48 protein-coding genes are annotated in these 44,874 nt (G+C 68.8%); 18 read left to right on the top strand and 30 right to left on the bottom strand.

All coding sequences use genetic code 11. The features are described from left to right. The 3 genes from CS1GBM4_RS08895 to CS1GBM4_RS08885 all read right to left on the bottom strand — a co-directional run. A partial coding sequence (locus tag CS1GBM4_RS08895; RefSeq protein WP_186418346.1) for an autotransporter-associated beta strand repeat-containing protein occupies positions 1 to 1,168 on the bottom strand: 1,168 nt, incomplete at its 3' end. A gap of 145 nt (positions 1,169 to 1,313) precedes the next feature. Beyond that, positions 1,314 to 2,201, bottom strand: a complete 888-nt coding sequence (locus tag CS1GBM4_RS08890; RefSeq protein ID WP_186418345.1) for a LysR family transcriptional regulator — start codon at positions 2,199 to 2,201, stop codon at positions 1,314 to 1,316. Next, positions 2,198 to 3,073 carry a LysR family transcriptional regulator gene (locus CS1GBM4_RS08885; RefSeq protein WP_186418344.1) on the bottom strand — a complete coding sequence of 292 codons (876 nt, stop codon included), beginning with the start codon at positions 3,071 to 3,073 and terminating at the stop codon, positions 2,198 to 2,200. The genes CS1GBM4_RS08890 and CS1GBM4_RS08885 overlap by 4 nt, the downstream gene beginning before the upstream one ends. 120 nt (positions 3,074 to 3,193) lie before the next feature. Between CS1GBM4_RS08885 and CS1GBM4_RS08880 the strand changes: the two genes are divergently transcribed. From CS1GBM4_RS08880 to minE, 7 genes are all read left to right on the top strand, one after another. Further along, a complete protein-coding gene (locus CS1GBM4_RS08880) occupies positions 3,194 to 4,720 on the top strand; it encodes an ABC transporter substrate-binding protein (RefSeq protein ID WP_186418343.1) in 1,527 nt (508 codons plus the stop codon). 30 nt (positions 4,721 to 4,750) lie between these two features. Beyond that, complete coding sequence (locus CS1GBM4_RS08875; RefSeq protein ID WP_186418342.1) at positions 4,751 to 5,686, top strand: ABC transporter permease; 936 nt, start codon at positions 4,751 to 4,753, stop codon at positions 5,684 to 5,686. 4 nt (positions 5,687 to 5,690) lie between these two features. Next, positions 5,691 to 6,503: an ABC transporter permease gene (locus tag CS1GBM4_RS08870; protein WP_210201557.1), complete on the top strand. Its 813-nt coding sequence runs from the start codon at positions 5,691 to 5,693 to the stop codon at positions 6,501 to 6,503. A 35-nt stretch (positions 6,504 to 6,538) separates the two neighbouring features. Beyond that, positions 6,539 to 7,459 carry a serine hydrolase gene (locus CS1GBM4_RS08865; protein ID WP_186418340.1) on the top strand — a complete coding sequence of 307 codons (921 nt, stop codon included), beginning with the start codon at positions 6,539 to 6,541 and terminating at the stop codon, positions 7,457 to 7,459. 304 nt (positions 7,460 to 7,763) lie between these two features. Next, entirely contained in the window at positions 7,764 to 8,504 is a 741-nt protein-coding gene (minC, locus tag CS1GBM4_RS08860; RefSeq protein WP_186418339.1) for a septum site-determining protein MinC, read from the top strand. A 94-nt stretch (positions 8,505 to 8,598) separates the two neighbouring features. Continuing rightward, positions 8,599 to 9,414 (top strand): septum site-determining protein MinD, encoded by an 816-nt coding sequence (minD, locus tag CS1GBM4_RS08855; protein ID WP_186418338.1) that lies wholly within the window; start codon positions 8,599 to 8,601, stop codon positions 9,412 to 9,414. After that, positions 9,411 to 9,674 (top strand): cell division topological specificity factor MinE, encoded by a 264-nt coding sequence (gene minE / locus CS1GBM4_RS08850; protein ID WP_186418337.1) that lies wholly within the window; start codon positions 9,411 to 9,413, stop codon positions 9,672 to 9,674. Before minD ends, minE begins: the two co-directional genes overlap by 4 nt. A 31-nt stretch (positions 9,675 to 9,705) precedes the next feature. Here the strand turns inward: minE and CS1GBM4_RS08845 are convergent, their stop codons facing one another. The 4 genes from CS1GBM4_RS08845 to CS1GBM4_RS08830 all read right to left on the bottom strand — a co-directional run bounded on the left by CS1GBM4_RS08845 (position 9,706) and on the right by CS1GBM4_RS08830 (position 15,917). After that, the gene (locus tag CS1GBM4_RS08845) at positions 9,706 to 10,119 is read right to left on the bottom strand and encodes a cupin domain-containing protein (protein ID WP_186418336.1); all 414 of its coding nucleotides are present in this window, start codon (positions 10,117 to 10,119) and stop codon (positions 9,706 to 9,708) included. Positions 10,120 to 10,283: 164 nt separating this feature from the next. Beyond that, complete coding sequence (locus tag CS1GBM4_RS08840) at positions 10,284 to 13,646, bottom strand: error-prone DNA polymerase (protein ID WP_186418335.1); 3,363 nt, start codon at positions 13,644 to 13,646, stop codon at positions 10,284 to 10,286. Further along, positions 13,643 to 15,181 (bottom strand): DNA polymerase Y family protein, encoded by a 1,539-nt coding sequence (locus CS1GBM4_RS08835; protein WP_186418334.1) that lies wholly within the window; start codon positions 15,179 to 15,181, stop codon positions 13,643 to 13,645. Before CS1GBM4_RS08835 ends, CS1GBM4_RS08840 begins: the two co-directional genes overlap by 4 nt. Further along, complete coding sequence (locus CS1GBM4_RS08830; RefSeq protein ID WP_186418333.1) at positions 15,099 to 15,917, bottom strand: hypothetical protein; 819 nt, start codon at positions 15,915 to 15,917, stop codon at positions 15,099 to 15,101. The genes CS1GBM4_RS08835 and CS1GBM4_RS08830 overlap by 83 nt, the downstream gene beginning before the upstream one ends. Before the next feature lie 171 nt (positions 15,918 to 16,088). Here CS1GBM4_RS08830 and CS1GBM4_RS08825 point away from each other — a divergent pair, with 171 nt between their 5' ends. The 3 genes from CS1GBM4_RS08825 to CS1GBM4_RS08815 all read left to right on the top strand — a co-directional run bounded on the left by CS1GBM4_RS08825 (position 16,089) and on the right by CS1GBM4_RS08815 (position 19,229). After that, positions 16,089 to 17,090, top strand: coding sequence for a DUF808 domain-containing protein (locus tag CS1GBM4_RS08825; RefSeq protein WP_186418332.1), 1,002 nt, complete (start codon positions 16,089 to 16,091; stop codon positions 17,088 to 17,090). A gap of 104 nt (positions 17,091 to 17,194) precedes the next feature. Beyond that, positions 17,195 to 18,091 (top strand): AEC family transporter, encoded by an 897-nt coding sequence (locus CS1GBM4_RS08820; RefSeq protein ID WP_186418331.1) that lies wholly within the window; start codon positions 17,195 to 17,197, stop codon positions 18,089 to 18,091. A gap of 40 nt (positions 18,092 to 18,131) precedes the next feature. Beyond that, positions 18,132 to 19,229, top strand: a complete 1,098-nt coding sequence (locus CS1GBM4_RS08815) for an NADH:flavin oxidoreductase/NADH oxidase (protein WP_186418330.1) — start codon at positions 18,132 to 18,134, stop codon at positions 19,227 to 19,229. A 247-nt stretch (positions 19,230 to 19,476) separates the two neighbouring features. On the opposite strand, the gene CS1GBM4_RS08810 is transcribed toward CS1GBM4_RS08815, so the two are convergent. The 3 genes from CS1GBM4_RS08810 to pyrF are packed head-to-tail and all read right to left on the bottom strand — an operon-like array spanning position 19,477 to position 20,820. Further along, the gene (locus CS1GBM4_RS08810; protein WP_186418357.1) at positions 19,477 to 19,785 is read right to left on the bottom strand and encodes a DUF1330 domain-containing protein; all 309 of its coding nucleotides are present in this window, start codon (positions 19,783 to 19,785) and stop codon (positions 19,477 to 19,479) included. Positions 19,786 to 19,787: 2 nt separating this feature from the next. Continuing rightward, positions 19,788 to 20,075 carry a DUF1330 domain-containing protein gene (locus CS1GBM4_RS08805; RefSeq protein ID WP_186418329.1) on the bottom strand — a complete coding sequence of 96 codons (288 nt, stop codon included), beginning with the start codon at positions 20,073 to 20,075 and terminating at the stop codon, positions 19,788 to 19,790. A gap of 37 nt (positions 20,076 to 20,112) precedes the next feature. Beyond that, entirely contained in the window at positions 20,113 to 20,820 is a 708-nt protein-coding gene (gene pyrF / locus CS1GBM4_RS08800; protein WP_186418328.1) for an orotidine-5'-phosphate decarboxylase, read from the bottom strand. Between the two features lie 128 nt (positions 20,821 to 20,948). On the opposite strand from pyrF, the gene CS1GBM4_RS08795 reads away from it, so the two are divergent. Next, a complete protein-coding gene (locus tag CS1GBM4_RS08795; protein ID WP_244607137.1) occupies positions 20,949 to 22,085 on the top strand; it encodes a YihY/virulence factor BrkB family protein in 1,137 nt (378 codons plus the stop codon). Between the two features lie 45 nt (positions 22,086 to 22,130). Here CS1GBM4_RS08795 and CS1GBM4_RS08790 read toward each other — a convergent pair whose 3' ends face one another. Genes CS1GBM4_RS08790 through CS1GBM4_RS08770 form a run of 5 tightly spaced genes read right to left on the bottom strand, consistent with a single transcriptional unit; the run spans position 22,131 to position 25,510 of the window. Continuing rightward, the gene (locus CS1GBM4_RS08790) at positions 22,131 to 22,790 is read right to left on the bottom strand and encodes a DsbA family oxidoreductase (protein WP_186418327.1); all 660 of its coding nucleotides are present in this window, start codon (positions 22,788 to 22,790) and stop codon (positions 22,131 to 22,133) included. Positions 22,791 to 22,829: 39 nt separating this feature from the next. Next, positions 22,830 to 23,894 (bottom strand): lysine-2,3-aminomutase-like protein, encoded by a 1,065-nt coding sequence (locus tag CS1GBM4_RS08785; protein ID WP_186418326.1) that lies wholly within the window; start codon positions 23,892 to 23,894, stop codon positions 22,830 to 22,832. Next, positions 23,891 to 24,955, bottom strand: a complete 1,065-nt coding sequence (gene epmA / locus CS1GBM4_RS08780; protein WP_186418325.1) for an EF-P lysine aminoacylase EpmA — start codon at positions 24,953 to 24,955, stop codon at positions 23,891 to 23,893. The genes CS1GBM4_RS08785 and epmA overlap by 4 nt, the downstream gene beginning before the upstream one ends. An 11-nt stretch (positions 24,956 to 24,966) precedes the next feature. Next, positions 24,967 to 25,257 carry a BrnA antitoxin family protein gene (locus tag CS1GBM4_RS08775; protein WP_186418324.1) on the bottom strand — a complete coding sequence of 97 codons (291 nt, stop codon included), beginning with the start codon at positions 25,255 to 25,257 and terminating at the stop codon, positions 24,967 to 24,969. Continuing rightward, positions 25,238 to 25,510, bottom strand: coding sequence for a BrnT family toxin (locus CS1GBM4_RS08770; protein WP_186418323.1), 273 nt, complete (start codon positions 25,508 to 25,510; stop codon positions 25,238 to 25,240). Before CS1GBM4_RS08770 ends, CS1GBM4_RS08775 begins: the two co-directional genes overlap by 20 nt. A gap of 152 nt (positions 25,511 to 25,662) precedes the next feature. Here CS1GBM4_RS08770 and efp point away from each other — a divergent pair, with 152 nt between their 5' ends. Both efp and CS1GBM4_RS08760 read left to right on the top strand, forming a co-directional pair. After that, positions 25,663 to 26,232 carry an elongation factor P gene (efp, locus tag CS1GBM4_RS08765; protein WP_186418322.1) on the top strand — a complete coding sequence of 190 codons (570 nt, stop codon included), beginning with the start codon at positions 25,663 to 25,665 and terminating at the stop codon, positions 26,230 to 26,232. Between the two features lie 93 nt (positions 26,233 to 26,325). Continuing rightward, positions 26,326 to 26,844, top strand: a complete 519-nt coding sequence (locus CS1GBM4_RS08760) for a DUF1993 domain-containing protein (RefSeq protein ID WP_186418321.1) — start codon at positions 26,326 to 26,328, stop codon at positions 26,842 to 26,844. A 127-nt stretch (positions 26,845 to 26,971) separates the two neighbouring features. On the opposite strand, the gene CS1GBM4_RS08755 is transcribed toward CS1GBM4_RS08760, so the two are convergent. Both CS1GBM4_RS08755 and CS1GBM4_RS08750 read right to left on the bottom strand, forming a co-directional pair. Further along, on the bottom strand, positions 26,972 to 28,429 hold the full coding sequence (locus tag CS1GBM4_RS08755) for a phospholipase D-like domain-containing protein (RefSeq protein ID WP_186418320.1): 1,458 nt from the start codon (positions 28,427 to 28,429) through the stop codon (positions 26,972 to 26,974). Positions 28,430 to 28,746: 317 nt separating this feature from the next. Continuing rightward, positions 28,747 to 29,055 (bottom strand): metalloregulator ArsR/SmtB family transcription factor, encoded by a 309-nt coding sequence (locus CS1GBM4_RS08750; RefSeq protein ID WP_244607136.1) that lies wholly within the window; start codon positions 29,053 to 29,055, stop codon positions 28,747 to 28,749. A 77-nt stretch (positions 29,056 to 29,132) separates the two neighbouring features. On the opposite strand from CS1GBM4_RS08750, the gene CS1GBM4_RS08745 reads away from it, so the two are divergent. Next, positions 29,133 to 29,477, top strand: coding sequence for a carboxymuconolactone decarboxylase family protein (locus tag CS1GBM4_RS08745; protein ID WP_186418319.1), 345 nt, complete (start codon positions 29,133 to 29,135; stop codon positions 29,475 to 29,477). Between the two features lie 15 nt (positions 29,478 to 29,492). Here the strand turns inward: CS1GBM4_RS08745 and CS1GBM4_RS08740 are convergent, their stop codons facing one another. From CS1GBM4_RS08740 to CS1GBM4_RS08695, 10 genes are all read right to left on the bottom strand, one after another. Beyond that, a complete protein-coding gene (locus CS1GBM4_RS08740) occupies positions 29,493 to 30,149 on the bottom strand; it encodes an MBL fold metallo-hydrolase (protein WP_186418318.1) in 657 nt (218 codons plus the stop codon). Between the two features lie 204 nt (positions 30,150 to 30,353). Next, the gene (locus CS1GBM4_RS08735; protein ID WP_186418317.1) at positions 30,354 to 30,686 is read right to left on the bottom strand and encodes a hypothetical protein; all 333 of its coding nucleotides are present in this window, start codon (positions 30,684 to 30,686) and stop codon (positions 30,354 to 30,356) included. Further along, positions 30,683 to 32,299 carry a fumarate hydratase gene (locus CS1GBM4_RS08730; protein WP_186418316.1) on the bottom strand — a complete coding sequence of 539 codons (1,617 nt, stop codon included), beginning with the start codon at positions 32,297 to 32,299 and terminating at the stop codon, positions 30,683 to 30,685. Before CS1GBM4_RS08730 ends, CS1GBM4_RS08735 begins: the two co-directional genes overlap by 4 nt. A 144-nt stretch (positions 32,300 to 32,443) precedes the next feature. Continuing rightward, entirely contained in the window at positions 32,444 to 32,905 is a 462-nt protein-coding gene (gene ptsN, locus CS1GBM4_RS08725) for a PTS IIA-like nitrogen regulatory protein PtsN (RefSeq protein WP_186418315.1), read from the bottom strand. Between the two features lie 84 nt (positions 32,906 to 32,989). Then, positions 32,990 to 33,613, bottom strand: coding sequence for a ribosome-associated translation inhibitor RaiA (raiA, locus tag CS1GBM4_RS08720; protein WP_348522317.1), 624 nt, complete (start codon positions 33,611 to 33,613; stop codon positions 32,990 to 32,992). 151 nt (positions 33,614 to 33,764) lie between these two features. Beyond that, the gene (gene rpoN / locus CS1GBM4_RS08715) at positions 33,765 to 35,297 is read right to left on the bottom strand and encodes an RNA polymerase factor sigma-54 (RefSeq protein WP_186418314.1); all 1,533 of its coding nucleotides are present in this window, start codon (positions 35,295 to 35,297) and stop codon (positions 33,765 to 33,767) included. A 152-nt stretch (positions 35,298 to 35,449) separates the two neighbouring features. After that, positions 35,450 to 36,364, bottom strand: a complete 915-nt coding sequence (lptB, locus tag CS1GBM4_RS08710; protein ID WP_244607135.1) for an LPS export ABC transporter ATP-binding protein — start codon at positions 36,362 to 36,364, stop codon at positions 35,450 to 35,452. A 103-nt stretch (positions 36,365 to 36,467) separates the two neighbouring features. After that, positions 36,468 to 37,166 (bottom strand): LptA/OstA family protein, encoded by a 699-nt coding sequence (locus CS1GBM4_RS08705; protein ID WP_244607134.1) that lies wholly within the window; start codon positions 37,164 to 37,166, stop codon positions 36,468 to 36,470. A gap of 41 nt (positions 37,167 to 37,207) precedes the next feature. Then, entirely contained in the window at positions 37,208 to 37,939 is a 732-nt protein-coding gene (lptC, locus tag CS1GBM4_RS08700; RefSeq protein ID WP_186418313.1) for an LPS export ABC transporter periplasmic protein LptC, read from the bottom strand. A gap of 123 nt (positions 37,940 to 38,062) precedes the next feature. After that, on the bottom strand, positions 38,063 to 38,677 hold the full coding sequence (locus CS1GBM4_RS08695; protein WP_186418312.1) for a ribonuclease D: 615 nt from the start codon (positions 38,675 to 38,677) through the stop codon (positions 38,063 to 38,065). A gap of 233 nt (positions 38,678 to 38,910) precedes the next feature. Here CS1GBM4_RS08695 and CS1GBM4_RS08690 point away from each other — a divergent pair, with 233 nt between their 5' ends. From CS1GBM4_RS08690 to CS1GBM4_RS08680, 3 genes are all read left to right on the top strand, one after another. After that, a complete protein-coding gene (locus CS1GBM4_RS08690; RefSeq protein ID WP_186418311.1) occupies positions 38,911 to 39,339 on the top strand; it encodes a DUF805 domain-containing protein in 429 nt (142 codons plus the stop codon). Next, positions 39,336 to 40,547, top strand: coding sequence for a succinyl-diaminopimelate desuccinylase (dapE, locus tag CS1GBM4_RS08685; RefSeq protein ID WP_186418310.1), 1,212 nt, complete (start codon positions 39,336 to 39,338; stop codon positions 40,545 to 40,547). Before CS1GBM4_RS08690 ends, dapE begins: the two co-directional genes overlap by 4 nt. A gap of 66 nt (positions 40,548 to 40,613) precedes the next feature. Next, entirely contained in the window at positions 40,614 to 41,198 is a 585-nt protein-coding gene (locus CS1GBM4_RS08680; protein ID WP_186418309.1) for a hypothetical protein, read from the top strand. A 7-nt stretch (positions 41,199 to 41,205) separates the two neighbouring features. On the opposite strand, the gene truA is transcribed toward CS1GBM4_RS08680, so the two are convergent. From truA to def, 3 genes are read right to left on the bottom strand one after another with little or no spacing between them, the layout of a single operon-like run. Continuing rightward, positions 41,206 to 41,943 carry a tRNA pseudouridine(38-40) synthase TruA gene (gene truA / locus CS1GBM4_RS08675; protein WP_186418308.1) on the bottom strand — a complete coding sequence of 246 codons (738 nt, stop codon included), beginning with the start codon at positions 41,941 to 41,943 and terminating at the stop codon, positions 41,206 to 41,208. Between the two features lie 4 nt (positions 41,944 to 41,947). Continuing rightward, positions 41,948 to 42,877 (bottom strand): methionyl-tRNA formyltransferase, encoded by a 930-nt coding sequence (gene fmt, locus CS1GBM4_RS08670; protein ID WP_186418307.1) that lies wholly within the window; start codon positions 42,875 to 42,877, stop codon positions 41,948 to 41,950. A 34-nt stretch (positions 42,878 to 42,911) separates the two neighbouring features. After that, the gene (gene def, locus CS1GBM4_RS08665) at positions 42,912 to 43,445 is read right to left on the bottom strand and encodes a peptide deformylase (RefSeq protein ID WP_210201556.1); all 534 of its coding nucleotides are present in this window, start codon (positions 43,443 to 43,445) and stop codon (positions 42,912 to 42,914) included. 115 nt (positions 43,446 to 43,560) lie between these two features. On the opposite strand from def, the gene rmuC reads away from it, so the two are divergent. Next, the gene (rmuC, locus tag CS1GBM4_RS08660) at positions 43,561 to 44,745 is read left to right on the top strand and encodes a DNA recombination protein RmuC (RefSeq protein WP_186418305.1); all 1,185 of its coding nucleotides are present in this window, start codon (positions 43,561 to 43,563) and stop codon (positions 44,743 to 44,745) included. Positions 44,746 to 44,874 lie beyond the last annotated feature (129 nt).

Here is a 44,874-nt window from a genome sequence, read left to right as displayed (position 1 = left end):
GGTTGCCGGATGCCCCGCTGATGTCGAACCCGGCGCCGGTGCCGGAGAGGCTGAGACCGCCGCTCGCCGCCAGGCTGCCCGCGCCGCTCAGCGCCAGCGTGCCGTCAGCGATCGTCGTGCCGCCGAGGTAAGTGTTGATGCCGGTCAGCGTCTGCCGGCCCGTGCCCTGCTTGGTGAATCCACTACCGTCGCCCGAGATCGAACCACCGAAGGTGGCGCTGGCATTTTGCGAGCCTACGGTCAGATTCGCGCCGGCACCGAGGGCGATCAGCCCGCTGCCGCTGAGGCCGTTCACCTCCAGCGAAGCGTTCAGCCGGTGGGTACCGTCGATCTGGAGATTGGTCGAGTTCTCGACCGCCGCGGAGTTGCTCGTCGTCAACGTCACGCCGGGACGCACTTCCAGCGTGCCGATGCCGGCGCCGGCGCCGGTCCAGGTACTGTCCCCGGAGAAAATGAGCCGCGACGCGCCCGTTATGCTCGTCGAAAACGTTCCTCCCCCGATCGTAAGCGGTGCGGCAATGCCGATCCGACCGTTGCCCTCCAGGCGAGAGATCGTGGTCGCGTCGCTCGATAGATAAAGCGTCGCATCGTTGTTGATCGTGAGGGATTTAGCCACACCCAGCAAGACATTGAGGGAATGCACGACTGCACCACCATCGGGTGGAACGGTCAAAGCGGTCAATGTCCCACCGTCCAGGACAATATTGAGGTTGATCCCACCGTTGCCGTACCAGCCATTGAAGTTGATATTGCCGGTATCCGTGGCCGACCCGAAATACACGGTCGCCCCGGTCAGGAAACTGTGGAAGTAGACGTTCATCGAGTGCCCGGCCACAGCGGATACACGGGCTACGGCACCTGTATCCACGATGACCAGACTGCCGAGACTGAGGTCATCCAACGCACGGATATGGCCGTCCGACCCAACAAATAATAGCCTGTTGTAAGGGAATGGATTGTCAGTCGAGACTTCGGCTAGCCCGCCGATATTGCCGACGGTTTGGGAAAACGCATCCTGGCAGCCAAAGTTCTCAAGCTCTATAAACAGAGCCGCCAAAAGCAACGCCGCGTTGAAAATCGAGCGATTCGACTTTAACGAATTGGCGCCCCTCCCCAGATTCGGCCGGATGCCTTTTCGATTCCCTGAGCGCGTAGCGGTCTTTCGCATGGCGGGCTGTTGGTCGGCTCAATCAACTGTCGTCGGGCGAACGCATCAAGGCCACGCCGACCTCACGCCGCAAAGTCCAAAAACTGCAAGCATCCGGCCATGCCGGCGCCGATAACCGATGCGGATCAGGCGACGAGCAGGTCCGCTATCCCGGCTGCCGGCTTCCGACGAGTATTTCGACGAAGCGCGCCGCCAGCCGGGTCAATGGCCGGCTTCGGACGGTCATGAGGCAGATCGTGGTCGGCAGTTCCGGCGTCACGTCCAGCTTTGCCAGTCCCTCGAAATGCTGAGCCTGGGTCAGAAGGCTGTCGATCAGGATGACATCGCCCTGACGCGCCAGGAGATGGGCCGCCGAAATGCTGTAGGGCACCGTCATGAAGGGGGCGTAGTCGAGGCCGGCGCGCTCATAGGCGCGCGCGATGAGCCAGCCCAGCGGCGACTTCTCGCGGTCGAAGCAGATCAGCCGCCTGCCCCGAAGCTCGGGCAGACTGACCGAACCGCGGCGCGCGAGGGGATCGTCCCGGCGGACGAGGGCGATGATCGCGGCCCGGGCGAGCGGCGTCAGAGCGATATCGTCGGTGACGCGCGGCGAAAACATCACGCCGAGATCGGCCGCGCCCTTCGACAGCTCCGTCGGCGCATCGCCCATGATCAGCTCGATCCGCGCCTGCGGATAGTCCGCCACGAGCCGCCGGATCGCCTGCGCGATCAGCCCCTGGCCGATGCTGGGGGTCGACGCGATCCGCAGGGGCAGGGCCCGCCCCGATCGCAGGTCGACGACGGCTCGGCGCAGCGTGGCCCATTCGTCCTCGACGTCCCCGAGCGCCCGCATCAGGGCGCGGGCTTGCGGGAGCAGGACGAGGCGCCCCGCGCTGCGTTCGAACACCGGGACGCCGAGGACCGCCTCGCTGCGGGCGATGATCTTGCTGACCGCCGATTGGGTCAGATGCAACCGGCGAGCGGCCTCGACGGTGGTGCCGCAGCGATCGACCGCGCGGAGCACGGTCGCATGAGATGGCGTCAACGCCTTCATGCGCCCTCGCCCGCGAGATGCTCCAGCAGGACGCGCGCGGCCTGGTCGAGCGGCGGCCCGTCACGGTGATGCGCAAAGGCGGTGACGAGCGGACTGCCGGCGAGCGCGCGGACTGCCAGCCCGCGCGTCAGGTCGCTGCTGATGACGAAGCCGTCGACGACGGCAATGCCGACGCCCTCGCGCGCCAGGTGGCAGGCCGTATCGGTATGGCGGACGGTGATCGCGACCCGGCCGGACAGGCCGATCCGGCCGAGCGCATCCTGAAAGCTGTCGGCCAGGCTGAAGCCGTCGGGCCCGTAGCTGACCAGGCGCTGACCTGCGAGATCATCGCAGGTCAGGCTGTCGCGCAAAGCGAGCGGGTGGCCTTCGGCGAGGACGCAGACGAGCGGGCTGCAGCGGAGAGCGACGTCCCGCAGCCCCTCGGTCGCCATCGGGCCGTAGGAGATCGCGAGGTCGACCTCGTTGGCGCTCAGATGAGCGCGGACATGATCGAACATCACCTCGACGGCAGCGCGATCGGCCAGGGCGTGGCGCGCGCCGGCGATGGCGGGCGGCAGAATGCTGTGCGCCAGCCCCGGCACGGTCGCGATCCGCAGCCGGTCGGCCATGCCGACGCGGATCATGTCGGCCTCGTGGTGAGCACGGCGCAGGACATCGAAGGCCGGCCGCGCGAGGCGGGTCAGTTCCAGGGCCTCGGGCGTCGGCGTCAGCCGGCCCTGCACGATGGCGACGAGGCTGAGATCGAGCTCCTGCTCGGCCAGGCGCAGGGATTTGATCACGGCGGACTGGCTGACGCCCAGCCCCTGGGCCGCTTCGCCGGTGCCGCCGAGCCGCACGAAGGCATGGATCACCTGCAGCGCGCCGAGCCTCACCCAGACTATTCCATTTGGTTGATGATCTTGCCGAATGTTTCATTTGCGAGACTAGGAGCGGCCGTGGAAGGTTGCAAGCCGCCGCCGCCGAGGCAGAGCGGCCAAGATCAGGGGATCTCGATGACCACATTCCGCTCCATGGTATCGGCCGCCGCGCTTGCGCTTTCCATCGTCGGCCCGGCTCTGACCGCCGCTCCGACTGCCGCCGTCGCGCAGGGGGTTCTGAAGCTGGCGCAGACGCAGGACCTCGTCTCGCTCGATCCGATCGCGACCAGCGACAACCCCTCTATCCATGCGCAGCTGCTGATCTACGACACCCTGCTGCGTCCGAGCACGGACGCCACCAGGCTGGAGCCCGGCCTCGCCGAGAGCTGGACGGTGAGCGATGACGGCCTGACCTACACCTTCAAGCTGAGAGCAGCGAAGTTCTCGGACGGGACGCCGGTCACCGCCGCCGACGTCGCCTTCTCGCTGAAGCGCGCCGGCAGCGACGCGTCGAGCTGGAAGCGCTTCTTCGCCGGAATCGATGCGATCGAGATGCCGGACGAGCGCACCGTCGTGCTCAAGCTCAAGAGCGTGTTCACGCCGCTGCTCAACAATCTCGCCCTGTTCTCCTCGGCGATCCTGCCGCAGAAGGCGTTCGAGGCCGCGCCCGAGAAATTCTTCGAGAAGCCTATCGGCTCCGGTCCGTTCACGGTGGCGGCCTGGAACAAGGGTCAAGCGCTCTCGCTGAAGAAGAACGCGCATTACTGGCAGGCGGGCAAGCCGAGCCTCGACGGCGCCGAGATCCTCGTTCTGCCCGAAGGCAACAGCCGCGTGCTGAAGCTGCAGGCCGGCGAGATCGACGCCGCGCTCGAAATCCCGCTGAACCAGATGCAGAGCCTCGGTCGCGCCGGCACCGTCAAGACCGCCGTCGCCAATGTGCTGCGGAGCGATTTCGTGCTGCTGAACACGAAGAAGAAGCCCTTCGACGATGTCCGCGTCCGCCAGGCGCTGAACTACGCCGTCGACAAGGAGGGGCTGGTCAAGGCGCTGCTCTACGGGGCCGGCAAGGTGGCGAACTCGCCGATGCCGCCGATGGCCTATGCCGACCCGGAGCTGAAGGCCTATCCGCATGACGTCGCCAAGGCCAAGGCGCTGCTCAAGGAGGCCGGCTATGCCGAGGGCTTCAAGACCTCGCTCCTCGTGCACTCCGGCCGGCCTTTGCACCGCCAGCTCGCCCAGGCGCTGCAAAGCGCGCTGGCGCAGATCGGCGTCACCGCCGAGATCCGCCTCGTCGAAGGCGGCACCCACTGGTCGACGACCAAGGCCGGCGACTACGAGATGGCGGTCTCCTATGCGTCGAGCGATACGATCGACCCCGATCAGATGGCCGGCTTCCTGATCGTCAACCCCGAGCGCGCCAACGCCTACCACACCGAATGGAAGAACGAGCGCGTCAACGAGCTCTATCTGAAGGAGCGCGCGACGAGGGACGGGCCGGAGCGCGGGGCGATGTTCAGGGAGATGGTCAAGCTCGCCCATGACGGCGCGCCCTCGATCTTCCTGTTCTATCCCGGCACCTCTTACGCGCATCGCGGCAATGTCGGCGGGTTCGAGGTTCTGCCGACCGGCAATTTCCGCCTCGAAGACGTCAAGCTGAAATGAGGAAGGGGCGGCCACGGCCGCCCTGCCGCCATGCTGACCTACATCCTCAAGCGGCTCGTCCAGCTCGTCCCCGTGCTGTTCGGCATCACGCTGGCCTGCTTCTTCCTGCTGCGTGCGCTGCCGGGCGACCCGGCAACGCTGCTGCTCGGCGCGCGCGGCGGGCCGGAGGAGATCGCCGCGATGAAGCAGCGGCTCGGGCTCGACTTGCCGCTGTGGCGGCAATACCTGCTCTTCCTCGGCGACCTCCTCTCCGGCAGCCTCGGCCGCTCGGTCGTCTATGGCCAGCCGGTGATCTCGCTGGTGCTCGAACGGCTGCCGGCGACGCTGTGGCTCGTCGCCTACTCGACCGTGATCGCCGTGGTGCTGACCGTCCCGCTGGCGCTGTGGTCGGCGATCCGGCGCGATCGGGCGCCGGATATCCTCATCAAGCTGCTGTTCACGGTGCTGCTCGCGATCCCGTCCTTCTGGCTCGGCCTGGTGCTCGTCGTCGCCCTGGCGATCTGGGTGCCGCTGTTTCCGACCTCCGGCTACGGCGACGGCCTGCTCTCGCGGCTGCATCACCTGACGCTGCCCGCCTTCGTCATCGCGCTGGCGACGGCCTCCCTGACGATCCGCAGCCTGCGCAGCGGCGTGCTCAACGTGCTGGGCTCGGACTATGTCACCACGGCCCGCGCCAAGGGCAACGCCACCGCCCGCACCATGCGCGTCCATGTGCTGCCGAATGCGCTGATCAGCTCGATCTCGGTGCTCGGCGCCCATACGAGCTGGGTGATCGGCGGCACGGTGGTGATCGAGACCGTCTTCGCCCTTCCCGGGCTCGGCTCGCTCTTCGTGGAGTCGATCTTCGCCCGCGACTATCCGATGATCCAGGGGCTGACGATCGTGTTCGCCGTGCTGGTGGTCCTCATCAATCTCGCGACGGACATCGCCTATGCGCTGGCCGATCCGCGCATCCGGCTGGACTGACGCGATGAGCAGGCGCCGCCTCGATCCGACGCTCCTCGTCGGCCTCGCCATGCTGCTGCTGCTCGCCCTGCTGGTCGGGCTCGGGCAGGTCTGGACTCCGCACGACCCCTTCGCGGTCGACTACGGCAACACGCTGCAGCCGCCCTCCGCCCGGCACTGGTTCGGCACCGACGATCTCGGCCGCGACGTCGCCTCGCGGGTGATGGCCGGAGGCCTGGTCGATCTGCGCGTCGCGCTCGTCTGCGTCATCGCGCCGGCGCTTCTGGGCATCGCCATCGGCGCGCTCGCGGGCTTCGTCGGCGGGCGGGTCGATACCGTGCTCATGCGCATCACCGACATCTTCTGGGCCTTCCCCTTCCATGTGCTGGTGATCGCCATCGTCGGCGTGCTCGGACCGGGCGAGGCCAATCTCTACCTCGCCTTCCTGCTGGTGAACTGGATTTCCTTCGCCCGGATCACCCGCGGCGAGGTGCTCGTGCTGCGCGAGCTCGAATATGTGCAGGCGGCGCGCAGCTTCGGCTCGACGGACCGCCGCATCGTCGTGGCGCACATCCTGCCGAATGCGGTGACGCCGGCGATCGTCTTCGCCATGGCCGACGTCGTGCTGACGATCCTGGCCGTGACTTCGCTGTCCTTCCTCGGTCTCGGCATCCAGCCGCCGACGCCGGAATGGGGGCTGATGATCGCCGACGGCCGCCAGTTCATGTTCGACGCCTGGTGGATCGCGACCGCTCCGGGCCTGGCGATCATCTACACCGGCGTGACCTTCGCCCTGATCGGCGAAGGACTGGACACCGCGCTGCGCCCCAAGGGCTGACGCGCTCCCTCGACCCGCCCTATCGCGAGACGCTCATGAGCTTCTTTACCGACGATGCCGAACTGCAGCGGATCGGCGCGCTGATCGAGGGCCATGCCCGCCCGATCTACGCGGCGCGGGGCGTCCCTTTCGAGCAATTCGCCTATGTCCTGCTTCAGCCCGGACGGGATGGCGCCGGCCCGCGCGGCGCTTCCCTGCGGGCGAACTGGCGCGCCTATCCCTGCTCGCTCGTGAAGGTGTTTCACCTCGTCGCGGCCCAGCTTGGGCTGGAGGAGGGCCGGTTGACCGCTCATGGCGAGCTCGACCGCGCGATGCGCGACATGATCCTGTGGTCGTCCAACTCGGCGACCAACTACATCATCGATCTTCTGACGGGCACGACGGGCGATACGTTGCTGGGCGATGCCGAGATGGCCGCCTGGCGCGAGCGCCGCGAGGGCATCAATCGGATCTTCGCCGGGCTGGGCTGGCCGGAGCTCGCCGGGATCAACCTCAATCAGAAGCTGATGGACGATCTGCGCTATGGCAGGGAGAAGATCGCGCTCGATCTCTCGCCCGGCGGACACAACTGCCTGACGCCGACAGCCATGGCGCGTCTGATGCACGAGATCTTCAGCGAATCGACCCTGCTGCCGCCGGCGCGCCGCGCCATCACCCGCGACCACCTCGCCCGCCACGCAGATTCTCCGGACCGCGGTCGCGGCGCCTACCAGCTGCTCGGCTATCTCGGCGAGGCGCTGCCCAAGGGCACGCAGATCTGGTCGAAGGCGGGCCGGACGCGCTGGCTCGGAGACGACCGCGCCTCGTTCCGCCGGCACGACACGCTCCGTGCCATCCTGCCGCAAGGGCAGGAGTTCCTGCTCACCGTCTTCACGCAGGGCGAAGCCATCGCGGAGGATGACGGCTTCCTGCCCGCGATCGGATCGCTGGTCGCGGCCGAGTTGTCGCAACCCTGATCCGCGCGAGCCTGGATCGGCCGGAGAGAGCAGGCCCTCCGACGCCGGCTTCGGCGGCCTCGACGCTGCGGCGCATGGGCCGGCCGCGGCCTGATTCCCGGCCCGGCCGGCGCAGCCGCTTCGCGCGATCTTGATGCTCGAGCGGCGGAAGACCGGCGCGTTAATTTCATATCACCTTGGAATCACTGAACTTTGCCGTAACCGCGCAAGCGGGGGCCGGATCTTTTCGCCGTGACGCGCCCTCGCGATTTACCGCTCGTTAACCATTCGATTCCTACATCTGAGGAACCGAAAATTTACCAAGATGACCGCCGTGTTAACCCAACCCCGGCCGATCCGCCTCAAGGGGCGATCCTATCTCGCGCTGACGCTGACGCCCGAGCTGCCTTTCGAGGATTGGCTGGTGCGGCTCGACGATCTCGCCAGCCGCTCCGCCGGCTTCTTCCTGCGACGGCCGGTGGTGCTCGACGTCGAGGGGCTGGAGATCGACCGCACGCAGCTGCGCGATCTCGTCGGAAAGCTCGGGGCACGCAATGTCCGGATCATGGGGATCGAGGGTGCACGCCCCTCGCTGCTCGGAGCCGACCTGCCGCCGGCCATGTCGGGCGGAAAGGCGACCGGGGACATCGAGGAGCCGGCGGCCGCACCGGTCAGGGAAGCGCCTGCCGCCGAGAGCGTGGCCGCCCAACCCACCGCGCCGCCGCCTGCCAAGGCCGCGCCGGCCTCGCTGGTCATCACCCAGCCGGTGCGCTCGGGACAGTCTTTCTTCGCCGAAGGCGACGTGACCATCATCGGCTCGGTCGCCTCCGGCGCCGAAGTCATCGCCGGCGGCTCGATCCATATCTACGGCACGCTGCGCGGGCGGGCGATGGCGGGAACGCTCGGCAACGGCGCGGCGCGCATCTTCTGCCGCAAGCTCGAGGCGGAGCTGGTCGCGATCGACGGCTTCTACCGGACGGCCGAGGATCTGGAGCCCGGCCTGCGCGGCAAGCCCGCGCAGTTCTGGCTCGAAGGCGAAACCTTCGCGGCCGGGTCGCTCGGCTAGAGCCCGCTCCGATCGACCGGAATCGGCCGAGCGACAGGAATTCGCGCCAACTCAAAACGTCGAGACGCGCGTCCACAGGAACTAGGAGAGGTCAATGGGCAAGGTCATCGTGGTCACATCGGGCAAGGGCGGCGTCGGCAAGACGACCTCCTCCGCCGCGCTCGGCGCTGCTCTGGCGCAGAACGGCGACAAGGTCGTGGTCGTCGACTTCGATGTCGGCCTGCGCAATCTCGATCTGGTGATGGGGGCCGAGCGGCGGGTGGTCTACGACCTCGTCAACGTCATTCAGGGCGAGGCCAAGCTGACGCAGGCGCTGATCCGCGACAAACGCCTGGAATCGCTCTATCTGCTGCCGGCCTCGCAGACGCGCGACAAGGACAACCTGACGGCCGAGGGCGTCGAGAAGGTGATCGGCGCACTGAAAACCCATTTCGACTGGGTGATCTGCGACAGCCCGGCCGGCATCGAGCGCGGCGCCACCCTCGCCATGCGCCATGCCGACGTCGCGATCGTGGTGACCAACCCCGAAGTGTCCTCGGTGCGCGATTCCGACCGGATCATCGGCCTGCTCGATTCGAAGACGCTGAAGGCGGAGAACGGCGAGCGCATCGAGAAGCACCTGCTCCTCACCCGCTACGATCCCGCCCGGGCCGAGCGCGGCGACATGCTGAAGGTGGACGATGTCCTCGAGATCCTGTCGATCCCGCTGCTCGGCATCATTCCCGAGAGCATGGACGTCCTGCGCGCCTCCAATATCGGCTCGCCCGTCACCCTGGCGGACGAGCGCAGCGCGCCGGCGCTCGCCTATTTCGACGCGGTGCGCCGGCTGAGGGGCGAGAACCTTCCCGTCACCATCCCCGGCGAGAAGCGCGGCTTCTTCGGCAAGATCTTCGGAAGGAAAGCGGCATGAACCTGCGTCGTTTCTTCTTCCGCTCCCAGTCGGCCCCGGCCGCACGCGAGCGGCTTCAGGTCCTGCTCGCCCATGAGCGCCTGTCGGCCAATGGCTCCGACCTCGTGACCAAGCTGCGCGACGAGATCCTGCGCGTGATCGCCAATCACGTGCAGCTCGACAGCGAGAAGGTCAACGTCAGGATGGAGCGGGGCGCCCAGGTCTCGACCCTCGCCGTCGACATCGAGATCCCGCTCGATGCGGGCAAGAAGGCGGCCTGAGCCGCCTTCGACGGTCCAGAGGCTGCGGGCCTCACATCACTGCCGGCCCGCGGCCTTCGTATTCGGCGTCGGTGACCTTCTCCAGCCAGTCGACGACCTTGCCGTCCCTGGCCTCCTGCACGGCGATATGGGTCATCGCCGTCTCCGGCCCGGCGCCGTGCCAGTGCTTCTCGCCCGGCGGGAACCAGACGACGTCGCCGGGCCTGATCTCCTCGACCGGCCCGCCCCAGCGCTGCACGCGGCCGAAGCCCGCGGTGACGATCAGGGTCTGGCCGAGCGGGTGCGTATGCCAGGCGGTACGGGCGCCCGGCTCGAAGGTGACGCTCGCGCCCTGCACGCGTTCGGGCGCATGCGGATTGAACAGCGGATCGATGCGGACGATGCCGCTGAACCAATCGCCCGGGCCTTTCGTGGACGGGCGGGTTCCGGCGCGGATGATGTCCATGGGCTGTCTCCTGCAAAAGACCGGCACTCTGGCTGCGAACAGCCGATGATCGCTGTCATGCCCTTTTAGATCAGAGCCTCCTCCTCATAAATCACCGTCATTCCGGCGTTTCGCGGCTTGTTCGAAATGACGGTGACCTAGCCGAAATCGTTCGAGCCACAGCCTCAGTGGAAATCGCGCGATTTCGGCAGGATCCGGACATTGCGCGGGTGGCGCGCCCGCGGGATCTGCGGATGCTGGAACTCGTCGGCGCGGGTCAGCACGATCTCGGCGCGATGCGTATCGGACAGGCCGAGCAATTCGGCCGAGCGGTCGACGACGCGCTTGCCCATCAGGTGGACGACGCCCTCCGGGCTCTTCTGCACCCTGCCCTCGACCAGGAGCAGCCGCGCCGCCATGACCTCGCGGCGGAAGCGCTCGAAATCGCGGGCCCAGAGCACGACATTGGTGATGCCCGTCTCGTCCTCCAGCGTGATGAAGATGGCATTGCCCTTGCCGGGGCGCTGGCGCACCAGCACGACGCCGGCGACGCTGGCCCATGTGCCGTCACGCGTCGCCGAAATCTGCGCGCAGCTGGCGACGCGCTCGCGGGCGAAGCGGGCGCGCAGCAGACCCATCGGGTGGCCCTTCAACGAGAGCCGCGCCGTCTGGTAGTCGGCGACGACATGCTCGGCGAGCGGCATCGACGGCAGCGCCATCGCCCGCTCGGCTCCGAGCTCACGCGCCTGCGCCGCCTCGAACAGCGGCAGCGCCTCGTCATCCGGCAGGCGGCGCACCGCCCAGAGCGCCTCGCGCCGGTCGAGCCCGAGCGAGCGGAAGGCGTCGGCATCGGCGAGCAGGCGCATGGCGCGGGCCGGCAGGCGGGCGCGGCGGGCGAGTTCCTCGACATCGCGATAGCCCCCACCGCGCTCGGCAACGAGACGTTTCGCCCAATCCTCCTTGAAGCCGTCGAGCTGGCGCAGGCCGAGGCGCAGAGCCCAGGGGCTTTTCCAGCCCGGCCTTCCCGCCTCCAAGAGGTTGTCCCAGGCGCTGGAATTGACGTCGACCGGCCGCGGCTCGACGCCGCCGGTCTCCTGCGCCTCCCGGACGATCTGGGCCGGGGCGTAGAAGCCCATGGGCTGCGAATTCAGGAGCGCCGCGGCGAAGATCGCCGGGTGATGGCATTTCAGCCAGGAGGAGACATAGACCAGCTTGGCGAAGGAGGCGGCATGGCTCTCGGGGAAGCCATAGCTGCCGAAGCCCTTGATCTGCTCGAAGCAGCGCTGGGCGAAGCCGCGCTCATAGCCGCGCGCGACCATGCGCTCGACCATCATCGCTTCGTATTGGCCGATCGTGCCGACATTGCGGAAGGTTGCCATGGCGCGGCGCAGGCCGTTGGCCTCGGGGTCGCTGAACTTCGCCGCCGTCATGGCGAGCTGCATCGCCTGCTCCTGAAAGAGCGGCACGCCGAGCGTGCGGTGCAGGACCTGATAGAGCTCGTCCGCTTCGCCATGATCCGGCGAGGGCGAGGGATAGTCGACCTCCTCGATTCCGGAGCGACGCCGCAGATAAGGGTGGACCATGTCGCCCTGGATCGGCCCGGGACGGACGATCGCGACCTGGATGACGAGATCGTAGAATTCCTTCGGCTTCAGCCGCGGCAGCATGTTCATCTGCGCCCGGCTCTCGACCTGGAAGACGCCGAGCGATTCCCCGCGCTGGAGCATGGCGTAGGTCTCGGCATCGTCCTGCGGGACCTCGGCCAGGCCGAGGTCGATGCCCTCCCAGTCACGCAGCAGGTCGAAGGCCTTGCGGATGCAGGTCAGCATGCCGAGGGCGAGCACGTCGACCTTCATCAGGCCGAGCGCATCGATGTCGTCGCGGTCCCATTCGATGAAGGTGCGATCCTTCATCGCGGCGTTGCCGATCGGCACCGTCTCGTCGAGGCGGCCGCGCATCAGCACGAAGCCACCGACATGCTGCGACAGGTGACGCGGAAAGCCGAGCAGGCGCACGGCGAAGCGCACGGCCTGCGCGATCACCGGATTGTCGGGGTCGAGCCCCGCCTGGCGGATCTGGCTGCGGGTGATGTCGGAGCCCCAGCTGCCCCATTGCGTCGAGGCGAGACGGGCGGTGACGTCCTCGGTCAGCCCCAGCGCCTTGCCGGCCTCGCGCATGGCGCTGCGCGGCCTGTAATGGATCACGGTCGCGGCAATGCCGGCACGCTCACGGCCATATTGCCTGTAGATCCACTGAATCACCTCCTCGCGCCGCTCATGCTCGAAGTCGACGTCGATATCAGGCGGTTCGCGTCGTTCTTCCGAGATGAAGCGGGCGAAGAGCAGCGTGTGCTCGTCCGGATCGACGGCGGTGATGCCGAGCGCGTAGCAGACGGCCGAATTGGCGGCCGAGCCCCGCCCCTGGCAGAGGATGCCTTCGCTTTCGGCGAACTCGACGATCTGGCGGATGGTCAGGAAATAGCGGGCGTAATCGAGCTTGCCGATCAAGCTCAGTTCGGCGTCGACCTGCTTCTGGACCTTCCCTGGGATGCCGTCGGGATAGCGCATCGGCAGGCGCCGGCGCACCAACTCCTCCAGCCAGCCTTGCGGCGTCCAGCCGGGCGGGACCGGCTCGTCAGGATATTCGTATTTCAATTCGCCCAGATCGAAGTCGATCCGGCTGAAGAGATGCTGCGTCTCCTCGAGCGCTTCCGGCGCCTCCCTGAAGAGCCGGGCCATCTCCTGCGACGCCTTGAGATGGCGCTCGGCATTGGCCTCGAGCAGGCGGCCGGCCTTGTCGATCGTCGTACCCTCGCGGATGCAGGTCAGCAGGTCCTGCAGGTCGCGCTGCTCCGGCGCGTCGTAGAGCACGTCGTTGGTGGCGATCAGCGGGGTGCGGGTCGGCGCCGCGATGCTCTTCAGCCGGGCGAGGCGGCGGCGATCGTCGCCGCGGCGCGCCATGGTGGCGGCGAGCCAGACCGCGCCGGGCGCCGCGGCATCGAGCCGGACGAGAATGTCGCAGAGGCCGTCGAGCCGGCGCTCCGGCATGACGATCAGCAGGAGATCGCGAGCATCGCTCAGGAGATCGTCGAAGGTGAGGATGCACTCGCCCTTGGCCCCGCGCAGATTGCCCGATGTCAGCAGGCGGCAGAGCCGGCCCCAGCCGGCGCGATTGGCGGGATAGGCGACGATGTCGGGCGTGCCGTCGGAGAAGACGAGGCGGCTGCCGGTGACCAGCTTGAAGGCCCGCGCCATCGCCTGAAGCCGGGGCGCGGTGAAGGGCAGTTCGGCGAAGGCCGGGTTCTCGACCCAGACATATTCGCCGGGGCCGCCACCCTCGCGGACCTTCTCCGGCGAGGGCAGCCCCTCCTCGCGCAGGTCACGCAGCGCGCTCCAGGCCCGCACCACGCCGGCGACGGTGTTGCGGTCGGCGATGCCGAGGCCGGTCTGGCCGAGCAGCAGCGCGGTCATCACCAGGTTCGGCCCGGGCGAGGCGCCGCGCAGGAAGGAGAAGTTCGTCGCGGCGACCGGTTCGGCGAAAGGCGTCATGCGAACAGCCCGTGCAGATACCAGCGCGGCGCCGTCGTCTCGCGGCCATAGAGGCCGGCGCGGAACAGCCAGAAGCGGCGGCCCTGCGCATCCTCGACGCGGTAATAGTCGCGCGTATGTTCCACCGGCCCGTCGCGCCACCAGTCCGGCGCGATCCGCTCCGGCCCCTCGGCCCGGGCGATCTCGTGCAGCACGCGGCGCCAGCGGAAGCGCAGGGGCGGCCCGTCCGGCACCTCGGCCAGGGTCTCGACCGGCTGCGGCGGCTCGAAGAGCTGGAGCGGGCGGGACGGCGGCTCGTCCGGCTCGGCGACGGGCCAGGACGGCGCCGCGTCCGCTCGGCCGGCTGCGGCCGGAACCAGCGCCGCTTCGCGCTCGGGGCGGTGGCTGTCCCGCGCGACGAAGCGCAGCACGCGCTCGCGGCCGAAGCGGGCGACCAGCCGGTCGACCAGATCGGCCACAGCCTCCTCCTCGACGGCGCGCCCGTCGAGGCTCGCCTGCGGCGTGCCGAGCGGCTCGCAGACCGCCACGCCAAGCCGGATCGCATCGAAGCCGAAGCCGGGGTCGAGCGGATCGGCCAGGCTGTCGATGCGCTCGCGGTAGAGTCGCAGGATCGCACCGGCGTCGCGCGAGGGCCGGCCGGTCTCCAGGACCAGCCTTCGCACCGCGCCGTCGCTGCGGAAGAAGCTGAGCTCGAAGGCGCGCCCGCCCTCGCCGCGCGCCTCGAGCAGGCGCCCGGCCTCGCCGAGCAGGCGGGTGACGATCTCCTCGAGTCCGTCGGTATCCTGCAGCGGATCGGGGAAATGCCGCTCGACCACGCAATCGGGCGGCGGCCGCAACGGCGTGATGCGGGCGTCCTCATGGCCGAGGATGCGGCGCAGTCTGGTGACGAGCGCCTCGCCGAAGCGGGCGGAGAGCGTGTGCGAGGGGCGGCCGGCGAGATCGCCCAGCGTCTTCAGCCCGGCGCGCGCCAGGGCGAGCACCGTCTCGGGGGACGCCTCCAGCGCCGCGGCCGGCAGCGGCAACGTCCGTTCCTCATCCTCGCCCGGCAGCGAGATGGCGCAATCGCCGAAGCGGCAGAGGGCGCGGGCCGCCTGGGGCGTGCCGGCGATGCTGGCGCGCAGGGTCAGCCCCAGCCAGTGCATGCTCCGGCCGACCCGCTGGCGCAGCGCCGCCTCGCCACCGAAGAGATGGGCGCAGCCGGTGATGTCGAGCACGAGCCCATGCGGCGGATCGAGCGCGACCAGGGGGGTGAAGCGGTCGCAGAGCGCGGCGAGCCATTCGACCAGGCGCTGGTCGGCGGCCGGGTCGGCCTCGACCACCGTCAGTTCCGGGATGCGGGCGCGCGCATCGGCCAGGGTCAGCCCCCGCGTCAGGCCGAGCGCGACGGCGCGCCTGTCGCAATCGGCGAGGCGCAGCGCGCCCCGATCCTTCTCGACCAGAACGAGCGGGCGCTCATCCGGCCCGGCGGACCCCCGCCGACGCAGGCGCTCGCTCGCCAGATAGGGAAACCAGAGGGCGAGATAGCGGCGCTGCATCTCTCCTGCCTCCTTCTCTCCCGATCCTGTCCCGGAAACATCGCTCGTCACGGCTCCACTCCACACGCCACTCACGCTCACCGAGGCCGCCGCGATGGCGCAGCAGCCGCAATCCGAAGGCCGGATCCCCCGGTGCCTCCGCCTCGCGCGCCCGGGACGGCAGGGCACGCACCTGCCAGCGCGTGCTGGCGGCGCTGGGCTGCGGCTCAGCCGCCACCCGCAGCAGCAGGGTCAGGACGCCGGAGGCCTCCGCCGCCAGGGCGAGGCGGCGGCTGGCGGTCAGGTCGAACTGGCGCGGCTCGCCCCAGGGCTCGATCAGCGCCGCCCCGAGCGCGGCGCAGCGCGCCGCTTCCACACCGGCCCGCAACGCACCCTCGCCGTCCCTGACCCGGACCAGCAGGATCTGCGCCGGATCGAGCCCGAGCTCGGCCAGCCCCGGCGGATGCAGGCGGCCGGCCTCGGCATCGAGCACATCCTGCCGCACCCAGAGCACAGGCCGCGTCCCGGCGGCGCGCAGAGCCAGGGCCGCGGCGAAGCCGGTCGCGGCCGGACAATCGGCCCCGGCCGCCGCATAGACCTCGTGCAGGGCGGCGCGGGCGATGCCGCCCTCCAGCGGCGCGTCCAGCGAAGGCGCCCCGAAGGCGACACGCTCCACCGGCGCGAGCCCGCGCGCCAGCCCCGCCAGAGCGAGGCTCTGCCGCAGGGCTGCCAGGGAGCGGGTGGAGGTGTCGGTCATCTGGATTGTTCACTTTTTGTTCCGATCTAAAAGCGACTCCAAAACGCTCGGGAGTCAAGCCCGCATCCGCTCCCGCTTGCCTGCCGGCCGCTCGCTGCTGTCATATCGGGGCCGATCGGATCTGCTTGTCGGTCGCGCGCCGCCCGCCCGCGGCCGCGCCTGGAGTCTGCCATGAGCTCGGGACTGTTCGCCCTTCTCGACGATGTCGCGGCCTTGGCCAAGGTCGCGGCGGCCACGCTCGACGACGCGGCAACGCAGGCGACCAAGGCCAGCGCCAAGGCGGCCGGCATCGTCATCGACGATGCCGCGGTGACGCCGCGCTACGCCGTCGGCTTCGCGGCGGAGCGCGAACTGCCGATCATCTGGAAGATCGCGCTCGGCTCGCTCAGGAACAAGCTCATCTTCCTGCTGCCGGCGGCACTGGCGCTCAGCCTCGTCGCGCCATGGGCGATCACGCCGCTGCTGATGGCGGGCGGCGCCTATCTCTGCTTCGAGGGTTTCGAGAAGGTCTACGAACTCGTCGTGCCGCATGCGCATCACGACGAGACCGGCGGCGAGGACGGCAGCGGCCCCCTCGATGCGAAGCAGCTCGAGGAGGAGAAGATCGCCGGCGCGATCAAGACCGACTTCATCCTCTCGGCCGAGATCATGGCGATCACGCTCTCGACCGTCACCGCCTCGTCCTACTGGATGCAGGCGGTGGTGCTGGCCGCGGTCGGGCTCGGCATGACCGCGCTGGTCTACGGCGTCGTCGCCCTGATCGTGAAGGCCGACGACGCCGGCGTCGCCCTGGCGCGCCGGAGCTTTCCTCCGTTCCGCCTGCTCGGCCTCGGCCTCGTGCGCGTCATGCCGCCCTTCCTCAAGCTGCTCAGCGCCGTCGGCACGGCGGCGATGCTCTGGGTCGGCGGCGGCATCATCATCCACGGCCTCGCCTCCTACGGGTTCGCCGGGATCGAGCATGTCATCCACGAGGTCGCCATCGTGGCCGGACGCGCCTGGCCGGCGCTGTCCGGAACGCTCGAATGGCTGACCGCCGCGGCCGCCGCCGCGGTGGCCGGCCTCGCCGTCGGCGGCCTCTGCCTCGTCGGCATGCATGTCCTCGTCCGGCCGATGCTCAAGGCCTGGCGCAGCCGGGGCGCGAAAGCGGCCGCCGCCGAGGCGAAGCGGCATTAGACGCCGCCCGAGCGCAGGTCCCATGCGTCTGCCGCAGCCGTGATGGCCGGCAAAATCTGCTAGCGCGATGATGCCAGCCCGCCGCGCGGGCGATCGGTCCGCCCATGCTGCAATTCCTCGCCACCAGCACGCCCTTCTTCGCCGTGATCGCGCTCGGCGCCTTCACCGGCTGGCGCGGCCTGTTCCAGGCGGATGCGGTGCGCGTGCTCAACACCTTCGCCTTCATGGTGGCGACGCCGGCGATGGTGTTGCGGGTGATGTCGCGCCAGCCGATCGTGGAGCTGTGGAACGGCGTCTTCTTCGCGGCGCTCGCGCTGATCGGGGTCCTGGTCCTCACCCTCGCCATCCTGCTGCAGCGGCGCCTGCTCGGCCTGCCCTTCGCGCCCGCCGTGTCGCGGGCCCAGGCGCTGGTCGGCGGCAATTTCGCCTTTCTCGGCATCCCGCTGATGCTCACCTTCCTCGGCGACAGGGCGGCGGCGCCGATCGCGATCGGCCTGATCGAGGCCGGGCGCGGCCAGGGCTCGCCGCTCTCGATCGCGCTCAGGCTCGTCCGCGGCACGATCGTCAACCCGTTCATGCTCTCGATCCTGGCCGGCGTCGCCCTCTCGCTGAGCGGGGCCGCGCTACCGGAGCCGGTCGACCGTTTCCTGCTCTTCCTCGGCGCATCGGCCGCGCCGGTCGGCGTGTTCGCGCTGGGCATCGCCGCCTTCCAGTGGAGCCGCCAGGGCAGGCCGCCTCTGCGAGGCGTCCTGCCGCTGGTCACCGGAAAGCTCGTCCTGCACCCGCTGCTGACCTTCATCGTGCTCGGCCCGATCCTGCATCTCGACCCGTTCTGGGTGCAAGCCGGCGTGCTCTATGCGGCGCTGCCGATCGCGGCCAATGTCTTCGTCATCTCCGAACGCTTCGACACCGGCAGCCGCCCGATCGCGGCCGCGATCGTGATCTCGACGGCCGCCGCGGCCCTCACCTTCCCTCTGGCACTCTGGCTGACCCCGGCCTGAGCCGCCGTCGCGCATCCGAAACCGCCCGCAGGAGACCGTCATGCCGAGCCAGCTCTTCCAGCCCTTCGATCTCGGCGGCCTCGCGCTCGCCAACCGCATCGTCATCGCGCCGATGTGCCAGTACTCGGCCGAGGACGGCTCCGCGACGGACTGGCACCTAATCCATCTCGGCAATCTCGCCCTGTCGGGAGCGGGCCTGCTGATCCTGGAAGCGACCGCGGTCGAGCCGGAAGGGCGCATCAGCCCCGACGATCTCGGGCTGTGGAGCGATGCGAACGAAGCGGCGCTGGCGCGCGTGCTGGAAGCGATTCGCCGCCATTCCGACATGCCGATCGGCATCCAGCTCGGCCATGCCGGCCGCAAGGCCTCGGTCTATTCGCCCTGGAGCGGCGGCGGCCAGCGCCCGCTCGACGACCGCGGCTGGCAGACGCTCGCTCCCTCCGCCCTGCCGATGCAGGCCAAGGACCGGCCGCCGCTGCCGCTCGACAGCGCCGGACTGGCCCGGATCCGCGGCGCCTTCGTGGCGACGGCGCGCCGGGCGGCCCGGCTCGGCCTGCAGGCGATCGAGCTCCATTGCGCCCATGGCTACCTGCTGCACCAGTTCCTGTCGCCGCTGGCGAACCAGCGGGACGACATCTATGGCGGCTCGCTGGAGAACCGGATGCGCTTCCCGCTCGAGGTCTTCGACGCGGTGCGCGAAGCGGTCCCGGCCGCGATCCCGGTCGGCGTGCGCGTCTCCGGGACCGACTGGGTCGAGGGCGGCTGGGACATCGAACAGACCGTCGCCTTCTCGCAGGCGCTGAAGGCGCGCGGCGTCAGCTTCGTCCACGTCTCGAGCGGCGGCATCTCGCCCGCCCAGAAGATCGCGCTGGCGCCGGGCTACCAGGTTCCCCTGGCCCGCGCCGTGAGGGCGACGACGGGTCTGCCGACCATCGCCGTCGGCCTGATCGCGGATTACGAGCATGCCGAGGCGATCGTCGCCGGCGGCGATGCCGACATGATCGCGCTGGCGCGCGGCATCCTCTACGAGCCGCGCTGGCCCTGGCATGCGGCCGCCCATCTCGGCGCCAGCGTCAGGGCGCCGAAACAATATCTGCGCTCGCAGCCGAGCCGGTTCCGCACGCTGTTCGAGAGCTGAGCTGGGCTCACGCCGTCATTCCGGGGCTTCGCACAGCGAAGAACCCGGAACCCATGACCACGGCGCCATTCCAGTTCGTCATGCTCGCCCCTGTGGCGAGCATCCACGTCTTGAGCACCGCACTCGATCAATCAAGACGTGGATGGCCGGGACAAGCCCGACCATGACGGCAAAGGCAAGTGTTCATGGGTTCCGGGCTCGCCCCTGCGGGCCACCTCGGAAAGACGACGTATTCCGAAGCAGTTGCTCAGTCCCCCGGCTGCGCCCCGTCATAGCCGCCGATGATGACGAGATCGACCGGGCCGACCTTGGCGAGATGCTGCACCGCCGCCTGGTATTCCGGCGATTCGTAGCAGGCGCGCGCCGTCTCGATGTCCTTGAACTCGATGACGACGTTGTGCTTGCGGCCCTCGCCGCGCGCCAGCTTGTACTCGCCGCCGCGAACGATGAACCTGCCGCCATATTTGGCGAAGGCGATGGCGTTGAGCGAGCGGTAGGTGGCGTATTCCGCCTCGTTCTGCACGTCGACGCGGGCGATCCAGTAGCCTTTCGCCATGCTCACGCCCCCTCGACCGCGATCAGGTCGATCTCTCCGGCGCCCTCGCGCAGCTTGCGCGCCTCACCGTATTCGACCGAGAACAGATAGGCCTTCGCCGCCGCATAGTCGGGGAATTCGAGGACGACGTTGCGAGCCCGGCCTTCGCCCTCGCCGACCGACATCTGCCCGCCGCGCACCAGAGGCGTGCCGCCGTATTGGCGGATCACCTCGGAGGCCTTCGCGGCGTAGACCGCCCATTGCGTCGCATTGGTCACCTTGGCGCGACCGATCACATATCCCTTGGGCATTTGCCGCTTCCGTATCCGATGGAAAGGAGGCGGGAGATTAGGCGGCGCCCGCAATCTCGTCCATGATCGCGGCGGCCGCTGCACGCGGGTCTGCCGCGCGGATGACGGGACGCCCGACGACGAGGTGATCGGCGCCGGCGCGGATCGCCTCGGCCGGGGTGAGCGTGCGCTTCTGGTCGCCGGCGGCGCTGCCGGCCGGACGGATGCCTGGCGTGACGATGACCATGTCGGGGCCGATCACATCGCGCACGATGCCGGTTTCCGCCGCCGAGCAGACGATGCCGTCGACGCCCGCCGTGCGCGCCTGCTGGGCGCGCATGCGCACGAGATCGCGCACTGCGAGCCCGTAGCCCGCATCCTTCAGGTCGGCGTCGTCATAGGAGGTCAGCGCCGTCACCGCGAGCAGCTTCAGCGCCGCCTCGCCGCGGCCCTCGACCGCGCCGCGCATGGTCTGCGGATAGGCATGCACGGTGAGGAAGGTGACGCCGAGCCTGGTCAGCGATTCGACGCCCTCGGTGACGGTGTTGCCGATGTCGTGCAGCTTGAGATCGAGGAAGACCTTCTTGCCCTCGCCCACGAGTTGGCGGGCGAGATCGAGCCCGCCGGCGAAGGCGAGCCGATAGCCGATCTTGTAGAAGCTCGCCTCGTCGCCGAGCGTCGACACGATGCGATAGGCGTCCCAGATCGTCGGCACGTCGAGCGCGACGATCATGCGGTCCCGGAGATCGTTGATCTTCTGCGTCATCGCCCGGCCTCCTGCTGCACGCGGCGATGGGACACGATTCGGGGCGGCATGCAAGGCCGCAGGCTCTCGATGCGCCCAGCCGGAACGTTCCGGCCCGGAGAGCGTTGGCGCCATGAGCCAGACATACCATGCCGCAGCACTCCACCAGTTCGCGACCTGCCGCCGAAATGCCCCGGCGCCACCATGCCGTCGTGCCACGCCTGCCGGCGCTGGCGCGTGATCTCGGCTTCGCCGGGCTGGGCGCCTTCGTGGCCCTCCTGCTCATGCCGCAGCGCGGGCCTGGCGGCGGCTCGAACCGCGACCGGGAGGCGCGAGCATCGCGTCCGTCCGCCTCCCGAAGCGGCGAGGATGCGCGCTCGCCGCCGGAGATTCCGGCGCAGGGCTGGCGGGAGATCGCCAGGCGCACATTCGGCGAAGTCAGCCGCGACCGCGTGCTCGCCGTGGCGGCGGGCGTGACATTCTACGGCCTTCTGGCGCTGTTTCCGGCGCTGGCGGCCTTCGTCAGCCTCTATGGCCTCGTCGCCGACCCCGGGACCGTGGCGGATCACCTGGGGATGCTGAGCGGCGTGATGCCCGCCGAGGCGTATGGGCTCATCCGCGACCAGGCACTCAAGCTCGGCAGCCAGGGCGAGCCGCGGCTCGGGCTGTCGCTGGCGCTCAGCCTGCTTCTTTCGGTCTGGAGCGCCAATGCCGGCATGAAGGCGATCTTCGACGCGCTGAACGTCGCCTATGGCGAGGACGAGAAGCGCGGCTTCGTCACGCTCAATCTCGTCTCCCTCGGGTTCACGGCCGGCGTTCTGGTCTTCGCGCTGCTGGGCGTCGCTGCCGTCGTGGCCGTCCCTCTCCTGCTCGACAGGCTCCTTCTCGACGGAGCGGCCGAGCCTCTCGTTCGGATCGGCCGCTGGCCGGTGCTGGTCCTTCTTCTGATGGCCGTGCTCGCCGTCCTCTACCGCTTCGGGCCCAGCCGCGACCAGGCGAAGTGGCGCTGGGTCAGCCCCGGCGCGCTGCTGGCCTCCGCCGTCTGGATCGTCGCCTCGATCGGCTTCTCCTGGTACGTCGCCAATTTCGGGAACTACGACAAGACCTATGGCACGGTCGGCGCCGTCATCGGCCTGATGATGTGGATGTGGATCTCGGCGACGATCATCCTCGTCGGCGCCGAGCTGAACGCCGAAGCCGAGCGCCAGACCTACAGGGATACGACGAAAGGCCCTCCCGAGCCGATCGGTATGCGCGGCGCCGATGTGGCCGACCGCAAAGCCTAGAGTCGGATCCGATCAGCTTGCGGCGCAAGCCGACCGGAACGGGCGCTAGGCTCCACCGGCCAGCACCTGCGCGAACACCTGCGTCCAGACCTCGGGCGGCTGCGCGCCCGAGACCGCGAGCTTGCCGTCGACGATGAAGAAGGGCACGCCGGTGACGCCGACCTTCTGGGCATGCGCCTCCAGCCCGATGATCGTCTCGCGCAACTCGTCATTGGCGAGCTCGTCGCGCGCCGCCTGCTCGTCGAAGCCCTGCTCGACCGCGATCGCGACCAGCGTCTCGAGGTCGCCTACATCGCGCCCGTCCTGCCAATAGGCCTTGAACAGCGCCGCGGTCATCTCGCCGCCGCGCTGCACGGTCGCGGCGGCGGCGACCAGCATATGGGCCATTCGCGTGTTGACGCTCTTCGTCACCTTCGCCCAATTGAAGGTGACGCCGCTCTCCAGCGCGGCCTCGGACAGGCGCAGCTCGATCTCCCGACGCTTGCCGGAGCCGAACTTGGCGTCGAGATAGGCGGTGCGGTCCATGCCCTCCTCCGGCATCTCCGGATTGAGCTCATAGGGCAGCCAGGTGATGGCGACGCGCTCGGTGAGGCCATGATTGCCGAGAGCCGTCTCGAGCCGGGCCTTGCCGATGAAGCACCAGGGGCAGGCGATGTCGGAGACGATGGCGATCGGCAGCTTGTCGGCCGCGACGGGGTTCAGCATGACTTCGTATCCTTCGCGGATCGCCGCGGCAGGGCCTGTTCAGACCGGCGGATAAGCGTGGAGGCCGCCATGGCGATCCTCCGCGAAGCCCTGGACGCCGGGGGTCTCGCAGCCCGAGAGAAAGGTGGGCCCGACCGGGATCTTGCCGGCCCCGCCCGGGATGTCGAGGATATAGGTCGGCTGGCACAGGCCCGAAAGATTGCCGCGCAGACTTTTGACCAGCGCCCGCCCCTCGGCCAGCGAGAGCCGGAAATGGCCCGTCCCCGGGGCGAGGTCGGGATGGTGCAGGTAGTAGGGCTTGACCCGGCTCTCGACGAAGGCGCGCATCAGCGCCGACAGCGTGGCAACATCGGCGTTGACGCCCTTGAGCAGCACGCTCTGGCTGACGAGGACATGGCCGGCGTCGGCGAGGCACGCGAGCGCGGCCCTGGCCTCGGCGGTGAACTCGCGCGGATGGTTGGCGTGCACGGCGATGTAGCTCGCCTTGCCCGGAATGCGCAGGGCGCGGGCGTAATCCTCGGTGATGCGCTCCGGCTGGACCATCGGCACGCGCGTATGCCAGCGCGCCACCTTGATGTGCGCGATCGCCGCGAGACGCTTCGCCACCTCGCGCAGCCGCCGGGCCGAGAGGATCAGTGGGTCGCCGCCGGTCATGATCACCTCCCAGATCTCCGGCCGGGAGGCGAGATAGGCGAGCGCGGCGTCGAGCCTGTCGCCGGTCAGCGCATCGCCGCCGGGGCCGACCATCTCGCGGCGGAAGCAGAAGCGGCAATAGACCGGGCAGGCATGGACGAGCTTGAGCAGGGCCCGGTCGGGATAGCGATGGACGACCCCCTCGACCGGCGCATGCGCCGCGTCGCCGATCGGGTCGGCCAGTTCCTCCGGCAGCGTCTCCAGCTCGGCGGAAGCGGGGATGAACTGGCGCGCGATCGGATCGGCCGCGTCGGCCGGATCGATCAGCGCCGCGATCGCCGGCGTCACCGAGACGGCATAACGCCCGGCGACTTCGGCCAGCGCCTCGCGCCTGCCAGGCGCGACGAGACCGCGCTCGACGAGGGCGTCGATCGTCTTCAGCGGCTGGCCGGGCGGCTGGTGAAGCGTCATCGCCCTCCCCTGCCCGGTTCCGCGACCGGCGTCCAGAGCACATCCTCGATCCGGCGCGCGCCGGTGGCGAGCATGACCAGCCGGTCGAAGCCGAGCGCGATGCCGGACGCCTGCGGCATCGCGCCCAGCGCCGCGAGGAACTCCTCGTCGATCGGATAGCGCTCGCCATAGATGCGCTGCTTCTCGTCCATGTCGGCCTCGAAACGCCGGCGCTGCTCGCCCGGATCGGTCAGTTCGCCGAAGGCGTTGGCGAGCTCGACGCCACAGGCATAGAGCTCGAAGCGCTCGGCGACGCGCGGATCGCCCGGCTTGGCCCGGGCGAGCGCCGCCTCGGAGATCGGGTATTCGCACAGGATGGTGGCACGGCCGCGGCCGAGCCGCGGCTCGATCCGCTCCGAGAGGATGCGGCTGAAGATGTCGGACCAGCTGTCGTCCGCCACGGTCCGGATGCCGGCGGCCTGCGCCTGCGCGGCCAGGGCCGCGTGGTCGGTCGCGCCGTCACGGGCGATCGTCGCCATCAGGTCGATGCCGGCATGGCGGGCGAAGGCATCGTGCAGGGTGAGCCGCTCCGGCTCGGCGAAGGGGTCGGCCTCGCTGTCGCGCCAGCGCAGGACCGTCGTGCCGGCGGCGCGCGCCGCCTCGGCCAGCAGGGCGGCGCAGTCGCGCATCAGCGCCTCGTAATCCTCGCCGGCGCGGTACCATTCCAGCATGGTGAACTCGGGATGGTGCAGCGCCGTCCGCTCGCGATTGCGGAAGACGCGGGCGAAATCGACGATGCGCGGCTCGCCCGCCGCGAGCAGCTTCTTGGCGGCGAATTCCGGCGAGGTGTGCAGGAAATAGGGATGGCCGGCGCCGGCATCGTCGATCAGCGTGGTGGAAAAGCCGTGCAGATGCGTCTCGTTGCCGGGCGAGAGCTGCAGGATCGCGGCCTCGACCTCGACGAAGCCCTGCGCCTCGAACCACCGCCGCAGCGCCGCCTTGATCCGCCCGCGCGCCAGAAGCGCGGGGCGCCTGTCGGCATGGATGTCCGGCCGCCAGAAGGGCGGGAGTGTGTCGCTCATCACGGCTGCGGTCAGCCCGCCTTCTTCAGCAGGGCTTCGCGCAGGATATCGTTGATGCGCGTCTGCCAGCCGGGTCCATCGGCCTTGGCACGTTCCAGCACGTCCTGATCCAATCGGATGCTGACCAGCTTCTTGGTCGGTGCCTTCTGCGGGCCGCGGGCGGCGCGATGCCGGCGCATCGCTTCGAGAAACTCCGCCGGCAGAAACTCCGAAGCAGGCCGCATCTCGGCAAAGTCTTCAGCCGTCAGCTCTCGGACCTCGCCCTCGTCATCGGTCAGAGGCTCACGAGACTTCCTGCTCATATTTTCTGATCTCCCTGTCATTGGCCTTCCGAAAGCTAATGACGCGGATGCCATTCACTGTCGGCGTCCAGCAAGGCACGTGTAGACGGCTCTCGACGAAGGCAGTCGCAATGACGCGCCTTTCCGGATAAGCGAAACGCTCGTCCTCCTTGCTCACCGCCCGGTCGAAATCAAAGTCGTAACCACGATCGAACGACGATCCGCGCTCTCGCGCATTGCGTTCGCTCTTGGCCGGATCGTAGGCGATCCCCACCCCCCTAATTGTATCTACATCGCCGTGATGTCAATGGATCATACGCGATTCCGGACACCGCGCTTCCGTTTCAGGCTCCAATGCGGTAGTGGCGCGGCACAGGCATTCGCACAGCGCGCGGACAGCGCCCGCGCCAGCCAGGGAAAATCCACGTGGTCAAGGTCATCGCCTCCTCCGTCCGCAAGGGCAACGTCCTCGAAGTCGACGGGCATCTCTGCTCGGTGCTGTCGGCCGAGAGCTTCTTCCCGGGCAAGGGCACGCCGACGACGCAGATCGACATGCGCCGCATCGCCGACGGGGTGAAGGTCTCGCAACGCTACAAGACGACCGAGCAGGTCGAGCGCGCCTATGTCGAGGATCGCGACTTCACCTATCTCTACCAGGACGGCGAGCAATACGTCTTCATGAACCCGGAGACCTACGACCAGATCCCGGTCGACGGCGACGTGGTCGGCGACGCCGCGCCCTACCTGCAGGAAGGCATGAAGGTCACGCTCTCGGTGTTCGAGGACAAGGCGGTCGCGATCGAATTGCCGCAGCGCGTCACCCTCGAGGTCGTCGAGACCGAGCCGGTGACCAAGGGCCAGACGGCCTCCTCCTCGTACAAGCCGGCGATCCTCTCCAACGGCGTGCGCAGCGCCGTTCCGCCGCATATCGGCGTCGGCACCCGCATCGTGGTGATGACGGCGGACGGCTCCTATGTCGAGCGCGCCAAGGACTGACGGGACGCCCCGCTGACATCGGCGGCGGAAACCCTATATCGACGAACGCAGCGGGCCCTTTCCGGGCCCGTTTTCGTTCGCTGAGGATCTGCCATGCCGCTTTCCGCCTATGACGCCGTCTTCCCCGGTTTCGTCCAGACCCTGAGGGCGCTCGACGCCATCCTCGACAAGGCGGTGGCGGAGGCCGCCCAGCGCAGGATCCAGCCGGAGGTGCTGCTGTCGAGCCGGCTCGCTCCGGACATGCTGTCCTTCACCCGGCAGATCCAGCTGATGTCGGATTTCGCCAAGAACGCCGCCGCGCGCCTGAGCGGAGCCGAGAATCCGCGCTTCCCCGACGAGGAGAAGAGCTTCGAGGAGCTCAAGGCCCGCATCGCCAGGACACTCGATTTCGTCGCCTCGGTCGACAAGGCCGCCCTCGACGCCGGGCTGGACAGGGACGTGACCTTCCCGCGCGGCCCGTCGGCGACCGTGACGATGAAGGGGGTCGACTATCTCACCCGCTTCGCCGTCCCGAACTTCTATTTCCACGCCGCGACGGCCTACGACATCCTGCGCGAGAACGGCTTCCAGATCGGCAAGCAGGACTTCCTCAGGGGCGTGTTCGACGCGTGAGATGCACCTCGCCATTCCGGGGACGCTGCGCAGCAGCGACCCCGGAATCCATGTGCTCATGGGTCCCGGGCTCAGGCTTCGGCCTGCCCCGGAAAGACGGCAGCGCCCGGCTTCAGCCACCCGCGCCTCACAGATAGGGCGAGCAGAGCCAGAGCATCCGGTCGAGCAGGCGCAAGGGGAAGGGCTCGGCCCGCAAGGCGGCCAGCGTGACCGGCCGCGCCCGGGCGATCGCCGCGTCGATGCGCGCCTCGACGGCGCGGGCGAAGCCCTGGTCGAGCACTTCGAGATCGACCTCGAAATTCAGCCGCAGCGAGCGGGCATCGAGATTGGAGGAGCCGACATAGGCCCAGGTGCCGTCGATCGCGAGCAGCTTGGAATGATCGAAGGAGCCGGTGGCGCGCCAGACCCGGCAGCCATCCTTCAGCACCTGGTCGAACTGCGCCCGCATGGCGCGGTCGATCAGGACGAGGTTGTTGACGTCGGGCACGACGATGTCGATGGCGACGCCCCTCCGCGCCGCCGTGACCAGGGCGCTGATCAGCTCGCGATCCGGCAGGAAATAGGGCGACATGATGCGGATCGTGCGACGCGCGACCGAGAAGGCGCCGATCAGCAGCTTGTGGTTGGTCTCCAGGCTGGAATCCGGCCCCGAGGCGACGGCGCGCATCAGCACCGTCTCGCCCTGCACCGCGCCCCGCGCTTCGGCGGCCCAGCCGTCGCCGGCGAGCTCCTCGCCGGAGGCGAAGCGCCAGTCTTCCGCCGCGATGGCGAACAGGTCCTCGACGACAGGTCCCTCGATGCGGAAATGGGTGTCGTGGCCGGCGGCCTCCCCGGCGAATTCCGCGGCGAAGCCCTGACGGATGTTCATGCCGCCGGCGAAGGCGGTCCGCCCGTCTATGATCAGCAGCTTGCGATGCGTGCGCAGGTTCGCATAGGGCAGCCTGAGCCCCATGATGATGTTGCCGTTGAAGACATCGACCGGCACGCCACCCCGCTGCAGATAACCGACGATGCTCGGCACCGAATAGCGCGCGCCCACCGCGTCGATCAGCACACGCACGGCGACGCCGCGCCGAGCAGCGGCGATCAGGGCGTCGGCGATCCGGAGCCCGAGCGGGTCGCGGTCGAAGATATAGCTTTCGAGGATGATGCTGCGGCGCGCGGCGCGGATCGCCTCGCTCATCGCGGCATAGGCTTCGTCGCCCGTGGGCAGCGTCCTGATCGCGTTGCCGCTCCTGAGACCGCAGCGCGCCACGCGGTCGCCGAGCGCCCGCAATGCGCTGAAGCGCCGGCCGAAGCCGGCCGCGATCTCGTCATCGGTGACGCCGAACGGCTCCGCGGCCGCATCGGACCCGGCCCTGGCCTTCCGCTGCGAGACGATCGAAGCGCGGCGCATGCGGTTGATGCCGGCGACCGCGTAGATCAGCGGCCCGATGATCGGCGAAAGCACGATGACGCCGACCCAGCCGATGGCGGCGCGCACCTCGTCCTTGGTCATCGCGGCATGGCTGGCGGCGAGCACGGTCAGCCCCAGCGAGGCGAAACCCAGGATATGGGGCCAATAGGCGGAGAGAATCTCCCACATGGGATGCGACTATCGCATGCGATGCCGATCCGGCAACGCGATCGGCCGCATCGAGGCGCCTCGGCCTTTCACGGCTGCGCCCCCTTGCAATGGCGAGGTCAGGCTCCCATATCCCGGTCACGCGGATGTCGAGGGTGTTCCACCGTCCTCCATCCCGTTGAAGACGGCCATGAGCCCGAAGGTAGCGACGCCGGATGTACGCGCGCCCTTCCGGACATGGCCGTTGGCGTTTCCGGAAGCCGTTCCCGTCGAGACGGCCCCTCCTTTCCACATCGCGGCATGTCCGGCAGCGTGGCTGCCCCCGTCGTCGGATCGCGTCACGAGCGGCCGTCTCCGCAGAAATGGGCGTACAGCACCGCCATGATCTCGCTCACGGCCGGATGGACGATCCGATAGTGGAGCGTGCGGTGGTCGCGGCGATACTCGACGATCCCCTCGCTTCTCAGCTTGGCCAGGTGCTGCGACATCGAGGTCTGCGCCAGGCCGGTGAAGGCGATCAGCTCCGATACGCTGCGTTCGCCGGCCGACAATGCACACAGGATCAGCAGACGGTGCGGGTTGGCGAGCCCCTTGACGAAGCCCGCCACCGCCTCCGCCTTGCCTGCCATCTCGCCCGCCAGATCCATGCCGCTCCTCTTCTCAATTGCTGTTTTGATGATATTATAATTGTCGCAAGTGTAAATGCCGAACAGCAGGGCCTCCCATGAGCAAGGACTACATCGCGATCACCCGCGACATCTCCGCCTATATGGCCGAGCTGCGGAAACTGACGCCCGAGCCGATGCAGGCCTTCGGCGCGCTGGCCAAGAGCGCCGGGGCCGACGGGCATCTCAACGCCAAGACGAAGGAATTGATCGCGCTGGCGATCGGCATCACGCAGCGTTGCGACGGCTGCATCGGCTTCCATGCCAAGGCCCTGCACCGTCTCGGCGCGACGCGCGAGGAGATCGCCGAGGTCGCGGCGATGAGCGTCTATATGGGCGGCGGCCCGGCGCTGATGTACGCGGCCGATGCGCTGCGTGCCTGGGACCAGTTCGCCGCCGGCTGAGCGGCTTGCGGGGGCTCAGCCCTGCAGGAACGGATTGGTCCGGCGTTCCTCGCCGAGCGTTCCCGCCGGGCCATGCCCCGGCAGGAACTGGACGTCGTCGCCGAGCGGCAGCAGCTTGCCGGTGATGCCGGCAATCAGGTCTTCGTGGCTGCCATAGGGAAAATCGGTGCGGCCGACCGAGCCGGCGAAGAGCGTGTCGCCGGCGAGCAGGAAGCGCAATTCCTTCTGGAAGAAGGTGACATGGCCCGGCGTGTGCCCCGGCACGTGCCGGACGGAGAAGACGATATCGCCGACCGAGACGGTGTCGCCCTCGGCGAGCCAGCGTGTCGGCGTCACCGCCTGCACGCCGCGCATCTCAAACATGAGCCCCTGCTGCGGCAGCGCCTCGAGCAGGAACCTGTCGGCCTCGTGCGGGCCGATGATCGGCAGGGCGAGCCCGCCGGCGAGCTCGGTCGCGCCGCCGGCATGGTCGATATGGCCGTGGGTCAGCCAGATCGCGACCGGCGTGACGCCGAGTTCCCGCAACGCACCGCGTATGCGCTCGACGTCGCCGCCCGGGTCTACGACCACCGCCTCCCGGGTGCGCGTGCACCAGACGATCGAGCAGTTCTGCTGGAACGGCGTCACGGGCAGAACGGCGATGCCGAGCGGGCTTTCTGTCTGACCGGTCATGCGGGCGCCCTTCGTTTGAAAATCGATCGAGGGGAAACGCGCGTCTTTCCGGGGCGGGCCGCAGGCCCGAGCCCGGAACCCATGCCCACGACGAGAATAATGACGCGGCTCATGCAGCGCCCACCGTCCAGCGTCGTGTTCATGGGTTCCGGGCTCTTCGCTGCGCGAAGCCCCGGAATGACGGATCGGTTCCGGTCCTCGACGCTAGCGCCGCCCGCAGCGATTGGCGAGCAACACACGATAATCGGCCAGAGACTGGTCCATCTGGGCGACGTTCTCCTCGCGCTCACGGCCGGTCTGGCAGGTGGCGAAGACCGAGCGTGCCTTCTGCATGAAGGCGACATGGTCGCGCCAGGCCGCGCACTGCGTCGCCTGGTCGGCACTGGCGACCTGCTGCATGCGGTATTGCCGCTGGCGCATCGCCGCCTCGTTCTGGAACAGGTCGCGCGTGCAGGTCGCCGGAACGGGACGAGGCTGCGCCGGCGCCAGGCCAGGCGCCAGGACCAGCAGGGCGGCGACAACGACGCGAGCGATCATCCGAGGTTCAGCTCCTTGAAAAAGTCGTTGCCCTTGTCGTCGATGACGATGAAGGCCGGGAAATCCTCGACATCGATCTTCCAGACCGCCTCCATGCCGAGCTCGGGATATTCCAGCACCTCGACCTTGCGGATGCAGTCCTGGGCGAGGCGCGCCGCCGGGCCGCCGATCGAGCCGAGATAGAAGCCGCCATGGGCCTTGCAGGCCTCGCGAACCTGAGCCGAGCGGTTGCCCTTGGCCAGCATCACCATCGAGCCGCCGAAGGACTGGAACTGGTCGACGAAGGAATCCATCCGGCCAGCCGTGGTCGGGCCGAAGGAGCCGGAGGCGAAGCCCGCCGGCGTCTTGGCCGGGCCGGCGTAATAGACCGGGTGATTCTTGAAATAGTCGGGCATGCCCTCGCCGCGCTCCAGCCGTTCGCGGATCTTGGCATGGGCGGCATCGCGCGCGACGATGATCGTGCCGGTCAGCGAGAGACGGGTCTTGACCGGGTACCGGCTCAATGTGGCGAGAATCTCGCTCATCGGCCGGTTCAGGTCGATCCTGACGACGTCGCCGCCGAGCCTGTCCTCGTCGATCTCCGGCAGGTATTTCGACGGATCGGTCTCCAGCGCCTCGAGGAAGATGCCGTCCCTGGTGATCTTGCCCTTGGCCTGGCGGTCGGCCGAGCAGGAGACGCCGAGCCCGATCGGCAGCGAGGCGCCATGGCGCGGCAGGCGGACGACGCGCACGTCATGGCAGAAATACTTGCCGCCGAACTGGGCGCCGACGCCGAGCGCCTGCGTCAACCTGTGGACCTCCTCTTCCATCTCGATGTCGCGGAAGGCATGGCCGGAGGGCGAGCCCTTGGTCGGCAGCGCGTCGAGATATTTGGTCGAGGCGAGCTTGACGGTCTTGAGATTCTGCTCGGCCGAGGTGCCGCCGATGACGATGGCGAGGTGATAGGGCGGGCAGGCGGCGGTGCCGAGCGTCAGGATCTTCTCCTTCAGGAAGGCCATCATCCGGTCCTTGGTCAGGAGCGAGGGCGTCGCCTGGTAGAGGAAGGTCTTGTTGGCCGAGCCGCCGCCCTTGGCGACGAACAGGAACTTGTAGGCGTCCTCGCCCTCGGCATAGATGTCGATCTGCGCCGGCAGGTTGGTCGCGGTGTTCTTCTCCTCGAACATGGAGAGCGGCGCGACCTGGGAATAGCGCAGATTGCGCTTGAGATAGGCGTCGTAGACGCCCTCGCCGAGCGCCGCCTCGTCGTCCCCGTCCGTCCAGACCTTGCGGCCCTTCTTGGCCATGATGATCGCCGTGCCGGTGTCCTGGCACATCGGCAGCACGCCGCCCGCGGCGATGTTGGCGTTCTTGAGCAGGTCGTAGGCGACGAAACGGTCGTTCGCCGTCGCCTCGGGATCGTCGAGGATCCTGGCGAGCTGGGCGAGATGGCCGGGACGCAGCAGATGGTTGATGTCGATGAAGGCCTGCTCGGACAGCCGCCGGATCGCCTCGCGCGAGACGTTCAGCACCTCGCGGCCGCCGACGGTCTCGACCGTGACCCCCTCGCTGCCGAGCGAGCGATAGGGCGTCCTGTCCTCGCCGAGCGGGAAGAGATCGACATGGGTGTAGGCCATCGGGCGGTGCTCCGGCGGTTGAGCGGCGCCATGCGCGGGACGCGCGGTGCTCGCGAGGTCGGCCGCGTCATAGCCGCTCGGCGCAAGGCCTCCAAGCCCAGACTGTGATCATTCCAGGGAATGGGCCGAAGCCCGGCCCGCCGGTCAGGCCGCCTTGGCGGCGGTCTCGGCCAGGATGGCGTAGATCGCGGCCGGGTCGTGGGCGTGGCGCACCTGCTCCAGCACGGCCTGGTTCCGCAGCACGCGCGCCACCCGGGCGAGCGCCTTGAGATGGTCCGCGCCCGCCCCTTCCGGCGCGATCAGGACGAAGATGATGTCGACCGGCTGGCCGTCCAGCGCCTCGAAGTCGATCGGCTTCTCGGCCCGCGCGAACAGGCCGATGAGCCGGTCGATACCGGCCATGCGGCCATGCGGAATCGCGATCCCGTCGCCAATGCCGGTCGAGCCCAGGCGCTCGCGCTGCAGCAGGGCCTCGAACAGCTCGCGCTCGGGCAGGCCGGTCAGCATGGCGGCATGCTGAGCCAGTTCCTGAAGTGCCTGCTTCTTGCTGTTGGCACGCAGCGGCGAGATCACCGCGTCCGGCCGGAGAAGATCGGTCAGCGTCATAGGCCAATCCATGCATGTCCCGTGCCGGAGCGCAGGCACCACCGGCATCCCGGCCGGTGCCAGAGTTCCATCAGCGGCGGGACTTCAAGAAAGAGAAGCCGGCGGATCGATCCAGCCGATATTGCCGTCGCGGCGGCGGTATACGACGTTCATGCGGCCATTGCCAGCATGGCGGAAGATAACCACAGGGGCGCCGGTCAGATCGAGCTCGGCCACGGCGTCGCCGACCGTCATCTGATGCAGGGATTTGGTCGATTCCGCCACGATCACCGGGTTTTCCCCGGCATGCTCGACTTCGTGCTCCTCGACATCGTCGTCGGGGGCGGCGATCACGTAGCTGGGGATTTCCATCAGCGGCTCGCGCCCATTGGCCGTCGCGGCGCGGTCCTTCAACCGGCGCTTGTACCGACGCAGGCGCTTCTCGATGCGCTCGGCCATCTTGTCGAGGCTGGCATAGGCGTCGTGCGCGGTGGCGGAGGCTTCGAGCGTGATGCCCGAGGAGAGATGCAGGACACCATCGGTCTTGAAGGCGGTACCGTCCTTGCCGACGGTGATGTGCCCCTGGTAGCCGCCCTCGTAGTACTTGCTGAGCGCCGCGGCGACCCTGGCCTCGGCTTGTCCTCGCAGGGCGGCGCCCACGTCGAGATTCTTGCCGGAGATTCGCAAGCTCATGGACTGCTTCCCCTTCTTGTCGCCATGGTCAGTCACCGACCATCCTGAGGAGGTAAGGACGGGCCCGCGGGGTTGTCAATGAGCCGCCCGGCAGCGCTGCACGGGCTGCATGGCGGGGAAGCGGGCGGTCTCCCGCCGGTGCCGCGCCGCGGCGCCGGCGGGCCGGACAGCGTGAAGACCGCTGTTCTCAGCGTAAGGCGAGCGCCATCGCCGCCTTTTCCCGGCGCCGCTCCATGGAGGATGGAATCCGCAGCGATTCCCGATATTTCGCAACGGTCCGGCGGGCGATATCGATCCCGTTCGCCTTCAGCCTGACGACGATGGCGTCGTCGGAGAGCACGTCACCCGGCGCCTCCTCGTCGATCATCTGCCTGATGCGGTGGCGCACGGCCTCGGCCGAATGAGCCTCGCCATAGCCGGTTGCGGCGATCGCGGCCGAGAAGAAGTACTTCATCTCGAACACCCCCCGCGAACAGGCGAGGTACTTGTTGGAGGTGACGCGCGACACCGTCGATTCATGCATGCCGATCGCATCGGCGACGGTCTTCAGGTTGAGCGGACGCAGGTGCTCGACGCCATGGGCGAAGAAGCCGTCCTGCTGGCGCACGATCTCGCTGGCGACCTTGAGGATGGTGCGGGCGCGCTGCTCGAGCGAGCGCGTCAGCCAGTTCGCCGTCTGCAGGCATTCGGCGATGAAGGCCTTGTCCGCGTCGTTGCGGGCCGCCTTCGAGACGCGGGCGTGGTAGGTCTGGTTGACCAGCACCCGCGGCAGCGTGTCGGGGTTGAGGTCGACCAGCCAGGATCCGTCCGGCGCGGCGCGGATGAAGACGTCCGGCACCACGGTCTCGGCCGCGGAGCCGCCGAAAGCGCGCCCGGGCTTGGGATCGAGCCGCCGGAGCTCGGCGACCATGTCGGCGATATCCTCGTCGTCGACACCGCAGATCCGCTTCAGGGCGGCATAGTCGCGCCTGGCGACGAGCGGCAGGTTGGCGATCAGGGCCTGCATGGCGGGATCGTAGCGGTCGCGGTCACGCAACTGGATCGCCAGGCATTCGCCGACGTCGCGGGCGGCGACACCGCTCGGATCGAAGCCCTGGACGATGGCGAGGACCTGCTCGACCCGGGCAAGGTCGACGCCGAGGCGCTCGGCAATGTCGGCGAGCGGCTCGGTCAGGTAGCCGGAATCGTCGACGCCGTCGATGATATGACGGCCGATCAGCCGCTCCGCCGGCGCGGTCACGGCGAGGTCGAGCTGGGCGCTGAGATGGTCGTGCAGCGAGATCTCGCCGGTCAGGCCGCTCTCGAAACCTTCGGGCCCCTCGTCGAAGGAGCCGCCGGAGCTGCCATAGGCGCCGCCGGTGATCGGCAGGCTGTCCGCCCCTTGCGTCTCCAGGCGCGCCGCCTTGGGCTGCTCGTTCTGGAAGACGTTGTCGAGCCCCGTGCCGAGCCTGCCCTCGATCCCCTCCTGGGTGTTAAGGCTCTCGGCCCTGGCATAGGTCTCGGCATCGGCCGCGAGCGGGTTGTCGCCCTGGCCGTCGGGCGCGGCCGCTTCCGGCGCCTCGTCACCGCGCTCGAGCAGCGGATTGCGCTCCAGCTCGCCCTCGACGAAGCTCTGCAGTTCCAGATGCGAGAGCTGAAGCAGCTTGATCGCCTGCAGCAGCTGCGGCGTCATCACCAGGGACTGGCCCTGGCGCAGCTCCATGCGTGGCATCATCGCCATCGCGACTCCGACTCCTTACCTGCGGCAACTCGGCACGGTTCTTGCCTGCGAACGAGACTAGCCGTGCGCCGCAGCGGCGTCAAAGCCTCCTGCGCGCTTTCGAGCCAAGGCGTTAATGCGCCGCAGCATGGGCGCGCCGAGCGCCTGCCAGGTCAGAGGCGGAAATCCTCGCCGAGATAGACGCGGCGCACATCGGCGTTGGCGATGATCTCGGCCGGGGAGCCCTCGGTCAGCACGCGTCCGGAATGGATGATGTAGGCGCGATCGACCAGGCCGAGCGTCTCGCGAACATTGTGGTCGGTGATCAGCACGCCGATGCCGCGATCGGTCAATTGCCGCACCAGCTCCTGGATGTCGCCGACCGCGATCGGGTCGATGCCGGCGAAGGGCTCGTCGAGCAGGATGAAGGACGGCCGCCCGGCGAGCGCGCGGGCGATCTCGCAGCGCCGGCGCTCGCCGCCCGAAAGCGCGATCGACGGGGCCTTGCGCAGACGGGCGATGTTGAATTCGTCGAGCAGCTTGTCGAGCTCGCGCTCGCGCTTCTTGCGGTTGGGCTCGACCACCTCGAGCACGGCGCGGATGTTGTCCTCGACCGAGAGCCCGCGGAAGATCGAGGCTTCCTGCGGCAGGTAGCCGATGCCGAGCCGCGCCCGCTGGTACATCGGCAGATTGGTGATGTCGTTCCCCTCGAGCGAGATCACGCCCATATCGGCGCTGACCAGCCCGGTGATCATGTAGAAGATCGTGGTCTTGCCGGCGCCGTTCGGCCCGAGCAGGCCGACGGCCTCGCCATTGCGCACATAGAGCGAGGCCTCGCTCACCACGTTGCGGGCGCCGTAACTCTTGCGCAGGCCGCTGACGGCGAGGATGCCGGCCCCGCCGACAGCGCTCGCGATGCGGCCGGGCCGGGCGTCGTCCTCGGCCTCGGGCTCACTCCTGCCGCGGCCAAAGAGTCCGCCGAGCCTGGCGAAGAGGCCGCCGCGCGCCGCCGGCGCCCGGGCCGGACGCGCCGCGTTCGACTGCGCCTGCGCGGCAGCCTCGGGAGGCGGGGAAAGGGATATCGTCACAGGGAGAAACGCACGCTGCTGACGTTCGACATGGGTCCGCTCTGGTATGCGAGGCGCGCCCGGCTGGCAACGCCTTCCTGCGGCCGCCCCTGCCGCAGGTGATTCAGTTGGTCGGAGCGGCAGCCGGCTTGGCCCCCGCCTTGCTGTCCTTGCCGTCCTTGCCGGCCTCGCCCGAATTCGGCACGAAGAAGCCCTGGACCCGCCCCTTCGAGGTGACGTTGGCGACACCGGTCTGGGTATCGTAGACGAGCTGATCGCCGCGGGTGATGTTCGGGCCGTCGTTCAGCGCGACATTGCCGGTCATGATCACCTTGTTGTTGGCGCGGTCGAAGACGGCATTGTCCGAGGTCGCGGCCTGGGTCTTCGAGACCACGGTGACCGGGCCGGTGCATTCGATGCGCTTGATCGCGCCGTCATTGGCCTGGCTCTGCCCCTGAGCGGCCGGCTGGGCCGGCTTCGGCGTCCCGCCCTGGCCGCGGCCTTCGTAGAACACCGTCATGACCGAGCAGCGCACCGTCGTCTCGCCCTGCACCGCGACGACATTGCCGGAAAAGACCGCCTTGTTGTCCTTGTCGAGCACGTCGAGCTTGTTCGCGTCGATCTTGATCGGCTCCTTGCTGTCGCCGCCCATGCCGCCGAAAGGCGAGCCCGGCGCGCCGCCGCGCGCCTTGGCCGGCTTGGCCGGCGCCGTGCTCGCAGCGGCAGGCGCCGCGCCGGATCGCGCCGGCGGCTGCTGGGCGAGCGACGCGGCGGACAGAGCGGGCGCGATCAAGGCGGCAAGAGCGAGAACGAGCGGTTTCATGGGCGATCCGTCATTGATCCATAGGGCGCGATGCGAGGGTCTCACGGCTTCGCAGCCGGGCGGACGGCTTCGAGATCGGGCGTGCTGCCCTCGCGCTCCGGCCCGGCCAGGCTGCGCGCCGGCGCGTTCTCGATCAGCACATGCACCCGCCCTTCGAAGCTGATGAGCGCGCCGTTGTCCTTCACGTCGAGCGTATCGGCGTCGACCGTGGTCGTGCCGAGGTTGACCTTGACCGGCTCCCGCGAATTGACCGTGCCGCCCTTGAAGTCGACATCGGCCGTGCGCATGCGGATGTCATAACCCGAATCGGTGCGGATCTTCACGTCGTCGACCAGCTTCAGCTTCTCCTTCTGCTGATCGAAATGGCCGCTCCGGGCGTTGATGTTGATCCAGCCCTCCGATTTCATCAGCACCCGCGCCGTCATCTTGACCAGCTCGATCTGCGTCGGATTGCGCACATCCTGCAGCGCCGAGTCGGCCGTGACCTCGTAGGGGCTGTTGTCCTTGCGGTAGCCGGCGAGCTTCGGCGCTTCCATCACCACCTTGCCGCCGGACAGGCTGATGCCGCCCAGCGAGAGATTGCCGGCCTGACGCAGCGGGCTGAGGAACGGGACGACGATCAGGCCGACGACCGCGACCCCCGCTCCCACCGGGATCAGGCGCCGCAACAGGCGCACGAGCACGGAATGCCGGCGCGCCGCCTGGAAGGCGTTCTGCCGCATCTGCGCCCTGATCGCCGCCGGGCTGCGTGTCTCAGGAGTTGTGATCGCCAAGGTCATGCTCGCCCATTGCCAGCCACCGGCGGCTTTTTCATGTCGAACCGGCGCATACCGACAGGCAGACGCGGCCGGTCAGGCGGTCGCCGGACGGATGCCCCCTATCCTGATACATCAAGTTTACGTATGCGCGAAGATGTCGGCTTCGGGCCAGCCGGCGAGATCGAGCGCGGCCCGCGTCGGCAGGAAGCCGAAGCAGGCCTCGGCCAGATGCGTGCGCCCCTCGCGGGCCAGGAGCACGTCGAGCTTCGCCTTCAGCGCATGCAGGTGCAGCACGTCGGCGGCGGCATAGCCGAGCTGGGCCTCCGTCAGCGTCTCGGCGCCCCAGTCGGAGGATTGCTGCTGCTTCGAGAGCTCGACGCCGAGCAGCTCGCGGACGAGATCCTTCAGCCCATGCCGGTCGGTGTAGGTGCGGACCAGCTTGGAGGCGATCTTGGTGCAATAGACCGGCGTGGTGACGACGCCGAAGGCCTTTTCGAGCGCGGCGATGTCGAAGCGGGCGAAGTGGAACAGCTTCAGCACGCCCGGATCGGCGAGCATGCGGCAGAGATTGGCCGGCGCCGGCGCACCCTTCGGAATCTGCACGATGTCGGCGGTGCCGTCGCCGCGCGAGAGCTGCACCACGCAGAGCCGGTCGCGCTGGGGATTGAGGCCGAGCGTCTCGGTGTCGATCGCCAGGACCGGCCCCGGCTCGAACCCGTCGGGCAGATCACCGCGATGCAGACGAATGGTCATGCCCTTCAACCTCATTCGGCGACGCGGGGCGCCGCTCGGACAGCCTGGCGTCCACCAGCCGGCCGAACGGCCGCGTCGAAACCCGGGGAACGCTCCGCAGCTAGCCGCGCGCCCGGCCGCGTTCAAGCATTTTCTTTCGGCAATACAACCGGTTCGGCACGATTAACCCTTTATTCACCATAAGCTTCACCCCGCGGTCCGGAGATGCGAATGTGCGGGACCGGAGTGCGCGAATGTCTCCAATCCGCCTGTTCACCGATTTCGACGGCCGCATCGGCCTGCGCCAGTTCTGGCTCGGCAGCATCGCGCTCGCGCTCTGCCTGCTGGCGATCCAGTGGGGCGCGGCGCAAGCCACGGACAAATATACCGGGGCGAAGATCGCCGCCTTCGCCAACGCCTTCGCCCTGTTCCCCTGGGCCGCGCTGGCGGCGAAGCGCGCCGCCGATCGCGGCGGCTCCTCGCTGTTCGGCATCCTGCTGGTCTGCGCCATCGTCCTGCCGGGCGAGCTGCGGCCCATCCTCGGCTATGTCTGGGACCCTTCGCTGGTCGCGATCTCGACGATCGCCTGGCTGATCGCGCTGGTCGATCTCGGCCTGATGCCGGGGGTGGACCAGAAGGAGTCGCTTGCGGAGCGCGAGGGCGCTGCTAAACGGGCGCGATGACGCAGACCACGCCCGCCATCCCGGCCCCGCTCGATTTCGATCCCACCGATCCCATCGCCCTGACCCAGGCCCTGGTGCGTTGCCGGTCGGTGACGCCGGCGGAAGGCGGCGCGCTCGCCCTGCTCGGCGCCGTTCTGAGTGCCGAGGGCTTCGGCGTCGAGCGACCGGTCTTCTCCGAGCCCGGCCTGCCCGATGTCGAAAATCTCTATGCCCGGATCGGCGGCGAGGGGCCGGTCCTCGTCATCGCCGGCCATACCGACGTCGTCCCGCCCGGCGACCTCGCCGCCTGGACGCATGACCCCTTCGCGGCCGAGATCGAGGACGGCGTGCTTTACGGCCGCGGCGCCTGCGACATGAAAGGCGGCCTCGCCGCCATGGTCGCGGCGGCCATCCGCTATCGCCGCGAGAATCCGGACGCGCCGGGCTCGATCGCGGTGCTGGTCACCGGCGACGAGGAAGGTCCGGCGGTGAACGGCACCGTCAAGCTGCTGGCCTGGGCCGACGCGCGCGGCGAGCGTTTCGACCACTGCCTGCTCGGAGAGCCGACCAACCCGGCTGCGATGAGCGACATGATCAAGATCGGCCGGCGCGGCTCGCTGACCGGCAAGCTGACGGTGCAGGGCGTCCAGGGTCATGTCGGCTATCCGCACCTGGCGCGGAACCCGATCCGCGGCATGGTCAGGCTGCTCGCCGGCCTCGAGGCGACGCCGCTCGACGCCGGCACCGAGCATTTCGACCCGAGCAATCTCGAGGTGACCACGCTCGATGTCGGCAATCCCGCGACCAATGTGATCCCGGCGCAAGCCAGAGCCGTGTTCAACATCCGCTTCAACGATCTGTGGACGCCGGAGACGCTGGCCGCCGAGATCGAGCGGCGGCTGCGCGAGGCGGCCGGCAACGCCGTGCGCTATGAGATCGGCTTCGAGCCGACCAATGCCGTCGCCTTCCTGACGCAGCCCGGCCCGTTCGTCGCCATGGTCGCCGCGGCGGTCGAGAGCGAGACCGGCAAGCGCCCGGCGCTGTCGACCACCGGCGGCACCTCGGACGCCCGCTTCATCAAGACCTACTGCCCGGTCGTCGAATACGGCGTCGTCGGCCAGACCATGCACCAGGTCGACGAGCGGGTCGCGATCGCCGACCTGCATGCGCTGGAACGGATCACGCACCGGCTGCTGACCGATTATTTTGCCGCAGCGCCGCGTGCTTGACGGAACCGACCCCGGCGCTCACAGTTAGACGAAAGTCTAATATCGTGACGTCCGGAGGGTTGGGCCATGAGGCTTGCTGCCGACGATGTGACGCGATCGCTCGCCGCGTCCTGGCGCCTGCTGCGCGCCGATGCGAAAGCCCTGCCCGATCTCGACCTCAGCCGCGAGGGTTTCTGGCGCTCCTATCTCGCGCTGGTGCTGATCGTGCCGTCGATGATCCCGGTGCTGGCGGCCGAACGGACCCTGGCCGGACTTGCCGGCGGCGGGCTGTTCGACGCGCCCGGCCTGATCGGCGCCATCGTCACCGCCGAGATCCTCGCGATCGTCGCGGTGCCCGTCCTGCTGGTCGGGCTCGCGCCGAACCAGATGCACGAGCCGCGTTTCACCGGCTTCATCATCGCCTGGAACTGGGCCGCCATCCTCTCCGCTGCGTTGATGGCCGTGCCGGCGACCGTATTCGCGCTCGGCTGGTCCAATCCCGGCATCGCCGGCTTCCAGAGTCTCGCCTTCGCGGCGATCGTGCTCAGGCTGCGCTACTGCGTCGCCAGGGCCGCCTTCGGTTCGCGAAGCGGCGTCGCGGGCGCGATCGCCTGCGCCAGCGCGCTCGCCGACTATGCGGTGCTCAGGACCTTCGGACTGGCGGGTTTCTGATCGGGCCTCAGTAGTCCACGCCGGCCAGATAGAGGCCGCAAGGCGGCGCCAGCGCGGCGCATTGCGAGCGGTCGCGCGCCGCCAGCACCTTGCCGACCTTGCTCTCCGGCCAGCGCTCCATGCCGACCATCTTCAGGCAGCCGACCATGGAGCGGACCTGATGATGCAGGAAGGAACGGGCATGGGCATAGACCACGATCTCCGCTCCTTCCCGCCGGCAATCGAGCCGGTCGAGCGTGCGCAGCGGGCTGTTGGCCTGGCATTCGGCGGCGCGGAAGGTGGTGAAGTCGTGATGGCCGATCAGCGCCTTGGCCGCCCGGTCCATCGCCTCGTGGTCGAGCCTGACCGGCACATGCCAGACGCGGCCCGCGTCGAGCGCGGGCTGCGCCCGGCGGTCGAGGATGCGGTAGATGTAATAGCGGCGCGTCGCCGAGATGCGGGCGTCGAAGGTGTCCGGCACCGCCTCGGCGCTCAGCAGCGCGACCGGAATCGGCTTGAGCCGGGCATTGGTGGCGTCGCGCACGACATCGGTGCGCCAGTCCCTGGCAAGGTCGACATGGGCGACCTGGTGGGTGGCGTGGACGCCGGCATCGGTCCGCCCGGCGCAATGCAGGCGCACCGCATGGCCGCAGAACGCCTCGATCGCCTCCTCGACGCTCTGCTGCACCGACGGCCCGTTAAGCTGGCGCTGCCAGCCCGAAAAGGGCGTGCCGTCGTATTCGATGACGAGCTTGTAGCGCGGCATCGGCCTAGAGCTTCGCCCCGGCCGAGAGCCGCGCCCCGCGCAGGAACTCCTGGGCGCTCATCGGCCCCCTGCCCGCGCGCTGGACCTGGAGCAGCTTCACCGCCCCGACCGCGCAGGCGACCGTGCCCTCGTCGTCGAGCAGCGTGCCGGGCTCGGCCGCGCCGCCGGCCCGGGCGGTGCGCAGCAGCTTGAGCCGTTCCGGCCCCTTGCCGAGATCGACCTCGACGAAGGCGCCCGGAAAGGGCGAGAGCCCGCGCACGACATCGTGGACCTGCTGCGCCGGCAAGTTCCAGCTCAGCCTGGCCTCGTCATTGCCGATCTTGCTGGCATAGGTGACGCCCTGCTGCGCCTGCGGCGTGAAGCGCAAGGCGCCGCGGCCGAGCGCGGCGAGCGCCCGGACCATCAGGTCGGCGCCGAGGGCGGCGAGCCGGTCGTGCATCTCGCCGGCGGTGGCGTTGCCGTCGATCGTGAGCGTCTCGACCATGGCAACGGGGCCCGTGTCGAGCCCCTCCTCCATCTTCATCACGCAGACGCCGGTCTCCGTATCGCCGGCCATGATGGCGCGCTGGATCGGCGCGGCCCCGCGCCAGCGCGGCAGCAGCGAGGCGTGCAGGTTGAGGCAGCCGAGTTCGGGCACCTCGAGGATCGCCCTGGGCAGGATCAGGCCGTAGGCGACGACGACGGCGACATCGGCCTGGTGCGAGGCCATCAGCTCGGCGGCCTCCGGCGTCCTCAGGCTCTTCGGCGAGAACACCGGGATGCCGAAGCGCTCGGCCGTGACCTGCACCGGCGAGGGCCGCAGCTCCATGCCGCGCCCGGCCGGCGCCGGGGCGCGGGTATAGGCGCAGACGACCTCATGGCCCTGGCCGACGATCTCGGTCAGGGTCGGCACGGCGAAATCCGGCGTGCCCATGAAGATGATGCGCAAGCTCATATCGTGACGCTGTCCCTGGCGAGTGACTTGGCGCTCAGGCGGCGCTCTCCCGCTTCGCCTGCTTGGCAAAGCGCTTGGTGACGCGCTCGCGCTTCAGCCGCGACAGATGATCGATGAAGAGCACGCCGTTGAGATGGTCGATCTCGTGCTGCAGACAGGTGGCGAGCAGGCCGTCGGCCTCGATCTCCTGCGCCTTGCCGTCGAGATCGCGATAGCTGACCTTGACCCGCGCCGGCCGCTCGACCTCCTCGTAATAATCGGGGATCGAAAGACAGCCCTCCTCATAGGCGCTGAGCTCGTCCGAATGCCAGGTCACCTCCGGATTGACGAAGACCATCGGCTCGCGCTTCTGCTCCTCGCCTTCCTCGGCCTTCTTCGAGACGTCGATGGTGATCAGCCGGACCGGCTCGCCGATCTGGATCGCGGCGAGACCGATTCCCGGCGCGTCGTACATGGTCTCCAGCATGTCCTCCGCGAGCTTGCGGATCTCCGGCGTGATGTCGCCGATCGGCGCGGAAACCTTGCGCAGCAGCGAGTCGGGCAGGATGACGAGGGGGCGGATGGCCATCGGGCGCTCTGAAAGGAGTGTCGGAAGTCGCCGCGACATAAGCACTTGTGTGGAAGCGGTCAAACTGTTCCGCTTTCGTTCTGGAAAACCGGCTCGAATCATGTAGGCTCGCGGGATGAACCAGATCGCCTTCGTCCTGCTGGAGCGGCCCGTGAGCTGGGCCGAGGCCGCCTTCGGCTTCGCCGGGTTGACGCTCGCCCTGCTGGTGCTGGCGCTGCTCTCCTCCTGGCGCGGCGCGCGCCGGCGCGAGATGGAGACGGCGATGGCGGCCGAGCGCGCCCGCGAGATGGACGACAAGGTCGCCGAGATGAACCGGCAGCAGGCCGAGCTGATGGGCCGGATGCAGACCATGGCCGAGATCCTCTCGACCCGGCAGGGCGACCTCGCCCGCATCATGGCCGAGCGCATGGACGGATTGCGCCAGCAGGTCGGCGCCGGGCTGGAGCAGAACGTCCGCCAGACCAATGAGAGCCTCGGCAAATTGCAGGAGCGCCTCGCCGTCATCGACAACGCCCAGAAGAACCTGACCGAGCTCACCGGCGAGGTGGTGACGCTGAAGGACGTGCTCGCCAACAAGCAGGCGCGCGGCGCCTATGGCCAGGGCCGGATGGAGGCGATCATCCGCGACGGTCTTCCGGCGGCCTTCTTTTCCTTCCAGCCCACGCTTTCGAGCGGCAAGCGGCCGGACTGCCTCGTCACCCTGCCGGGCGACGGGCGCGGCCTCGTCATCGACGCCAAGTTCCCGCTCGAGAGCTTCACCCTGCTGCGCGAGGCGCGCGGCGAGGAGGCGAAGAAGCAGGCTTCGGCACGGGTCCGCGCCGATGTCGGCCAGCACGTCAAGGACATCGCCGAGCGTTATTTCCTGCCCGGCGAGACGCAGGACATGGCGCTGCTCTTCGTGCCCTCGGAGGCGATCTATGCCGATCTGCACGAGCATTTCGACGACGTCATCCAGAAGGCGCACCGGGCGCGGGTGATGATCGTCTCGCCCTCGCTGCTGGCGCTGGCGATCCAGCTGATGCAGTCGCTGGTGCGCGACGCCCGCATGCGCGAGGAGGCGCGTGTCATCCAGTCCGAGGTCGGCAAGCTGCTCGACGATGTCCGCCGGCTCGGCGAGCGCGTCGACAAGCTCGACACGCATTTCCGCCAGGCCCAGGACGACGTCGCCCAGATCAAGACCTCGGCCGGCAAGGTCACCGGCCGGGCCGAGAAGATCGGCGCGCTCGAATTCGACGACGCCCGCCCGAACGAGCCGCAGCTCCCCTTCGCCAGGGCCGTGAAGCTGAAGGCGGCGGAGTAGGCGAGGCGCGGGAGGCGCTCGCTTCGTGCGGCGAGCGTGCCCCGCCTGTGCCGATGTCCCGGTCATCCGACGCCGCACGGCCGACTGCGTCCGACCATTCCGTCAAGCCGCCGGGTTCGGCGACCTCGA

The sequence above is a fragment of the Allobosea sp. CS1GBMeth4 genome, from assembly GCF_900185715.1.
Classification (GTDB): Bacteria; Pseudomonadota; Alphaproteobacteria; order Rhizobiales; family Beijerinckiaceae; genus Allobosea.
Note: the sequence above shows the minus strand (reverse complement) of the source record. Positions and strands in the feature narration are given on the sequence as shown.

Bases quoted from the DNA above. Each gene is read 5' to 3' on its own strand.
- CS1GBM4_RS08890 (WP_186418345.1), bottom strand. From the start codon at position 2,201: ATGAAGGCGTTGACGCCATCTCATGCGACCGTGCTCCGCGCGGTCGAT.
- CS1GBM4_RS08880 (WP_186418343.1), top strand. From the start codon at position 3,194: ATGACCACATTCCGCTCCATGGTATCGGCCGCCGCGCTTGCGCTTTCC.
- CS1GBM4_RS08875 (WP_186418342.1), top strand. From the start codon at position 4,751: ATGCTGACCTACATCCTCAAGCGGCTCGTCCAGCTCGTCCCCGTGCTG.
- CS1GBM4_RS08870 (WP_210201557.1), top strand. From the start codon at position 5,691: ATGAGCAGGCGCCGCCTCGATCCGACGCTCCTCGTCGGCCTCGCCATG.
- CS1GBM4_RS08865 (WP_186418340.1), top strand. From the start codon at position 6,539: ATGAGCTTCTTTACCGACGATGCCGAACTGCAGCGGATCGGCGCGCTG.
- minC (WP_186418339.1), top strand. From the start codon at position 7,764: ATGACCGCCGTGTTAACCCAACCCCGGCCGATCCGCCTCAAGGGGCGA.
- minD (WP_186418338.1), top strand. From the start codon at position 8,599: ATGGGCAAGGTCATCGTGGTCACATCGGGCAAGGGCGGCGTCGGCAAG.
- minE (WP_186418337.1), top strand. From the start codon at position 9,411: ATGAACCTGCGTCGTTTCTTCTTCCGCTCCCAGTCGGCCCCGGCCGCA.
- CS1GBM4_RS08845 (WP_186418336.1), bottom strand. From the start codon at position 10,119: ATGGACATCATCCGCGCCGGAACCCGCCCGTCCACGAAAGGCCCGGGC.
- CS1GBM4_RS08840 (WP_186418335.1), bottom strand. From the start codon at position 13,646: ATGACGCCTTTCGCCGAACCGGTCGCCGCGACGAACTTCTCCTTCCTG.
- CS1GBM4_RS08835 (WP_186418334.1), bottom strand. From the start codon at position 15,181: ATGCAGCGCCGCTATCTCGCCCTCTGGTTTCCCTATCTGGCGAGCGAG.
- CS1GBM4_RS08830 (WP_186418333.1), bottom strand. From the start codon at position 15,917: ATGACCGACACCTCCACCCGCTCCCTGGCAGCCCTGCGGCAGAGCCTC.
- CS1GBM4_RS08825 (WP_186418332.1), top strand. From the start codon at position 16,089: ATGAGCTCGGGACTGTTCGCCCTTCTCGACGATGTCGCGGCCTTGGCC.
- CS1GBM4_RS08820 (WP_186418331.1), top strand. From the start codon at position 17,195: ATGCTGCAATTCCTCGCCACCAGCACGCCCTTCTTCGCCGTGATCGCG.
- CS1GBM4_RS08815 (WP_186418330.1), top strand. From the start codon at position 18,132: ATGCCGAGCCAGCTCTTCCAGCCCTTCGATCTCGGCGGCCTCGCGCTC.
- CS1GBM4_RS08810 (WP_186418357.1), bottom strand. From the start codon at position 19,785: ATGGCGAAAGGCTACTGGATCGCCCGCGTCGACGTGCAGAACGAGGCG.
- CS1GBM4_RS08805 (WP_186418329.1), bottom strand. From the start codon at position 20,075: ATGCCCAAGGGATATGTGATCGGTCGCGCCAAGGTGACCAATGCGACG.
- pyrF (WP_186418328.1), bottom strand. From the start codon at position 20,820: ATGACGCAGAAGATCAACGATCTCCGGGACCGCATGATCGTCGCGCTC.
- CS1GBM4_RS08795 (WP_244607137.1), top strand. From the start codon at position 20,949: ATGCCGCAGCACTCCACCAGTTCGCGACCTGCCGCCGAAATGCCCCGG.
- CS1GBM4_RS08790 (WP_186418327.1), bottom strand. From the start codon at position 22,790: ATGCTGAACCCCGTCGCGGCCGACAAGCTGCCGATCGCCATCGTCTCC.
- CS1GBM4_RS08785 (WP_186418326.1), bottom strand. From the start codon at position 23,894: ATGACGCTTCACCAGCCGCCCGGCCAGCCGCTGAAGACGATCGACGCC.
- epmA (WP_186418325.1), bottom strand. From the start codon at position 24,955: ATGAGCGACACACTCCCGCCCTTCTGGCGGCCGGACATCCATGCCGAC.
- CS1GBM4_RS08775 (WP_186418324.1), bottom strand. From the start codon at position 25,257: ATGAGCAGGAAGTCTCGTGAGCCTCTGACCGATGACGAGGGCGAGGTC.
- CS1GBM4_RS08760 (WP_186418321.1), top strand. From the start codon at position 26,326: ATGCCGCTTTCCGCCTATGACGCCGTCTTCCCCGGTTTCGTCCAGACC.
- CS1GBM4_RS08755 (WP_186418320.1), bottom strand. From the start codon at position 28,429: ATGTGGGAGATTCTCTCCGCCTATTGGCCCCATATCCTGGGTTTCGCC.
- CS1GBM4_RS08750 (WP_244607136.1), bottom strand. From the start codon at position 29,055: ATGGATCTGGCGGGCGAGATGGCAGGCAAGGCGGAGGCGGTGGCGGGC.
- CS1GBM4_RS08745 (WP_186418319.1), top strand. From the start codon at position 29,133: ATGAGCAAGGACTACATCGCGATCACCCGCGACATCTCCGCCTATATG.
- CS1GBM4_RS08740 (WP_186418318.1), bottom strand. From the start codon at position 30,149: ATGACCGGTCAGACAGAAAGCCCGCTCGGCATCGCCGTTCTGCCCGTG.
- CS1GBM4_RS08735 (WP_186418317.1), bottom strand. From the start codon at position 30,686: ATGATCGCTCGCGTCGTTGTCGCCGCCCTGCTGGTCCTGGCGCCTGGC.
- CS1GBM4_RS08730 (WP_186418316.1), bottom strand. From the start codon at position 32,299: ATGGCCTACACCCATGTCGATCTCTTCCCGCTCGGCGAGGACAGGACG.
- ptsN (WP_186418315.1), bottom strand. From the start codon at position 32,905: ATGACGCTGACCGATCTTCTCCGGCCGGACGCGGTGATCTCGCCGCTG.
- rpoN (WP_186418314.1), bottom strand. From the start codon at position 35,297: ATGGCGATGATGCCACGCATGGAGCTGCGCCAGGGCCAGTCCCTGGTG.
- CS1GBM4_RS08705 (WP_244607134.1), bottom strand. From the start codon at position 37,166: ATGAAACCGCTCGTTCTCGCTCTTGCCGCCTTGATCGCGCCCGCTCTG.
- CS1GBM4_RS08695 (WP_186418312.1), bottom strand. From the start codon at position 38,677: ATGACCATTCGTCTGCATCGCGGTGATCTGCCCGACGGGTTCGAGCCG.
- CS1GBM4_RS08690 (WP_186418311.1), top strand. From the start codon at position 38,911: ATGTCTCCAATCCGCCTGTTCACCGATTTCGACGGCCGCATCGGCCTG.
- dapE (WP_186418310.1), top strand. From the start codon at position 39,336: ATGACGCAGACCACGCCCGCCATCCCGGCCCCGCTCGATTTCGATCCC.
- CS1GBM4_RS08680 (WP_186418309.1), top strand. From the start codon at position 40,614: ATGAGGCTTGCTGCCGACGATGTGACGCGATCGCTCGCCGCGTCCTGG.
- truA (WP_186418308.1), bottom strand. From the start codon at position 41,943: ATGCCGCGCTACAAGCTCGTCATCGAATACGACGGCACGCCCTTTTCG.
- fmt (WP_186418307.1), bottom strand. From the start codon at position 42,877: ATGAGCTTGCGCATCATCTTCATGGGCACGCCGGATTTCGCCGTGCCG.
- def (WP_210201556.1), bottom strand. From the start codon at position 43,445: ATGGCCATCCGCCCCCTCGTCATCCTGCCCGACTCGCTGCTGCGCAAG.
- rmuC (WP_186418305.1), top strand. From the start codon at position 43,561: ATGAACCAGATCGCCTTCGTCCTGCTGGAGCGGCCCGTGAGCTGGGCC.